Genomic DNA, 43,278 nt, shown 5'->3' on the forward strand with positions numbered 1-43,278 from the left:
AAAAACAGGCTGGGTCTCTACGAATAGTTTATAGCTGAATTTGGTAAAGCATAAGTTCTGCAGGATCCTTCGGAATTTTAATGTTTTCTATGTGCTCAAAACCCAGTTTCTCTAATAACTTTTGTGAACCCGTATTATCAAGTCTGGTGATTGCCTGCAAAGCTTTCAAGCTGAAGATATTTTTAGCTGCTTTAACCAGCGTGGTAGTAGCTTCAGAAGCATAGCCTTTTCCCTCATATTCTGGAAGAAAAGCGAAACCCAGATCAATCTCCTGAAGGCCTTCCCGATCATATAAACCACAGGCGCCAATCTTTACATTATCTACTTTTCGAATCACACAATAATTAGAAAATCCCAGTTTATATAATTGCGGCAGCATCCTGTCCTTAATATAAGTTTTGGAATCTTCAATATTACGCAGATTGCGATCTCCAATATACTGAAGCCATTTGGGAGAATTGTAAAGCTGGAAAATAAAAGCAGCATCATCCAGAGACATAGGTCTCAATAATAATCGCTCAGTTTCAAAGCTTCGAAATTCTCCCAATTAGCCAGGTTTTTATTTTACTTCAAAAGTAGATTCTGTAGTTGAACCATTCAGCTCCAAAATCATTTTATAAGTGCCTTTCGGTATATAGAATTTCTCGTCTTCAGCTTTAGAAATACTGATTTTTTCGTTCTGCTTCTCCAGTTTTTTAGCTGAATCTTCTGTAATACTAAGATCATAAGATCCAGTATTAAAGCCTTTGTCTGCTTCGATATTCATCGTTTGCAGGGTAGTTCCATCTTCTGTCTGTATCTTCAATTTCCCACTTCCTTTCTTCGAAGTATAATAAGTGAATCCAAGTTCAGGAGTATAAGGATCCATCCATTTGCTATAGGAATTTCCCCATCTATTACTGAACCTTATCTCCTTTTCCGAAGAAATCGTTAGTGCACTTTTGATATCGTCCATATTCATCGCTGCAATTGCAGAAATATCTGCGATATAAAGCGAGCGACCATGAGTTCCCACAACCAGATCCTTTTCTTCTTCCTGAACTCGAAGATCGTGAACGGCTACATTAGGAAAATTGGTGCTAAAAGCCTGCCAGCTATTTCCGCGATCCAGGCTTACATACAGTCCGTTATCTGATCCTAAATAAAGCACATTCTCATTGGACGGGTCTTCCCGAATCACATTTACAGGAGAGATTGGTAAGTTTGCGCTGATGTCTTTCCAGTTCTTTCCTGAATCTTCAGAAACATATACATAAGGCTCAAAATCATCAGATCTGTATCCATTTAAACTGGCATAAACACGATCTTTAGAATGTTCAGAAGCGATCACACGCGAAACCCAGAGGTTCTGTGGAAGATTTGCACTTAGTAATTTCCAGTCTGCACCAGCATTGTCACTTCCGTAGATATAACCATCATCACTTCCAGTATAAAGTTTTCCGAATTGAAATGGAGATTCAGAAATTGTAGCCAGCGTACCAAAAGGCACATTTCCATCTTTGCCACCACCGGTAAGATCTTTTGAAATACTGGTCCAGTTTTCCCCTTGATCCATACTACGCATCAGTTTATTTCCACCCATATATAAAATGTCCTGGTTATGAGAAGATAGAAGAATGGGCGTTTGCCAGTTGTAACGATAAGGACTTTCGCCCAGCTCGTGTTTAGGATGTATATAAAGACGCTCACCGGTTTCCCGGTTTATTCTGAAATAATTTCCAAACTGAAACCCGGTATATACAATATCAGAATTTCTGGAATCGATCTCCACCTGCATTCCATCACCGCCCATGATACTTTTGTAGTTGTAGTCTCCGGAAGCGGCCCAGCCATTGCCTTCAGTATTCGTGTGTGGTCCAACCCATACGCCGTTATCCTGAAGTCCGCCATATACGTTATACGGTTTTTCATTGTCTACATTAACCGTGTAAAATTGCCCAACTGAAGGTGAATTGTTCTTCACCCAGTTTTCCCCATCATCATAGGAAATATTAATTCCACCGTCATTCCCGTCAATTAGATGTCCGCTTTTTTCCGGATTGATCCATAAAGCATGATGATCTGCATGTACATTTTGAGCATCGATGGAAGTAAAGGTTTTCCCGCCATCTTTGGATTTTAAAATTGGCACTCCATATATATAGATCGCATTTTCATCCTGTGGATCCACATGCACCATCCCAAAATAATAACCATAACTATAGTAAAGGTCATCCAGATAATCTTCGTGGGTGATTTTCCATGTTTTCCCGGCATCTGAACTTTTATAGACCTGGGCTCCAATTACCGGCGTATCAAAAAGCTGAGTATTGGCATCTTCCAGGTACGTGGCGAGATCCTGAGGTTTGGCCTCGTCTTTCCGGATCATTTCCTTTACTTTCTCTGCGGAATATTTCTTCTGAAAATCATTCGATCTTAGGTAAGCTTCCAGTTCTTTATCATCAAGTTTCAGAAAAGCAGATTTTTTCATATTTCTGAAATCATCTTTTTCAAGTCCGCTTTTATCTGCAGATTTTTTGTTTTTTGATTCTCTTCGATCCTGATTATCTACTATGGCGTAGATCGTATTGGAATCGTAGACAGAAAGACCAATTCTTCCTACTCCGTCGCCCGTTGGAAAACCAGATGCTTCCGTAGAGATCTTTGTCCAGCTATCTCCGGCATCGGTACTTTTATAAATTCCACTATTTTTACCACTTTCTCTAAAATCCCATGCTTTACGATCCTTGTCCCAGGCAGCCGCATACATTTCGTTGTAGTTTTCAGGATTCACCGCAACATCGATGATCCCGGTTTGCTCATTAATAAAGAGATTTTTGTTCCAGGATTTTCCACCATCGGTAGTTTTGTAGATCCCGCGTTCATTGTTGGAGGAGTAGAGGTGACCAGTTACGCCCACTACCACTTCATCAGGATTTTCAGGATTGATCAGGATTCGGCTGATATGATGCGAATCGGGAAGTCCCATGAATTCCCAGGTTTCTCCCTGGTCTGCCGACTTCAATAAGCCTATACCGGCATAGGAAGAACGGGAAGCATTCACCTCACCGGTTCCAACCCAGATCGTGCCAGAATTCCAGTCTACAGCGATATCTCCAATATTCTGCGACGGACTGTTGTCCATTACCGGCGTAAACGAGATCCCGTTATTATTAGTATACCAAAGACCGCCGGTTGCATAAGCTGCATAGAACTCGGTTGGATTTTCAGGATTTACCGCAAAATCTGTGATACGGCCACTCATTACGCTAGGTCCAATATTCTGGAGCGGAATGTTCTTTACGATAGATCGCTGGTTTAGTTCCTGTTTTTGTTCGAAGCCTTCCTGTAAAGCTACTCCGCTAGTAGTAGTTTGTTGTGCAATAATAGGAGAGATCCCTATCAAAAAAGCACCAAGAAAATGGTAAGTTCTTTTCATAATTTATATTGTAGTGCTTAAAAATAGCAAAACCCGCGCATACCTAAAATTTTAAACGCCTTTAATGGCTTTTGGAGTCAAATCCCTTAATTTTGAAGAAATTGAAAAATACTGTTTATGAAATATGATCGAATAGATTCAAAACTCTTTATAAAGAACCGTAAGAACTTTATGGACAAGATGAAGTCTAAAAGTCTGACTGTTTTTAATTCAAATGATATTTATCCAATTGGGGCAGATAGCACGATGCCTTTCCAGCAGAACAGAGATATATTTTACCTGAGTGGAGTAGACCAGGACGAAAGTATTCTGGTGTTGTTTCCAGATGCTCCGGAAGAGAAGCACAGAGAAATCCTTTTTCTAACTGAAACCAATGAACATATTGCGGTTTGGGAAGGAGCTAAACTTACTAAAGAAGATGCGTTTGATGTAAGCGGTATTCGTACAGTTTACTGGATGAAAGACTTTGAAAAAGTATTTTTTGAAGTAATGACCCAGTGCGATACGGTATACTTAAATACAAATGAGCACTATCGTGCCAATCATGATACCCAAACCAGGGATGATCGTTTTATCAAATGGTGCAAGGATAAATATCCTGCTCACCAGGTGGCAAAAGCCAACCCGATCCTGCAAAGACTAAGGTCTGTAAAGGATCCTATAGAGCTTGATCTAATGCAGAAGGCATGTAATATTACTGAAAAGGCTTTCCGTAGAACTTTAGGTTTTGTAAAGCCGGGAGTTTGGGAATACGAAATCGAAGCCGAATATTATCATGAAATGATTCGGAACAGATCGAAAGGATTTGCATACACGCCAATCATCGCCAGCGGTAACAATGCCAACGTGTTGCATTATGTAGAGAATAACCAGCAATGTAAAGCAGGTGACCTGATCCTTCTTGATACGGGTGCAGAATATGCAAATTATTCCAGTGATTTAAGTAGAACCATTCCGGTTTCAGGTCGATATTCAGATCGTCAGAAAGAGGTTTACAATGCTGTAAATAAGGTGAAAAAGGAAGCGACAAAAATGTTGGTTCCTGGAACCATGTGGAAAGAATATCATGTTGAGGTTGGTAAGATGATGACTTCTGAATTACTTGCGTTGGGACTTCTTGATAAAGCAGATGTTCAGAATGAAGATCCAGACTGGCCGGCATACAAGAAATACTTTATGCACGGTACTTCGCATCATATAGGTCTGGATACTCATGACTACGGAATTCTGACAGAACCTATGAAAGCAAACCAGGTATTCACCGTAGAACCGGGAATCTACCTTCCAGATGAAGGCTTCGGAATTCGTCTGGAAGATGATGTGGTCATTCAGGAAAAAGGAGAACCTTTCAATCTAATGGGGAATATCCCGATCGAGTTTGAAGAGATCGAAGACCTTATGAATTCTTAAAAGGATTTAGAAATTAAAGTCAAGAAATACCGTGAATACCAGACTGCAAATCCTGGGATTCACGGTATTTTAATTTTACACTATGATGAAATTACAATACAAAAACAATGAGATCTTTTATAGAATCTCGGGAAGTGGCCGCACGAAAATTCCTTTGGTCTTGCTGCATGGTTTCTTAGAAGATATGACGATCTGGGATGACTTTAAAGAAGGCCTGGGAAAAGAACGGCAAATAATTTGCATAGACTTACCCGGTCATGGAAGATCGAAGAATTTTTCAGGTTCGCATAGCATGCAGGAAATGGCAAATATTGTAGCTGCTGTTCTTAATGATGTTGGAATACAGCAAATTAGCCTGGCAGGTCATAGTATGGGTGGATATGTTGGTTTGGAATTCCTCGATAATTTTCCTATGATGTTGAAGGATATCATGTTGATTAATTCTACACCTGCTGAAGATACTGTAGAACGAAAAAAGATTCGGGACAGATCTATAGATATTGTGGAGACTAACAAGGATGCTTTTATAAGTATGGCAATTTCCAATTTATTTTCCGCGGAAAGTCGGGAAGTTTTTAAGGCTGAAATTGATCGCTTAAAACAAGCTGCTTTCAGTCTGAATATTGAAAATATACAGCAAACACTGAAAGCTATGCGAGATCGAAAAGATCATACAGCGACTTTGAAAAAATTTAAAGGAGGTAAAACGATCGTTGCGGGTAAAGATGATACGCTAATCGAAATATCTGATATTCAGAAGCTGGCAAGGACAACGAATTCAGATTTGATCATTCTTGAAAAAGGTCATAATTCCTGGATGGAAATGTCAAAAAAATTATACAAAAACATGCTTTTGATCGGTTAATTTAACCTTTTCACCGAAACATTAACTTTTTTTTATACTTTAGAGTCTTAGAAATCAGAAATTTATACACCTATGAATAATAAACACTTTAGCTCGTTCTCTGTGACGAAGGTTCAATGCAACTTGTTTGGTCATAAATTAAAAGTTTCTAAAAACATCACGAATCATGTTCATGAATACCAGTGCTGCAGATGCGGCATGGAAATGACCGATACTGCTGACGGATTACTCGCAAGACTTACTCCAAAATTTAAAGAAACCAATGCCTACCTCGCAAAAATCCATCAGAAAAGACAGCAGGCATTTTACGCTGAAGCTTCTTAACGCATTCAATTCTAAACCTTGATCCTTCTAATTTGAATTTGTTATCTTACTGAATACATATTCCAGGCTGGATCAAGGAGAAAATATTCTGTTGAATTGTCCAGTTTATAGCCAATCCCCAATCGAATTAGATGCTAAATGTCTGGCCAAATTGGTTTTTAGAAAATTAATCCTCTTCCTTATCCATGGAATTCCATCCTCTGGCAATCAAAGGTAATTTTTGATTCGCCCTGGTGATCAAATGCATTCCTTCATTTTCCTCGGTCATATGACCAATAACGGTTAAGTGCGGATTTCCTTTGATTTTATCATAATCGGAATGGGCGATCGTAAACAACAATTCATAATCTTCGCCACCACTTAATGCGATCGTAGTGCTATCGATATTGAATTCCTCACAAACTGAAATCACAGCAGGATCCAGCGGAATTTTCTCTTCATAAAGATTGGCTCCTACTTTTGAGCTTTTGCAAATATGAATGATCTCAGAAGATAAACCATCGCTGATATCGATCATGGAGCTTGGTTTAACACCAAGATCGCTTAAAAGTTTAGCGATATCCCTTCGGGCTTCAGGTTTTAATTGTCTTTCAATAAGATAGGTATACTGCTCAAGATCTGGCTGGGAGTTTGGATTCGCTTTAAAAACTTCTTTCTCACGCTCCAGTACCTGAAGACCCATATAGGCTGCTCCAAGATCACCGGTAACCACGAGAAGATCATTAGGTTTAGCTCCATCCCTGTAAGTAATATTCTCCTTTTTAGCATGACCAATTGCCGTTACGCTAATCATAAAACCAGAAGTAGAAGAAGTGGTGTCCCCACCAATAACATCAACATTGTAGACTTTAGAGGCTAATTGTACCCCAGCGTAGAACTCTTCTAGCGCTTCTACCGGAAACCTGTTCGATACAGCGATAGAAACTGTAACCTGGCTCGCGGTGGCGTTCATTGCGTAGATGTCTGAAAGATTGACCATAAGTGCTTTGTAGCCTAAGTGCTTCAAAGGCATGTAAGCAAGATCGAAATGAACACCTTCGATCAAAAGATCTGTACTTATTACGGTTTCTTCATCATCAAATTTCAGAACAGCAGCATCATCTCCAATAGCTTTGATCGTAGAATCAAGTTTTGGGCTAAAATGCTTTGTTAGGTGTTCGATCAAACCGAATTCACCTAATTCTGAAAGGTTCGTCTTACTTTCCTGACTATTATCAAACATGCGATGAAAATTTAGACTGCAAAAATACAAGAATAAAATGCAATTCAGAAGAAAGCATGAAAAGCTTCTGAAGCCGCAGAAATATTGCCCTGGTGACTACTGGAATTTCGATCGAAGACTTCTATGATTCAATTCTTAAAACATATTCCTAGTCTATGGTAAACCGCTTGTTTTATAGTATATTTGCACTCAATTTAGAATTAATCTTTATAGCTTATGATTAAAGTTAGCGAAGAGGCTAAAAAGAAAATTTCCGTCCTCATGACCGAAGAGGGTTTTAATGCTACGGCAGACTATGTTCGGGTAGGAGTGAAGAGCGGAGGATGCTCTGGTTTATCTTATGAACTTACGTTCGATAATAACCAGGCTGAAGGCGATAAGGTCTTCGAAGACAACGATGTAAAGATCGTTGTTGACAAACGCAGTGTGCTTTATCTGGCTGGAACTATTTTAGAATATTCCGGAGGATTAAATGGAAAGGGATTTGTTTTTAATAACCCGAACGCACAAAGAACCTGTGGATGCGGTGAAAGTTTTTCACTGTAAAAATTATGTATCGGTCACTACCGATCTTTAATTTAATTAGAATTACGAATAATGGCATATACTGAAGACGATTTAAAGAAAGAGCTCGAAACCAAGGAATACGAATATGGATTTTATACAGATATAGAATCTGATACTTTTCCTGTGGGCTTGAACGAAGATATCGTAAGAGCAATATCCAAGAAAAAGGAAGAGCCGGAGTGGATGACGCAATGGCGTTTGGAAGCTTACCGGGAATGGGAGAAAATGGAAGAGCCGGATTGGGCTAATGTAAATTATCCAAAACCAGATTTCCAGGCGATCTCTTATTACTCTGCTCCAAATAAGAAACCGAAGTACGATAGTATCGATGATGTGGATCCGGAATTACTGGATACTTTTAAAAGACTGGGTATTTCACTTGACGAGCAAAAGAAATTAGCCGGTGTTGCAGTAGATGTGGTAATGGATTCAGTTTCTGTAACCACCACTTTTAAAAAGACGCTTGCTGAAAAAGGCATTATTTTCTGTTCTATTTCTGAAGCGATCAAGGAACACCCGGAACTGGTTAAAAAGTATCTTGGAACCGTGGTTCCGCAGAAGGATAATTTTTACGCTGCCCTTAACTCGGCAGTTTTTAGTGATGGTTCTTTCTGTTATATTCCAAAAGGCGTTCGATGCCCAATGGAACTTTCTACATACTTTAGAATTAACCAGGCAGGAACCGGGCAGTTTGAGAGAACACTGGTTGTTGCAGATGAGAGCAGTTATGTAAGTTATCTGGAAGGTTGTACCGCACCATCCCGTGATGAGAACCAGCTGCATGCAGCAGTCGTGGAGCTTATTGCTTTGGATGATGCGGAGATCAAATACAGCACGGTACAAAACTGGTTCCCTGGAAATAAAGAAGGAAAAGGTGGAGTTTTCAATTTTGTAACTAAACGTGGACTTTGTGAAAAAGGAGCGAAAATTTCCTGGACTCAGGTAGAGACAGGATCTGCAGTTACCTGGAAATATCCAAGCTGTATTCTGAAAGGTGATAACTCGGTAGGGGAATTTTACTCAATCGCAGTGACGAACAACTTTCAGCAGGCGGATACCGGAACTAAGATGATTCACTTAGGTAAGAATACTAAGAGTACGATCATCTCAAAAGGTATTTCCGCAGGAAAATCTCAGAACTCTTATCGTGGTCTGGTACAAATCAATGGTAGAGCTGAAAATGCCCGTAACTTCTCACAATGTGATTCCCTTTTGATGGGGAATGAGTGTGGAGCTCATACGTTTCCTTATATCGAAGTTAAAAATAAATCTGCACAGGTAGAGCATGAGGCTACAACCAGTAAGATCGGTGAAGACCAAATATTTTACTGTAACCAGCGTGGTATCGATACTGAAAAAGCGATCGCATTGATCGTAAATGGTTTCAGTAAAGAAGTATTGAACAAACTTCCTATGGAATTTGCAGTAGAAGCTCAGAAATTATTAGAGATCTCGCTGGAAGGTTCAGTAGGATAATTGATTCTGAAGACAACTTGATCGATGAGAAGGTTTTTTGAAATAATGATCGTGGCTATTTTGTTCGTATCCTGTCAGGATGATGAGCAAAAGGAACTGAATACCGAACCTGTTACTGCTAAAGTTCAGGATAGTCTGGAAGTGCTTCAGGGAGACTATGTTTATGTAGCTGATGCTGCTGTACTACGAGGAGAGAATTTCGTGTACGGTGTTAAACAGGATTCCGTTGCAATGCTACTTTCAGACAAAGTAAGCGATCTGAAATCTGATGATTTTGAAATGATCCCGGTTCGTGTTAAAGCCAAAATTCTGGCAAATCCAAGACTGGAAGGCTGGGATGAGATCATCGAAATTAAGGAGATCCTGGAAATTTCAGGAGCCAGTATTTCAGATTCAATAGAATAAATAAAAATAGAATATCAAACAATCTGCATAAGCAGATTCAGAAATAACAGACATGCTTAAAGTAAAGAATTTACACGCCAGTATTGAAGATAAAGAGATCCTGAAAGGAATTAACCTGGAAATCAAACCAGGAGAGGTTCATGCGATCATGGGGCCAAATGGTTCCGGGAAAAGTACCCTTTCTTCAGTAATCGCAGGAAGAGAAGAGTATGAAATGACTGAAGGTGAAATGATGTTCGAAGGGGAAGACCTGAACGAACTTGATCCTGAGGAAAGAGCTCACAAAGGAGTGTTCTTATCATTCCAATACCCTGTGGAAATTCCTGGTGTTTCTGTAACCAATTTTATTAAAACAGCAATCAACTCTCATAGAAAGGCAAAAGGACAACCGGATATGCCTGCGAATGATATGCTGAAAATGATTCGTGAGAAATCTGAAATGCTGGAAATCGATAGAAAATTCCTTTCCAGATCATTGAACCAAGGTTTCTCAGGAGGAGAGAAGAAACGTAACGAGATCTTCCAAATGGCGATGCTTGAACCAAAATTATCTATTCTTGATGAAACAGATAGTGGACTTGATATCGATGCATTAAAGATCGTTGCAAATGGAGTGAACAAACTTCGCTCGAAGGATAATGCGGTATTGCTAATTACGCACTACCAGAGATTGCTTGATTATATCGTGCCAGATTACGTACATGTATTGGTAGACGGAAAGATCGTTAAGTCTGGTGGAAAAGAACTTGCTTACGAACTGGAAGAAAGAGGATACGATTGGGTAAAGCAGGAAACAGTTTAATACTCGAATTGAGAAATTGAATTGTTGAACTAGAAATTTGAATGTAATGGAATTGAAAGATAAATTGGTCTCGTCATTTTTAGCCTTTGAGGAAAATCTGGACCCGAACGACAATCTTGATACTTTGAGAAACGAAGCCATCAGAAATTTTGAAACGCTTGGTTTTCCTGGTAGAAAAGACGAAGACTGGAAGTATACCTCACTAAATTCGGTTTTAAAACATGATTATAGTGTTTTTCCGAAGAAAGAAGACGCGATCGAGTATCGTGATATCAAGAAGTACCTTATACATGATATAGATACTTATGACCTGGTTTTTATCGATGGGATCTATTCCTCTCATTTATCGCAAACCACTCATGATAAGATCGATGTATGTTTAATGTCTGCTGCCCTGAATAAGGATAAGTACAGTGCGGTCATTGAAAATTATTACAATAAAGTTGCTCCAAAAACGAGTCTGAATTCGTTGAATACGGCATTTGCGAGGGAAGGAGCTTTTATACATATACACAAGAATACGCAGGCAGATAAGCCTATACAGATCATTAATTTTGCTACTGGAAATGAGTCTGCGCTAATGTTACAGCCTAGAAATCTGGTTGTCGTGGATGAGAATTCGCATGTGCAAATCATTGAAAGACACCAAAGTCTTACAGATCACCCGGTGCTTACCAACTCTGTTACTGAAATCTTTGCTGATAAAAGGGCGATCGTAGATTATTATAAGATCCAGAATGATAAAGCTTCAGCTTCTTTAATTGATAATACATTTATCAATCAAAAATCTGAAAGCCACGTTTCTGTGCATACATTTTCTTTTGGAGGGAAGCTGACCAGGAATAATTTAAACTTCTACCAGAATGGAGAACGTATAGATTCAACCATGAAAGGAGTTACCATCATTGAAGACAAGCAGCACGTAGATCACAACACGCTGGTTCATCATATCGAGCCTAATTGTGAAAGTCATCAGGATTACAAAGGAATTTTTGATGACAACTCTGTTGGAGTTTTCAATGGAAAAGTTGTTGTAGAGAAAGAAGCACAGAAAACGAATGCTTACCAGTCTAACAACAATATCCTTGCAAGTGATAAGGCGACGATCAACTCAAAGCCACAGTTAGAGATCTTTGCAGATGATGTACGTTGCAGCCACGGCTGTACGATCGGGCAGCTTGATCAAGAGGCATTGTTCTATTTGCAGTCCAGAGGTATACCACGTAAGGAAGCCAGAGGATTACTTATGTACGCCTTCGCTAATAACGTACTGGAAAGCGTAAAAATTCCAGAAGTTAAGAAGCGTATCAATAAGCTAATTGCTAGCAAACTTGAAGTCGATCTAGGCTTCAATCTATAAATCATTAAAATAATAAGAGGATGAGTCAGTCAACTCAGGTCAGAAAAATAGATGTTGAAACGATCCGTCAGGATTTTCCAATTCTTGGACGTGAGGTGAATGGATATCCGTTGGTTTATTTCGATAATGCCGCGACTGCGCAAACACCTAAGCAGGTGATGGATGCAATCGTAGATTATTACTCGAATTATAATGCCAATATTCATCGTGGAGTTCATGCGCTTTCTCAGGAAGCAACAGATAAGTATGAGCAGGCCAGGATAAAAATTCAGCAGCATTTTAATGCTGAACATGCTCACGAGATCATTATGACCTCGGGTACAACACATGGGATCAACCTTGTGGCGAATGGTTTTACTTCTTTACTGAAGTCTGGAGATGAGATCCTGGTTTCAGCAATGGAACATCATTCGAATATCGTGCCCTGGCAAATGCTGGCTGAAAAGACCGGTGCTAAGCTGAAGGTCATCCCAATGAACGAAAAAGGGGAACTGATTCTTGATGAATATAGAAAGCTGATCAGTGATCGTACAAAGCTTGTCTTTGTAAATCATGTTTCCAACGCCCTTGGAACCGTGAACCCAATTAAAGAGATTATCGATATCGCGCACAAAGCTGGTGCGGCAGTCTTAATAGACGGAGCTCAGGCTTCGCCACACATTAAGGCTGATGTTCAGGAGCTTGATGTTGATTTTTATGTAGTTTCAGCGCATAAGATGTGTGGACCTACAGGTGTTGGAATATTATACGGTAAACAGGAGTGGTTGGAAAAATTACCTCCTTACCAGGGTGGTGGTGAAATGATCGCTACAGTAAGTTTTGAAAAAACAACCTATGCCGGTTTGCCCCACAAATTTGAAGCGGGAACACCGAACATTTGTGGCGGAATAGCTTTTGGAGCAGCTCTCGACTATATGAACTCAATTGGCTTGGAAGAGATCGCTTCTTACGAAGATGAATTGCTTCAATATGCAACAAGCAGGCTGAAGGAGATTGACGGAATGAAGATCTATGGGGAAGCTGCACAAAAGACGGCCGTGATTAGTTTTAACGTAGAGGGATTGCATCCATACGATATTGGAACACTATTAGATAAAATGGGAATTGCGGTTAGAACAGGGCATCATTGTGCACAACCGGTAATGGATTTCTTTAAGATTCCCGGAACAGTAAGAGCATCCTTCGCATTTTACAATACCAAAGAAGAGATCGATACATTTATGGAAGCGTTGAAAAAGGCTTTGATGATGTTACAGTAATTTAATTATCTTAGTGAACAAATAATTACTATGGATCCTTCAATTCTCTTATTAATCTGGCAAACTCACATCTTTATAGCTTTATTGCTGGTTTTGTATATTATTTTTAGAGTAAACTCTCCCTTTTGGTTCAAATTGGCCTGGGTTTTAGCAATCCTAATTGTACCGTTCATAGGATTTATTGCTTATTTAATTATCGGGAAAAAATCTTTATCAGCAGCCTAATGTCTTCCGTTGAAATACATCAAATAAGCGCCCTCGTGGCGCTTTTTTTCGTAATATGCTTTATCTAAAATTCCAGTTATGAAACTTTCAATATTATCGTTTATTCTAATATTTTTCGCTATTAATGACTGTTCTAATGAAGGTCAGGAAGAAATCAAATCTGTAAGCTATAAAACTTATACCCGGGGATCTTCCTCAACTTATACTATTACTTCGGAAGAGATCAAAGTAATAAGCACTGGAGTCGAAGCAAAGGAAAATTCAGAAGTAATCACAAAGGAACAGTGGGATATGATCACTTCAGAAATCAAAAAAATTGATACCTCTAAACTGGAAGATCTGGAGGCGCCAACAGAGTCCAGGGCCAGTGATGCAGCTGCCCATGCTGAACTAAGTCTGATCATTGGAAATTCTGAATTTAATTCTTCCACTTTTGATCATGGGAATCCCCCTGAGGCTTTAAAACCATTGGTGCAGGCTATTTTAAGATTGGCAGAAAATGTTGAATAGCAGGTTAGCATGTCGTACTTTTGTGCAAAATTGAATTATGACGATTCAGGAAAAACAGAATGAAGTAATTGATGAGTTTGCAATGTTCGACGACTGGATGCAGCGTTATGAATATATGATTGAACTTGGGAAGTCACTTCCGCTAATAGACGAAAAATATAAGATCGAAGAAAATCTTATCAAAGGATGTCAAAGTAAAGTCTGGGTTCATGCCGAACTGGATGGTGAGCGTTTGTTGTTCACGGCAGATAGTGATGCAATCATTACCAAGGGAATTGTTGCAATCCTGATAAGAGTGTTTTCAGATCAACATCCTTCGCAGATCATTGAAGCAAATACTCAGTTTATTGATGAAATTGGTCTAAAAGAACATTTGTCTCCAACCAGAGCAAACGGACTTGTAAGTATGATCAAACAATTAAAAATGTATGCTTTGGCATATCAAACACAATTGAATTAAGATGGAGCAGGAAATAAATACACAGGAATTGGGAGAGAAGATCGTAACAGTCTTAAAGACGATCTATGATCCGGAAATTCCGGTGGATATCTACGAACTAGGTTTGATCTATGACGTGATGGTATCTACAGATTATGACGTAAAGATATTAATGACGCTAACTACCCCTAACTGTCCGGTGGCAGAAACCCTTCCGTTGGAAGTGGAAGAGAAAGTGAAGTCTCTGGATATGGTAAAAGATGCTGAAGTGGAGATCACTTTTGATCCGCCATGGAGTCAGGATCTTATGAGCGAAGGAGCAAAACTTGAGCTTGGATTGCTCTAAAAATACTTTATGGCTGAAGAAATCGTAAATAGAATTGCCGAAAGTAAGCTGGTTACCTTTAATCTTGAAGACTTTTATCCCAAAGGGGAGCGTGTCGTTTTTGATATTAGTGACTGGTTACTCGAAGGCTTTGTGCTGAGAGAGAAAGATTTTAGAGAACAGGCGAAAAATCATGACTGGCAACAGTATAAGGGTGCTTATGTTGCCCTTGTATGTTCTACAGATGCGATCGTACCGTCATGGGCCTTTATGCTCGTTAGCTCATACTTACAGGGTATTGCTAGAAAGACCATTATTGGAGACCTGGAAAACCTGGAAAGTCATCTTTACCAGGAAGTGATCGATCGTCTGGATGTTAGTGATCTGGAGGATAAGCCTGTAATTATCAAGGGGTGTTCCAACAAACCAGTCCCAAAAAATGCTTATATAATGATCATGCAGAAACTACAACCTGTAGTTAAAAGCTTAATGTATGGAGAGGCTTGTTCTTCAGTTCCGCTCTATAAAAAACCTAGAAAATAGTAATGAAGAAAGTTTTATTTACAGCCGTTGCGCTGTTTTTATTTGGATCTTCCTTTGCACAGGAAGAAAACGATTCTATCCCACCCAATGGATGGCAAAAAGAAGGAAATGTTCAGTTATTATTTAACCAGTCTGCTTTCAACAAAGAATGGACAGGTGGTGGAACTTCCAGTATCGCTGGAAATCTAACTGTAGATTACCAGTTCAATTATAGAAAAGATGATTTCACCTGGGATAACCGGATTCTTGGGAATTACGGACTTACAAAAGTAAAAGATGATGAATTTGAACGTAAAACGAGTGACCGACTTGAATTGAACAGTATCGCCGGGAAGCAAATTGAAGACACGAATTTTTATTATTCATGGTTTTTAAACTTCAGAACTCAGTTTGCTAAAGGTTATGAATTTTCCGAAGATGCTGAAACCGGAGAAACCATTCGAACCGAAACTACTCATTTTCTTTCACCAGGTTATTTACAAACCGGTCCGGGGATGATGTATAAGAAGGGTGATAATTTCATGGTGAACCTCGCACCGGCCACGGCAAGATTGATCTTTGTGGACAGTGATTTTACAAGCCGTGCAGGTTATGTAGATGGTGATTACTTTGGAGTGGATGAAGGAAAAAGTACCAGGTTCGAACTAGGCGCTGCACTTACCGCTTTCCTAAGCTATGAGATCCTTGAAAATGTAGAAATGGAGCATTCACTAGCTTTATATTCAAACTACCTCGAGAACCCGGAGAATGTAGATATTGATTATTTGCTGAATCTGAACATGGGAATCAATGATTACCTTTCTGCAAACCTGATATTCCAGGCGATCTACGATGATAACGCTGTTGGAGCATTCCAGATTCGTGAAGTATTTGGAGTCGGGATCAACTTCGGATTCTAGAGAAAACCTATAGATTTATGAAAAGCCCGTGAACTTCACGGGCTTTTTCAGTTAAATTTTTGTTGAAGTATGGCGGCTTCGAATGCAGAAGCCATCTAATGATTATCTTTGTATTTATGATTGAAAAAACCGACCTGTCCTTTGAAAAAGCTGTTCTTGTAGGTATTGTTACCAAAGATCAGAACGAGGATAAACTTGAAGAATACCTGGACGAGCTGGAGTTTCTAACTTTCACCGCTGGTGGTGAAGTGCAGAAACGTTTTACGCAGAAGATGGACATGCCGAATCCTAAGACTTTTATTGGAACCGGTAAGATGGAAGAGGTGCGTGAATTCGTGGCAGAACATGAAATTGGTGCCGTGATCTTTGATGACGAACTTACACCTGCTCAGCAGAAGAACATTGAAAAAATACTAAAGGCTAAAATTCTGGACAGGACTAACCTGATTCTGGATATTTTCGCCCAGAGAGCAAAGACCAGTTACGCCCGGACACAGGTAGAACTGGCGCAATATGAGTACTTATTACCAAGACTTGCCGGTATGTGGACTCACCTTGAAAGACAACGCGGTGGTATTGGAATGCGTGGTCCAGGGGAAACAGAGATCGAAACCGACCGTCGTATCGTTAGAGATAAAATATCTTTACTGAAGAAAAAACTGGAAACCATCGATAAGCAAATGGAAGTACAGAGAGGGAACAGAGGACAACTGGTTCGTGTAGCACTTGTAGGATATACCAACGTAGGGAAGTCTACCTTGATGAATGCGATTAGTAAAAGCGAGGTTTTTGCTGAAAATAAATTATTTGCCACGCTGGACACCACAGTAAGAAAAGTAGTGATTCGTAACCTTCCATTTCTGCTAAGTGATACCGTAGGTTTTATTAGAAAACTGCCAACTCAGCTGGTAGAATCTTTTAAATCTACATTGGATGAGGTTCGGGAAGCAGATCTTCTCTTGCACGTGGTAGATATCTCTCATGCCAATTTTGAAGACCATATAGCTTCCGTTAACCAAATTCTAACAGAGATCGAAGCTTTAGGTAAACCAACCATTATGGTCTTTAATAAGATCGATGCTTACGAGCCTGAAGAGATCGAGGAGGATGATCTTGTAACCGAGAGAACTTCAGCGCATTATACGCTCAAAGAATGGAAGAAAACGTGGATGAATAAAATGGGTAATAATGTGGTCTTTATTTCTGCCACTGAAAAAGAGAATTTTGAACATTTCAGAAAAAGAGTATACGAAGCCGTTCGTGAAATTCATATTACTCGATTTCCTTATAACAACTTCCTGTATCCGGAATATGATAAATACGGCGAGACTAAAGAATAGTTAGCTTAAAAATTTTATCCCGGTAAGATCTTCAGAAACAGCCCATAATTTTGCGGCTGTTTCTTTATTTTCAGCCTGCCTGGCAATTTCAGCTTCTGCAGGCTTGCCTTTCATTTCTCTAAAACCATCAGGTCCAATATAGCAGCCACCTGCCAGTTCTTTATCCAAAGCAGCCTTGAGCGTAGGTTTTGCGCCTTTTTCCGCAGAATGAGAGATGAATGGTTCCACGGGTTTGGCCATAAGCATAAGCCATCCTGGCAAATGTCGCATCAGTTCAGTAGAAGAAACTCCTGGATGGGCGGCTAGTGAACTCACATGGCTTAAATAATTAGCTTTCAATCTACGTTCCAGTTCCAGACTAAAGATAAGACAGGCAAGCTTGCTCTGCCCATAAGCTTTAAATTTTGAATAAGAGTTTTCACTTTGCAGATCATTAAAATCAATTTCGGCATTTTTGTGAGCGATGGAACTTAAGCCCACGATCCTGGAACTTTTCGAAGTAGTCAATTCTTCTTTTAATAGACCGGTTAGCAGAAAATGACCTAGATAATTCACTCCTAATTGAAGCTCAAAGCCATCTTCGGTTCTATGATAAGGTGGCATCATCACACCAGCGTTATTTATAAGCAGGTCAAGTTTTTCATTTTCAGATTTAAATTCTGAAGCAAAAGATCTTACCGATTTCAGACTCGAAAGGTCTAGTTCCCGTATCTCCAGTTTGGCGTCTCCATGGCAGTTCAGAATTTGTTTCCGGGCTTTTTTTGCTTTCTCCAGGTCTCTGCAGGCCATGATCACCTTGAAGTCGTTTGCCGCAAGCGCCTTTGTAGTTTCGAAACCCAGGCCGGCATTCGCTCCAGTTACAATTGCAACAGGTTGTTCGTTTCTTGTGGCTTCTGAATGCTGAAATTCGTTCATGGATAGTTTTTTTGATACTTCAGAAAGATCTTTTAGATCGATTATTTCTTATTTTTAAAAGATACAATCTATATCATGAAAAGCATTCTACTCCTCTTTGTTTTAGTAATTAATTTGAATATACAGGCTCAATCGCTTCAGGGTTCCTGGAAACTTACTGCGGAAAATGGAAAGGCCGTAACAGGTAAAGAGGTAATTCGCATTTATGCTGATTCGTACTTTACTGAAGGTGCTAAAGGTCCTGATTCCAATGAATTTCTCTGGGCACGTGGCGGGGAATATCATAAGAAAGAAGATCAGGTTCGAATTGATTTTGACACAAGGCAGGAAAAACCTTCAGCAGAATTAATTGCACATAAGATCGAATTCGAAGAGGAGAACAGTTTCAGTATTGAACAGGACGAAACTATTCAGAAATGGACAAGAGTTTCAGGAAATAAAAATGAATTATCGGGAAATTGGGTGATCACGGGTAGAGAGAGAAATGGTGAAATGAACCAGATGAAACCGGGGGATCGAAGAACTATTAAAATGCTTGGTGGCGATCGTTTCCAATGGGTAGCATTTAACTCGGCAACCGGAGAATTTTTTGGTACCGGCGGTGGAACTTACATCGCGAAGGATGGGAAATATATTGAGAACATAGAATTTTTCTCCCGGGATGCCAGTAGAGTGGGAGCGAGTCTCGATTTTACTTATAAAGTCGAAAACGGGAATTGGATCCACTCAGGAAAAAGTTCCAAGGGTGATCCTATTAAAGAGATCTGGTCACCTTATGCTAAAGCTTATTCCAGAAACTAATAAATAGAATGCTCGAATTTGAAATTGAGCTCTTTTTGAAATCTATCTGAACTTACCACTTTACCTTCTGAAGACTTTTCATGACTGAATTGAGGGGCTTCAAGTTCTCTGTCCTGCGCTATTTTAGTATAATAATTTTCACGTGAAGGATGCTCTGGATGTACCAGATTAAATATATTATTGGTGGCAGGTTTCTCTATCAAGGTAATAATTGCTTTGATGCAATCACGACGATGTACGAGATTTACCGGCGCTTTTGGAGAGCTTAGATCCTTTTTTCCAGAAAGCTGATTCACTGGATGGCGATCATCTCCTATCAAACCACCAAATCTTAGTATTTCAGTTTTAAAGTTTTCGTTATTAAGCAACAATAACTCGGCATTGCGTAGCTGGACTGCTATATTGGAAGAGTTATCGGTTTCAGTATTTTCATTGACCTCTGGAAAACCAGGTTCATTTTTATAGACCGAAGTTGAACTTACGAAAATGATCCTTGGACAATAACTTTTCTCCAGGTAAGGAACAATGGTTCTAACTTTTGAAACGAAGTCGGCTTCAGGATTTTTTCTAAGTCCGGGAGGGATGTTCACCACAATACAGTCAGACTTGGAAAGAAAAGACCTGATGTCTCCCTGTATTCCTTTTTCATATAATTTGATCGTGTAGGGAACGAGTCCGGCTGCGTGAAGATCAACAAATTTCTCATTTCTGGTAACTGAAGCTTTTACCTCATGGTTCAAGGCTCTTAATTCTTTTCCCAGCTCAAAACCAAGCCATCCACATCCTAAAATCGCAATCTTCATTTATTCCTTTATTCTTATGGTTTTCTTTAAAATAGTAGCATCATTCAAAACGAATGGCCGCGGGATCATATCCTTTGGTCTTTTTTCCAGCTTTAATTCTTCGTTTTCGAAGAGATCGTAAGCCGATTCGTAAAGTACAAATTCTGGCTCATCTTCTGGTGCTATTGCGAATTCAATTCGCAAAGTATCCCGGTTTGATGCGTAATATGTAAGAATTCGTTCTTTCCAGCGCTGGGTATGCATATTAAAATATTGTTCTCCTAATTGTTCATCTTCAGCTGTAAGATCATTTACTCTGAACTCTTTGAAATCTACATCCCGGATTTCATATAATTCCAGGCGATTAATATCCCGATTTGGAGCGATCTTCAAAGAATAAGACTTCAAGTTCGTTAATGTGTCGGTCTCGAATTCTTCAAGTAGAATTGCAGGTTCTGGAATATCAACTTCCGGAGCGCTGGATTTTCTTCGGAAATTACTGCCGTATTTACTGCTGAAATTGGACTCTGTTCCTGAATTTTCTGTGCCTTCAGGAAAATAAGAGCTCGTCCAGGAATCTGCCATTTCATCATAACTATACCAGAAATTAGTTTGCTGGTCGAGATCCTTCAGATAAACCAAACTGTTAGGTTTAGGCCTTTCCGAAGAAAAATCTGAGTAATAATGCGCTGTAAAAAGCAAAATATTAAAAACCAGGAAACATAAAACTGCAAAGGATTTAAGCTTTCTGAAGTATCCAAAAAGCGGTAACAGGAACATAAACACCAGACTTACCAGAATTGCGGTGATAAAAAGGGTTTTCAGACCCAATGCGACCGGTAAACTCCAGATGAAAGGTAGAAGTAAAATAATAGCGGGAAAGCTCAGTAAGACCATTAAAATGCGGTTTGGTCTCTTTTGTCTTACCATTACAAAGAGTTGCAATAGTCCGAAGAATACAGGAATTATGAAATATGCAGCTCCTTTTAGATATATAGCAACTAGTGTACAGATCACCAGCCATAAAGCAAGTGGCGCTATAAATATGGAAGCTTTATGTGAACGTTTGCGAAACCAATGGTAGGTTATAAAACTAATGGACAGGGAAAGAAAGATGATCAACGCGATGTACCAGTAGCCATTGTAGGTAAACCCATGTTCCATTTCTGAGTATTCCGGGTAAATAAATAGACAGAACTGCCAGAACGCCCAGCTTAGCAAACCTGATAAACCAATGCTGATTAACATGGGTAAGAAACCTTTAAAAATTTCAGTAATATCCAGGCGGTCTCTTCGAATTCCGTAGAGAATCAGGATCAGGAAAATTCCCATGGCGACGATCAACATAGGTAAGATCCAGTCAAAAGGATATTTTACGAACTCTCCAAAAGGCAGATTAAAATATATAAGATCCCTGTCACTGGATAAATTTTTGAGATCTGCTTCACTAAAGTGGGCGAGCAGCGGCATAAGATAGCTACCTTGATGAGCAAGGGTTTCTGCATCCAGATTTTCAGGAGTATCATTCGCCGTATGATAGTCAAAATGATCATCTATAAAAGCAAAATTATAACCGTTGATATTACCCTTTTCACGCAGGATGGTAAGATCTGTGTCGTTTGGAAGCATTTTATAGATACTGTAGGCAAGAGAATTGCTTACTGGGTATTCGACGTTCGCATCTGCAAAAGCTTCGATCAACTTCGCATTCTTACCATTTGTTTCCAGTAGCATAAATGGATTTCCACCGCTTCCCCTTGCTTCAAAATTAAGTGCTAGCAGTACATCTTTCGCCCATGGATGATCCTTAACAAAGATCTCTGCGCCTATTAAACCAATTTCCTCTGCATCTGTAAAGAGCAAAATAATATCATTCTTAGGTTGATTTTCCTTTCCGCGGAAAGCCCTGATACCTTCCAGTATGGTAGCCACGCCACTTCCTGCATCACTCGCACCCGGCGAAGAATGTGTGGCGCTGTCGTAATGAGTCATAAGTATCAACGCATCACCATCACCTGAACCTTTAATTTTGGCAAGGATATTTTGTGGTTTGCTTAAAATAGCACTGGAATTGAGAAAATAATCTTCCTGAGTTTGTACTTCCAGATCCATTTTCTGCAATTCCTGTACGATATAGTTGCGAACTTTTGGATGCTCACTGCTCCCAACATAATGTGGTTGCTCTGCAATGGCTTCAACATGCTGGAAAGCCCTTGAAGTTGAAAATTTATCTAAAGAAATTTCTTCGGAAAGCCTGGCCTGGGGAGCATCGAAATTAAAACTTAGCCAAACTGCTACAAAAATCAGCAAGAAAGCTATTAAGCCGGAAAATTTAGAGTTCATGCAATGAGGATCAAAGTTTTAAAGTTAATTAAGTTTTTGAAATATGAATAACAGAATAACTGTCATGCGTAACAAATCGAAAAACCTTATATTTAAGTAATTGGTAATCAAATAAATAAATTATGGGTATTAAAAGTTTTATGGGTAAACGAGCAGAGCCGGAGAAGCCTGCGGAAGTCCCGATGCTGGTAAGAGATTATATGACAGAGAAGCTTATCACCTTCAGGGAAAATGAAAATATCATGGATGTCGTAGAGAAATTAATTAAACATGGTATCTCTGGTGGCTGTGTGGTGAATGACAGGAATGAATTGCTGGGAATTATATCTGAAGGAGATTGTATGAAACAAATCTCAGACAGTAGGTATTATAATATGCCAATGACAGATCTCACGGTTGGAAAACGTATGATCTCTAATGTAGAAACTATAGATGGAAATATGAATGTTCTGGATGCCGCGAAGATCTTCATTGAAAAGAGATTCCGAAGATTTCCTATAGTGGAAAATAACCAGTTGGTAGGTCAGATTTCACAGAGAGATGTTCTCAAAGCTGCTCTAAGATTAAAATCACACACCTGGAGTTATTGATCTTTTCTTCTTATTTCTGCCTTTCTCATGGGCATCCCATCTATCAGGCTGAATAATTTTTCGGTTTGAAGAATTTCCTGTTGCCTTAGTTTAATGCCTCCATCCAGTCCAAGTAGGAACACTTCAAATTCAGTTTTCTTGATAATATTTAGTTCGCCTTTTAAGGATGAACTTACCCATTCTGAATTTTCAGGAAAAATAATTTTGTACCGATCTTTATGAGCCTGTATCACCAAAAGTTTTCTTTCTGAAAGCTCGTTAGGTTCTTCGGTAAGTAATTCCAATTGCATTGTTAAAAGATCTAATTCAGTTTCATTAGCATACAAAACAATAATTCGGTTTTGCCATTGGTATTGTTGCAGATCCTGAGCTTTTGAAGTCATTCCGTAGAAAATTATTATGATGAGTAATGTGAGATTCCGCATAGATCAAAAGTTAGGCATTTCGATTTGAAGTCCGTTATAACAAAATCTCAATTTCTTCTTACCAATGCGTAAAAGTCATTTTCAAGCCGCAGATACCCCATGTCATACACAAAGAAGTATTGCTTTCCTGTTTTCGTAGTATAAATGCTGGTAAAGAATTCAAAGTTAAAACCTCTGGAGAGTAATTTAGATTTAGCGACTGAAGTTTTATCACTGGGATTTAATTCCTGAAGTATCCGGTAATTTTTACGCAGCGAGTTATTCGTATTCCTGATGAGGTTACTTGCATCTTTATTCATCCTGTTGTGATATGCATTTCGGCAATAATCACTACAGAATTTTTTATCTGTTCTTCCAACGATTTTTTCGTTGCACTCCTCGCAAGTCTTTTGCATAGGGAAATATACTAAAAAGCTTTTATATAGGGTTTAACACCTTTGTTTTCTAGTAGAAAAGATGCGTATAATAGATAGGCATCCATACATCCTCATAGGTACTTTTCGTAAAGATGGTTTCAGTTTGATCAACATTAATATTTATATCGGTCTCGGTTACTGCAGAGGTATTGAGACTTATTTTCCATTCATTGTCATTCAGTTTTTCACCAACAATCTCTCCCTGTTCTACATACGTAATATTAGAAATGCTCCCTGAAATACCTGTTACGACATTATATTCTGAAAAGTTATCTGAATTAATCAAAAAATTGTTAGCATTTGGATCTACTTCAAAATATACGATGCGAGTAATTTCGTCGTCTACGGCTTCGGGAATAGGATCTTCATACTGAAGTAATTTGAAAACCAGTTTATTACCAGGCTTTACGTCCATCTTGAGATCGTTAGAATCTGATATAACATCAATCTGAAGTCTTGAATTTTCGAAGAATGCATGGTAATTTTCAAGACTTTCATCATTTGTGAAATGTGAACGGACAGATCGTTCAATAACATAAATATCATTCATTTCATCATACCTAAATTCTGCGCCTTCAATACTTAAATCTGTTATCGCTATAGTAGGACAGCAACCTTCAGTAATAGCTTCTCCTTCCACCGAAACTGTAAATATTTCTTCATCTGCGTACATCACCGAAAATTCAGCATCATTAAAAGTATAAATTACAAGAGTTTTCTGTTCATTCTTTTCAATAACCTGGAAATCGGCTTCAAGACTATTAGAAGTTTCAACTACCGTAATCCCTTCAGAAGAGGCTATGTTATCAAAGATGTTTTCACCGGTATTGCTATCTATGATTTGAAAGTTTAAATCGGCATAGCCGGCGTCACAGATTGTTGCTGAACAGTCCTCATCATCATCTGTACCGCAGGATTGTAAAAAAGCTAAACTAAATAGTAGAAGATATGTTGCTAGAGATCTCATAAGGGAGTTTTATTCTTAGTTGGTTAGTTAGTAAAATTTATTTCAGCTGAAATATTCCTGAATCCTCAAATTCTATAGTTTCAGAAAATTCTTCTTCCCCTTCATTAATATTGAAATCTGCGGCTACATCGAAGCTTATATTCCATTTCAGATTACCGAGCTTTTGTGCAGTGATCTCACCAGATGTCGCTCTTCTGAAATCTGTAACAGGACAAAAGCAGGAATGTCTTAAATAGGTGTTGCTGACGTCAAAATCATTTGTAGTAAGCTGAAAATCTCCAGTATTTGCAGCAAGTTCAAAATATAAATACTTATCCAGACCACTATCTGCAAGTTCTGGACCTGAGGCTCTACTAAAAGTATATTCAAAAACCAGCTTATCCCCATCAACAACTTCAACAAAGGTACCGAAGTCATTTTCACTGATTTCCAAGGCTGAATTTTCATGTGCGATATATTCGACCGATTCTTTTCTACCTGTAGCGTCATCAGATTTATCACAGGACATTAGAATAATGGAAAGTAGAAGGCTATTTCTTTTCATAATTGCAGTTTCTAATTATTAGATGACCATTTCCTGAAATGGTTGCGTTAACTCTATAAAACAATCAAGACTTCAAACTCCGGGGCAGGAGAATGCATAAATTATGGATTCGTAGCTTTTTAGGTTTTCGGATTGCTCAGCAATATGGATATAAAAAAGGAAAATGGCTGCGAAATGCGCGCTCCAATCGTCGGCTTATAATTAGTTTAAACTATTCATATTTATAGATTCAAACCAGTTTCTTCCATCGATGTTCATTTCTACAGTATTGAGCAAATATCTTTCCCGGCGGATATTAATACTATAAGCATTGCTCAACTTCTGATCCAGATCTATCAATTTGGCCATGGGCAGATTCTTATCTGCGAAAATTCTATATACGATCTGCTGATCAATTCTGAATGGTTTGTTTCTCACAATTTCTGAAACTTTTTGCTCAATATTTTCAATTTCAGTTCTTTCAGTTTCGACATAATAAGTTTCTTCAGCATTAATAAGGATATTGACATAAAACGGCTGGGTTTTCTGAGCTGAAGTTTGAGAAAGCATCTGACTTCCGAAGAAAGTGAACAGGCAAATAAGAATTGACTTGTGTATCATATGGTTGTAGGATAGTTGGTTAGAGCTAATTATGAGATTATTATTATCGTAGGAATATTTTAATATAGGCATTATACGTTTTCAAATGCTTACAAACGAAAGTAAACAACTACAAGTGCTTTACGACCGATTAGTATTTGCCTTTGACTACATCTTTGTCCTGTTGAAATGAACGAATGATTTTCAACTGCAATAAAATCTTTAGTTATGAGCACTTTAAGAAACACAGTACAATTGATCGGGCATGTAGGGAATGAGCCTGAAATCGTAAACCTTGAATCTGGAAAGAAATTAGCCAAATTTTCGATAGCCACCAATGAAAGTTATAAGAATTCAAAAGGCGAGAAAATAACTGATACACAATGGCACAATATTGTTGCCTGGGGCAAAACCGCTGAACTGGTAGAAAATTACGTGCCTAAAGGGAAAGAGATTGGAATCGAAGGAAAACTAACCAGCAGAAGTTATGAGGACAAAGATGGAATTAAAAGATATGTAACTGAAGTCGTTTGCCAGGAGCTCTTACTACTCGGTAAGTAATCAGTAGTTTTTAAAAATAGATCTGCTGGGCAGCTCTATAAGTGTTGGCGTGAGCTTCGATGATATATTTGATCTCTTTTGAATAACCACCTCCCATGCTGCACTCTACAGGAATCTGAAGATCGTGGCAGGTTTGTAATACGAACCTGTCGCGTTCTTTACATCCTTTTATAGTACAGGAGAGTCGGCCAAGCTTGTCGGTTGCCAAAATATCAACGCCACAGAGGTAGAAAATAAAATCGGGTTGTGTTCTTTCTATAAGTTCTGGAAGAACTTCTTTTAGCTGCTTGAGGTAAGCTTCATCACCTGTGGCATCCGGGATTTCAATATCCAGGTCAGAAGTTTCTTTTCTAAATGGATAGTTTCCCTTTCCATGCATCGAAAATGTAAATACAGAATCATCATTTTGAAAGATTTCAGCCGTACCATTTCCCTGATGTACGTCCAGGTCTACGATCAGAATTTTTTGAGCCAGGTTTTGATCTTGTAGATATCGGGCGGCGATAGCCTGATCGTTCAATAAACAGAATGCTTCAGCTCTATCTGAAAAAGCATGGTGAGTTCCACCGGCTATATTCATGGAAACGCCATATTCAAGTGCATATTTGCAGGCATCGATTGTTCCCTGGGCAATAATCTGTTCTCTATCCACAAGTTCCTGTGAAAGTGGAAATCCTGAAACTCTGATCTCTTTTTTACTAAGATCCAGGTTCTTCAATCTATCAACATAGGCTGTAGTATGGGCTCTTAAGATCAAACTCTCATCTATGAGGTCAGGCTTAAAAAAATTCTCATCCTCGCAGGTGCCTTCATGCAATAATTGCTTTGGAAGCAGATCATATTTTTCCATAGGAAACCTGTGACCTTCCGGCAGTGGATGTTTATAAATGGGATGAAAGGCAATTTTGAGCATAAAAAAAGCCTGAAAAGTTAATTCCAGGCGATTTGAGTTTTTAATTTATCGTGATTCCGTTAGAAACATTATCCTCATCGGGATTTACAAAAACAAGTTTTCCTTCTTTGTTTTCGGTCATCAGGATCATTCCTTCGCTTTCTACTCCGCGTAATTTTCTGGGAGCAAGATTTATCAGCACAGTTACTTTTTTACCGATAATATCTTCTGCTTTAAAATGTTCAGCAATACCGGAAACCACCGTTCTCTGGTCAATTCCAGTATCAACTTTAAGAATCATCAGCTTCTTGGTTTTGGCCATCTTTTCAGCTTCTATAATAGTTCCAACACGCAGATCCATTTTAGTGAAATCCTCAAAAGTAGCAATCTCTTTTTGCGGTTCAGCTTTCTGATTTTCCATTTCGTTCGCTGCTTTGGTAGCTTTTAATTTTTCCAATTGTTGCTCCATTTGTTCATCTTCGATTTTACTGAAAAGTAGTTCCGCTTTTCCTATTTGATGACCTGCAGGAATTAATGCTTCCCGGGTATTAATAATGTCCCAGTCTGGGGTAGTAGAAGTATTCTCTCCAGTTTGATTCAGCATTCCCTTTAGTTTTGCGGAAGTGAAAGGGAGGAAAGGTTCACTGATAATACTGAGTGCGCTGGCAATTTGAAGTGCCACGTACATGATCGTTTTTACTCGATCTTCATCAGTTTTAATTTGTTTCCATGGTTCTTCATCAGCCAGATATTTATTTCCAAGCCTGGCCAGATTTATCAATTCGCCCTGAGCTTCACGAAAACGGTATTTTTCAATCGAACTTGCGATTACCGATGGATATGCTTTCAATTCAGCAATGGTCTGTTCATCCACTTCAGTATAATCTCCCGGCTGCGGAATTATTCCGTCGTAGTATTTGTTGGTTAAAACCACCACGCGGTTAATAAAGTTTCCGAAGATAGCGACCAGCTCATTATTGTTTCTTGCCTGAAAATCTTTCCAGGTAAAATCGTTGTCTTTTGTTTCCGGGGCATTTGCAGTCAACACATAACGCAGAACATCCTGTTGATCTGGAAAATCCTGCAGGTATTCATGTAACCATACCGCCCAGTTCTTTGAAGTTGAAAGTTTTTTACCCTCAAGATTCAGAAATTCATTTGCCGGCACATTCTCAGGCAAAATATAATCACCATGAGCCTTCAGCATCGTAGGGAAAATGATACAGTGAAAAACGATATTATCCTTCCCGATGAAATGAACCAGCTTGGTGTTTTCGTCTTTCCAGTATGGTTCCCAGTCTTTGCCTTCTCGCTCTGCCCATTCTTTGGTGGAGGAAATATATCCAATTGGAGCATCGAACCATACATACAGAACTTTGCCTTCGCCACCTTCCACAGGAACCGGGATTCCCCAGTCAAGATCTCTGGTTACCGCACGGGCTCTAAGACCATCGTCGATCCAGGATTTCACCTGACCGTAAACGTTGCTTTTCCAATCGGCTTTGTGTCCTTTCAGGATCCATTCCTTTAGAAAATCTTCATATTGGTCTAAAGGTAAAAACCAGTGTTTAGTTTCTTTTAAAGTTGGAACGGCACCGGTAATAGCAGATTTCGGATTAATAAGATCTGTAGCATTTAATGAAGTTCCGCAGTTTTCACACTGGTCTCCATACGCATCTTCATTGCCACATTTAGGACAGGTTCCAGTTACAAATCTATCGGCTAGAAACTGGTTAGCCTCGACATCATATAATTGCTCGGTAGATTCTTCAATAAATTTACCATCCTCATACATCTTCTTAAAAAAGTCTGAAGCTGTTTTATGATGAACATCACCTGACGTCCTGGAATAGTTATCGAAAGTAATTCCGAAGTCTTCAAAAGAGGTTTTGATGATCGCATTGTACTTGTCTACTACATCCTGCGGACTCACACCTTCTTTCTTGGCCTTGATCGTAATTGGCACACCGTGCTCATCACTTCCACAAACAAATGCTACATCATGTCCTTGCATTCGTAAAAACCTGGAATAAATATCTGCAGGTACATAAACGCCTGCAAGGTGTCCAATATGAATAGGCCCGTTCGTATAAGGTAAAGCCGCTGTGATCGTAAATCTCTGAGGATTTTTGCTCATTAGAATAAGTAAATTTTTAAGAGCGGTAAAGTTAAGCAAAGACGTTCGAATACGCGTTAAATTCTTGTAAAAGCGGAACCTTGTGGAGCTTATCTGTATACTTTTACTACAAAAAACATCAAATGCGTAAAATTTTAGCCGTTGTTGGTCTGCTGGCCATAGTTTCCTGTAATAGTAATAAAGCTGTAACTGGCTCTAAAGATATTTATAGTCTTGAAAATTTAAGCCGAATGTCTTCGGAAGATATTTCGCGAAATTACCCACAATCCAATATGGAAGAAGGAGTGGATGAATTTGAGGAAGGAACCGAGACTAAACCTTATAGTATTCTATTTCCTGAAACTGAAGACGAGGTGTTGATCACCTGGCAAACTGAAGAGAAGAAAAAGGTGAGTTCTATCAATTATTCTGGAGAAGGTAGATGGACCACGGCTGATGGAATTAAGGTTGGAATGAGCCTGGATGAACTGAATAAGTTAAATGGCAAACCAGTGTCTTTTTACGGTTTTGGATGGGATTATAGTGGAGCTGTAGACTGGAATGGTGGAAAACTCGCGAAGTCCGGAATTGGTGTATTCCTGAAAACCGATAAGGATATTCCCAATAAATTCTATGGTGATAAGATCGTAAAAGCAAGTGAAGAAGAGATTGATGCTCTTGAACTTCATGTAGGATCTGTGATGTTGATGAATGAGGTAAACTAGGTTTACGAATGGCCACTCATAATGATCTGGGCAAGAAAGGGGAGGAGTTGGCAGTACAGTTTCTTCTGAAAAATAATTACGAGATCCTGGAACGTAATTTCAGATACCGTAAAGCCGAAGTAGATATCATTGCCAGAGAAGCTGATACTTTAATAGCAGTGGAAGTAAAATCACGAAGCTCTGTCTATTTTGGAAATCCTGAAGACTTTGTGAAACCTGCACAGATCAAATTACTTGTGGAAGCAATGAATCACTATTCCGAAAAGCAGAATACAGATCTGGAGATTAGGTTCGATATCATTGCGATTACAAAATCTGGATCCAACTACGAAATTGAACATATTACTGATGCCTTTCTACATTTTTAAAGATTCATAATTAGATACGTGAACAAAAAAAAACCGGTCGAAAGACCGGCTTTTTTAATGCAATAAATTTTAGAAGCTGTTACCAGATTCTTACTCTATCTTCAGGTTTTACGTACATCTTATCACCTTCTTCAATAGTAAATGCATCATACCATGCATCGATATTCTGTAGTGGTACATAGGCTCTATACATGCCAGGAGAATGAGAGTCGGTTTTGATCCTGTTTCTCATCGCTTCATCTCTCATTTTAGTTCTCCAAACGGTAGCCCAGGAAAGGAAGAATCTTTGTTCTGGAGTAAATCCATCTATTTTACCAGGGTTTTCATTGTTTTCCAGGTGGATTTGTAATCCATCATAAGCAGCATTCACTCCTCCAAGATCACCAATATTTTCACCTAAGGTGAATTCTCCATTAATGTAGACACTGTCCAGTACTTCAATAGCGCTGTATTGTTCAGCCAGGTCATTTCCTAAGGTTTCGAATTCTTCAAGATCTTTCTCTGTCCACCAGTTATTAAGGTTCCCTTCAGCATCAAATCTGGCGCCGCTATCATCAAAACCGTGTGAGATCTCATGACCTATTACAGCGCCAATTCCGCCATAGTTAACCGCAGCATCTGCCTTGTAATCGTAGAATGGAGGCTGAAGAATTGCCGCCGGGAATACGATCTCGTTATAACGCGGATTGTAGTAAGCATTCACCGTTTGCGGAGACATGAACCATTCACCCTTATCAACAGGCTGTCCAAGATCTGCCATGTTCTCTGCAACTCTCCATTTTTGAGCGTTCAGCATGTTCTGGAAGTAAGATCCTCCTTCTTCAGGTGAGGTGATTTCTAGAGCGGCGTAATCTTTCCACTCATCAGGATAACCAATCTTCACGTTGAAAGTACTAAGTTTTTCAAGCGCTTTCTTCTTGGTATCCTCGCTCATCCAGCTAAGATTATTGATTCTATTCTCATAAGCTTTCAGGATGTTGTCCACCATTTCCTGAGCTTTTTTCTTCGCTTCTGCCGGGAAATGTTCTTCAACATAAAGTTTTCCAAGAGCTTCACCTAAAGTCCCATTGATAGAACTAAGAGCTCTTTCATTTCTAGGACGTTGTTCTTTTGCTCCCTGAAGTGTTTTACTATAAAATTCCCACTTTTCGGTTTCAAGATCTGTAGTAAGGGCACTTGCAGCTCCGTTGAAAAGATCCCATTTCAAATAGGTTTTCCAGTCTTCTACAGAATTTTCAGCAATGATCTGCTGTAGTGCTTTCATGTATTTTGGCTGGGAAACGATGATCGTATCAAGTTCTTTTGCGCCAATACCATCAAAATAAGCCTTCCAGTTCATGGCCGGAGTCATCTTTTGCAACTCAGCGACGGTCATTGGGTTATAGGTATTTCTGGCATCACGACGTTCAACTTTATCCAGTTTTGGCTCCGCAAGTCTGGTTTCGAACTTCAGGATCGTTTCAGCAGCATTTTTCGCTTCTTCTTCTGAATAGTCCAGATATTGTAGCATATCTGCCACGTAAGCTTTGTATTTTGTTCGGGTTTCCTTAGAATCTGAATCATCCTGAAGATAATAATCTCTTTCAGGTAATCCCAGACCAGATGGATTCAAGTAAGCAGCGTTCATATCAGAATTTTTGCTGTCTGCACCAACACCAAAGCTGAAGAATCCGGCACTACCGTATTCGCTCATTTCAACTAAGAAATCCTGAAGATCTTCTTTGTTCTGGATAGAATCAATCTTTGCCAGGTAAGGTTTTACCGGCTCAATTCCCTGCTCATTTCTGGCAACAGTATCCATGATACTTTTGTAAAGATATACAGCTTTTGCCTGGTCTGTTGAAGCATCAAGACTATCGCTTGCAGCCATTTTTTCCAGAAGACCAAGAGCATCCTCATCGGTTCTTTGTCTTAATTCGTCGAAACTTCCCCAGCGGGTTCTGTCTCCAGGAATCTCTGTGCTATCCAGCCAGCGACCATTTACATAGCGAAAGAAATCTTCTTTAGCAGTTGTAGTTGTATCCATGTAAGCAAGGTTGATACCATGGATCTCATCATCTTTTTCCTCAGTTCTTTTTTCGTCATCATTACAGGCGGTAAACATTCCTGCGCTGAGAACAGATAAAAACAAAATTCTGTTTATTCTTTTCATTGTTCTAGTTAAGAATTATAAAATAATACGGCTAATGTAGCAAAACGGTCAAAATAATCCATAATTGAGCCTCGCCGAATTGAGAACAATCGACTGAATATTAATAATTAAGGATGATGTGGATTTATATTTAAACTGAATGGGAATTATTTGTTTTTCAATTCTGAAATCAGATTCTTATCGAATTGGGATTTTAAACTGGTAAGTTCATCTACATTTTCGTTAGGCACTGCGATGGAAAGTACGTAATGATGAATCTTCCATTTGCCATCTTCTTTAGCAAGCACTCCAGAACCCCTGCAAATTCCCATTTGGGTATCCAGAAGTTCATCAAACCAGGCGATTTTTGAGTTCTGGTGTATATAAATATTTCTTTCGATCGAAGTGAAATTCCATGCTTTCCCTGAATCAAAATATGGTTTAGCGAACTTTTTGAATTCTTTCGCCGTCCAGTTTTCTGTAGCATCGGTTCCAATGAATATCGCATCATTAGTCATTAGACCAAAGTAAGTCTCAAATTCAGTATTGGCGGCCGCAAGATGCCAGCTGTCCAGCGTTTCACTTACTCTTTCACTGATCGCTGTCTTATTTTTTTCTGAATCCTTTACCTGTGCATGCAATGGCAACACGGTGAGAAATGCGAAAACGAATAGAAATTTTAAAGCTGAATTTTTCATTGGTCGAATATTTGTTTTAAGATACTACATTTTCAACGGTATCTTCAATTGCTGTTGAATCCATTTCTCTTTCCATTCTTTCAAATTCATCCAGCTCCTTCTCAAAATCCTCGAGAGTTTTCAGAAATAATTCATTCATCTGAAGTTTAAGATTATTGAATTCCAAATAGATCTCTTTAGCTGTACGATCGATATCCTTTACATCTGGCTGCTGTTTCTTTGAGTATTGCTCCAATAGGTGTGCTTTGGTCTTTAAAACATTCAGTCTAGCTTCCACAGGCACTGCTCTAAGACTATCAGGCAGGGAAATACTAAGTGAATTCATGATCTGGGAAATCGCCGTAGCATTATTCATGACCTTACGAGTCGTAGTATTTTCCAGTTTCTTCACTTCATTTTGAGCAGTGATAAATTCCAGCCAGTTGGAAGCATATTTCTTTGCTTCCGGTTCAAGATCAAAACCTCGAGTATCTATATCGATCTTTTTATCATAGGATATGGTGTCATTTGTTTCGTTGCTATTCTGGCTATCTTCTGCTTCAGATTTGCAGGATATTAAACAAAGAAATATGATAACGAATAGAGGGAATTTCATAAGTGATAATTGAATGAACAAAGTTATCCATAATTCTATGAATGAAGTAACCGATTTTCAATTACAGAATCCATAGCGAATAGCGTCAAGAAAAAGCTAAGATTGCGAAATCCTCTGTATAATTAAATATATTTGCACAAAATTTAATTTATGGCCGAAAAGATATTAATTATCGGTGCTTGCGGACAGATTGGAACCGAACTTACGCTGAAATTGAGAGAGATTCACGGGAACGACCAGGTGGTTGCCAGTGATATTCGTGAAGGAGTAGATGAGTTGATGCAGTCAGGTCCATTTGAGATCCTGAATGCGACAGATGAGGTTCATATAAGACAGATCATAGAGACCTATGATATTAAGGAAGTTTACCTGATGGCTGCGATGCTCAGCGCCACTGCAGAAAAAGCTCCTAAGAAGGCCTGGGATCTTAATATGAATTCACTTTTCCATATTCTTGATATGGCCAAGGAAGGTTTGATCGATAAGATCTTCTGGCCGTCCAGTATTGCTGTTTTTGGACCAACTACCCCAAAGGACAATACTCCGCAAATTACTGCGATGGAGCCAACCACGGTTTATGGAATTAGTAAGCAAACTGGCGAACGCTGGTGTGAGTACTATCATCAAAAATTTGGTGTGGACGTTAGAAGTATCAGGTATCCTGGTATCATTAGTTATAAAACCCTTCCAGGTGGTGGAACTACAGATTATGCGATTGAGATCTTCTATGAAGCCTTAAAGCAAAATGCATATACCAGTTTTCTGGATAAAGATGCAGCATTACCAATGATGTATATGGATGATGCGATCAAAGCTACAGTGGAAATTATGCAGGCTCCTTCGGAAGCTATTAAAGTAAGATCATCTTATAATCTTGCTGCGATAAGTTTTACGCCTGAAATATTAGCAGCAAACATTAGTAAACATCTACCGGATTTTAAAATTTCTTACGATCCAGATTTCAGACAGGCTATTGCCGCGTCATGGCCTTCAAGCATTGATGATTCATCGGCGAGACAGGATTGGGGATGGGATCACGAATTCGATCTTGATAAGATGACTGAAACCATGCTAAAAGGGGTAGGACAAACTACAGAGCAAACTCATTAAATAACAAAAGCCGCTTTACAGCGGCTTTTTACTTTTTTGATTGGAAAATTACTCAACGATGCGAACATCTGTTGCGTTAACTCCTTTTTTCCCTTCAGTTTCTTCGTATTCTACTCGATCACCTTCCTGAATAGTTTCACCATTCAACCCGGTAATGTGTACGAAAATGTCTCTTTTGGTGTCGTCGTTTGTAATGAACCCATAACCTTTAGATTCATTGAAAAATTTTACTGTGCCTTGCATAATAATGATAATTAATAAAGAACAAACATAACAGTAAAATTTTTAGAATCTACTGGAAATCAGAATTTTTTGGGATTTTTGTAACTTTTATAGTCGGTCAATTCCCTTATCCCGCATTTTTTTCATGTTCTTTTCAGAAAGTGTGTAGTCCTCTAATTTCTTTCCTCTCCATCTCACCACAAGGAAAATTGGCATTAGAATGAAGGCACTGGCCAGCACAGCAATTCCTATGATCCTGTCGCCGATAAGTGTATCATCATTTAACCTGAAATAGAATCCTACACCTACGGCTATTAGAATAGCTATCACCAGTAATCTCATAAATATCTTCATACTATACAGTAACTTCAATTAATTTCTGCCTGTAGGCAGTTAGCAATTTTGATTTGGATATAAATCCGATATATTTTCCTTCGCGAACAACAGGTAAGTTCCAGGCATTACTTTCCTGAAACTTTCGCATGATCTCCTTCATTCGGTCATGTTCAATGTCTATAATTTCCGGAGCCTGTTGCATGATCTCCTGCACCTTGACTTCATCATATAATTTTTCATTGAACATGATAGATCTAATATCGTCTAATAATATAATACCCATAAAATTCTGATTTTCATCAATAACAGGAAAAATATTGCGTGAGGATTTCATCACTCCGTCATGGATCACATCTCCCAGGTTCATATCAATTTCCAGGGCAATAAAATTCTTTTCTACTACACGACTAATGTTCATAAGGGTCAAAACCGTCTGATCTTTGTCATGCGTTAACAGGTCACCGCGTCTTGCCAGCTCCATGGTATACACAGAGTGAGGTTCAAACTTAGTAGTGATTAGATAGGAAATAGCCGCAGTGATCATAAGCGGAATAAAAAGTTCGTACCCATGGGTAAGTTCAGCAATAAGAAAAATAGCGGTAAGTGGTGCGTGCAGGACTCCGGCCATAAGTCCCGCCATTCCTACCAATGTAAAATTACTTACTGAGATCTCATTCCTGAAGATGCCGAGATTGTTCACGACTAATGCGAAACAGTGTCCCATTGCACTTCCCATGAACATTACTGGTGCAAAGATCCCTCCAACACCGCCGGCACTAAAGGTCAATGCTGAAGCGATGATCTTAAAGATCACCAGACCTGCAAGCAAAATGATGACCACCCAGATATTCTCAAGGTAAGCGTTGAATAGATTTGTTCCCAGGGCTTCCAGATAATTTTCCTGCAAAAGGTTATTGATCACATTATAGCCTTCACCATATAATGGAGGTATAAAATAAATAAGAACTCCCAGTCCCAATCCGGCAAATATAAGCCGTACAAACGGCGAGGTTATCTTTGCCAGAAGTTTGGTAGTGCCAAAATAAATACGGGAAAAATATACTGAAAATGCTGCCGCTACGACTCCCAGAACTAAATAGTAAGGCACTTCAGAAATTGTAAATTGATCTTCTAGAGTAAATGGTAAAATAATCTGACTTCCGAAGAAAAAATAGGAGGTAAGTATGGCAGATACCGAAGCAATAAGCAACGGCAGGAGGGAGGCCAGCGTTAAATCGAGGCTGAAAACTTCCACAGCGAAAATGATCGCAGCAATTGGAGCCTTAAAGATACTGGACATTGCACCTGCAGCGGCGCATCCAATAAGTAAGGTCCGGGATGCCTGATTCATCAAAAATATACGCGAAATGTTAGAGCCCAGAGAAGCACCGGTCGCCACGGTAGGTCCTTCCAGTCCAACCGATCCTCCAAAACCAACCGTAATAGGTGCGGTAATTAGTGACGCGTACATCTGGAATCTTTTCATAATTCCCTTCTTACGCGAAATGGCATATAAAGTAGTTGGAATTCCATGTCCAACCTTCTGGCGCAGTACAAATTTAATGATGAGGTACACGATCAAAAGACCAAGCACCGGAAAAATAAAGTAGAATGCATCGTGGTAATTAGCCACAAATTCCCCTTCCAGCAAACTCTGGATAAGGTGCGTGAGGTTTTTGATCATCACCGCAAAGAGCCCGGCGACAAATCCAATGACCGCGCTTAGGAACATGAGGAATTGTCGATGAGAAAGATTCTTCGATTTCCAGGTTAAGAATCTGTGCAATAAGGTTTTGCTGATATTTGCCACCGCTAGTTAATTACCGGATGAAGATAAAAAATCCCGCAATACGCGGGATTAATTATTTATGATTTCAACTGTAGATGTAGATCTGTAAGTTGTTGCTCATCGAGTTTCGCCGGAGCATCGATCATCACGTCTCTTCCTGAGTTATTTTTTGGAAAGGCAATGTAATCCCGAATACTTTCCTGTCCGCCAAGAATGGCTACAAGTCTGTCGAATCCAAAAGCGATCCCACCATGTGGAGGTGCTCCATACTGGAAGGCATCCATAAGAAAGCCAAATTGCTCTTCGGCTTCTTCCGGAGTGAATCCAAGATACTTGAACATCTGCGATTGTGTTTCCTTATCGTGGATCCTGATGGAACCACCACCAATCTCATTTCCATTGAGTACAAGATCATACGCGTTGGCACGAACCTTCCCAGGATCTGTTTCAAGTAATGCAAAATCTTCTTTCTTCGGACTTGTAAATGGATGGTGCATTGCGTGGAATCTTTCCGTATCCTCATCCCACTCAAGAAGAGGGAAATCTACTACCCATAAGGGTGCAAATTCATCAGATTTTCTAAGTCCCATTTCATTACCAAGATGCATTCTTAATGCGCTTAACTGACTTCTTGTTTTATCAGCATCTCCAGCCATTATCAGAATTAGATCCCCAGGTTTAGCTGAAGAAGCTTCGGCCCAGGCTTTTAAGTCTTCCTGAGAGTAAAATTTATCTACTGAAGATTTTAAACTTCCATCTTCATTATATTTTGCCCAAACCAATCCAGTGGCACCAATTTGAGGTCTTTTCACCCATGATATGAGCTTATCGATCTCTTTACGGGTAAAAGAAGCCGCGCCCGGAACGGCGATACCAACAACTAACTCCTGTTGATCAAAAACATTGAAACCTTTATTCTTAGCGACATCATCAAGCTCGGCAAATTCCATCCCAAAACGAATGTCTGGTTTGTCATTCCCATATTTGCGCATAGCGTCTGCATAAGTCATTCTTGGGAATTCGTTCACTTCTACGTTGCGAATTTCCTTCAGCAAATGCCTGGTTAAACCTTCAAAAATATTCAGGATATCTTCCTGTTCCACAAATGCCATTTCGCAATCAATCTGTGTGAATTCGGGTTGACGATCTGCTCTTAGATCTTCATCACGAAAACATTTTACGATCTGGAAATACTTATCCATCCCGCCTACCATAAGCAACTGCTTAAAAGTTTGAGGTGATTGTGGAAGTGCGTAAAACTGACCTTCATTCATTCGGCTAGGTACCACAAAATCACGGGCACCTTCAGGAGTGGATTTAATAAGGTATGGAGTTTCCACTTCAATAAAGCCAGCATTAGAAAGATAGTTTCTTACCTTCATTCCCACCCGGTGGCGAAACATTAATTTATTCTGAACTGGTTTTCTACGAATATCCAGATAGCGATATTTCATTCTAAGATCTTCACCACCATCGGTTTCATCTTCAATAGTAAAAGGTGGTGTTTTAGAAGTATTCAAAATTTTGAAATCCTGTACCAGTAATTCAATTTCACCAGTAGGTATGTTAGGGTTTTTCGCTTCTCGCTCGATCACTTCCCCGGTTACCTGGATCACAAATTCACGAGCCAGGTTTCCTGCTTGTTTCATCAATTCTTCGGAAGAGCGCTCTTCATCAAAAATCAATTGCGTAAGACCATAGCGATCACGAAGATCCACCCAAATCATAAAACCTTTGTTTCTTACTTTTTGTACCCATCCAGAAAGGGTTGCTGTATTTCCTATATGTTCGGCATTAAGTTCGCCGCAGGTATGACTTCTGTACATGAATTCTTTAAATTTTGAATGGGCACAAAAGTAAGAAGTTAAACAGTTTTACTGAATCTTTTCTGCATCTAAATTCATTTAAAGTTGCCTATTATTAACTTTGGTGATTTATATAAAACATTGTATAACAGATAAATAAAACTCCAATGTTAACTTAATGTTACGTAAATGCAACTATAAGGTAAATTTTCGCTATATTTGTGATGTAAACGTTAATACCGAAAGAGAAATGAAGACTTTGAAAAATATTTTAGTAGCAGCAGTTCTGGCAACAGGAACCGTTGCAATGGCGCAGGATAATGATCCAAAACCCGCTTTTGAGAAGCAGGGTGAATTAATTAAAGGAACATTTTATTATGAAGATGGAAATATTAAACAGGAAGGTACGTACAAGGACGGCAGACTCCACGGAGAATGGATTTCTTACAACAAAGACGGTGAGAAGACAGCCATCGCCAATTACGAAAATGGCCAGAAAGATGGAAAATGGTTCTTCTGGACTGAAGATAAACTTACTGAAGTGGACTATAAAGATAGCGTAATTGCTAGTGTTAATAGCTGGAAAAGCGAAAGCTCCCTTGTTAGTAATGACTAATAATATTCAGTACGAATAAAAAAACCCGAAGCGAAAGCTTCGGGTTTTTTTGCATTGGTATGAACTTACCTAGTTCGTAGTTTCGATCCTGTTTGAAGTTTCAACTTCTTCCGAAGAGCTTCTTTTCGCATGAACCCACATTTTGATCCTTATCGCGATGTAGAATAACAATGGAACAATAATAAGAGTAAGGAAGGTCGCTACGATCAAACCGTAGATCACTGTCCAGGCCAGAGGTCCCCAGAATATCACGTTATCTCCACCAAAGTAGATATTCGCATCAAACTCACTGAATAAACTGAAAAAGTCAAGGTTAAGCCCGATTGCCAGCGGAATCAATCCAAGAATGGTGGTGATAGCCGTTAACAATACAGGTCTTAAACGTGCTTTCCCAGATCGAATGATCGTTTTCAAGAGTTCATCCTGTGGTAAATATTCAGATTCTGGTATTCCCAACCGCAGTTTTTTCCTGTCTATAAGGAGTTGTGCATAATCGAGCAGTACCACACCATTATTCACCACAATACCTGCAAGGGAGATAATTCCCATCATGGTCATCATAATCACAAAGGCTGAACCGCTAATTACAATTCCTCCAAATACTCCAATAAAACTCAGGAAAATTGCAATCATAATGATCAATGGTTTCGAGATAGAGTTAAACTGAAAGATCAGGATAAGGAATATGAGTCCTAGTCCGCTGAAGAATGCTCCAACCAGGAACGCCTGTTGCTTGTTTTGCTCTTCGATCTGCCCGGTATAATCCACTTTGATCTCATCTGGAACACCATCAAAATTCCTCATTTCATTCTGGATTTGCGCCACGGCTGCACCAGCATCTGTATATCCTGGAGATAAAACAGAATAGATCGTAACAACTCTTCTGGTATCCCTGTGCTTGATCGCACTAAACCCAGATTTATTACTTTTCGTTGTTACTGCAGAAACGGGTATTTCTCTTAACTGACCCTTATTATTTCTGAAAGTGATCGTTTGGTTGAACAATGCGCTGTTATCATATCTGGAATCCTCGTCGAATCTTACATAAATATCGTAATCTTCACCACCTTCTTTGTATACGCCAGCTTTTGTTCCAAAAATGGAATTTCTAAGTTGTTGTCCAACCTGTCCGGCACTAACCCCTAGTTCACCAGCTTTTTCCCGGTCAACTTCAACGACCATCGATGGTTTATCTTTGTTTACATCAATCTTCAACTCGTCTATTGCAGGAATGTTCTTTGTGTTAATGTATTCACGCATTTGCTCTGCAGTAGCGATCAATTGATCATAATCTTCACCTTCCAGTTCAATATTAATAGGAGGACCGGCCGGAGGACCATTCTGATCTTTTTCTACGGAAATCAAAACTCCCGGGTAAACTCCGTCCAGAGATTCCTGAACCTTTTGCCTTAAAACCTCACTGTCCTTTCCACGACGGTATTTGTATTCCATCATGGAGGCTGTGATCTTACCTTTATGTGGCATTTCTGCCGCTGACCCTCCATCGGTTTGTGGATTCCCGGCACCTTCACCCACCTGGGATACGGCACTTTCTACCATATAATTATAGCCGTCGTCCATATACTCATCACTGTTGAGTACTTTGTAAACCCTTTCCTCGATCTCTTTCGTGATCGCGTTGGTTTTTTTAATATCGGTACCTTCAGGATATTCGATATATACGATGATCTGGTTAGGCTTGTTATCAGGAAAGAATTCAACCTTGGTTCTTTGTGATCCCAGTGAAGCACCAAAACCTACAAAAGCGATGATCAACATCAAAAAGGTAGCTCCAACGATCCAGTAAGGACGTTTGTTTTTAAACGAAGCTGTAAGGCGTCTTTCGTACCAGTTCTCCAGTTTCACCAAAGAACTTTTTTGAAATTTATTAGCCATCTTCCGAAGAAACAACCTGTAGATCCATACCATGATCGCGGTAAAGATCATCAATGAACCAAGCGCAGCATATTCTCCACCAAATAAAAATATGGGCAGACCAATTCCCGCAATGATTAGAGAAACCCTGATGATGGTTTTCAAAGGCATATTTTTATCCTCTGTTTTCATGAATTGGGAAACCAGAACCGAATTGAAAAATATTGCTACTACCAGTGAAGATCCTAGTACGACCGATAGTGTTATGGGGAAATAGATCATGAACTGCCCCATTAGTCCCGGCCATAATCCAAGCGGAATAAAGGCGGCAACCGTAGTTGCTGTAGAGATAATAATAGGAAATGCAATTTCACCAATACCTTCTTTCGCTGCATCCACCCGGCTCATTCCTTCCTCGTCCATGAGTCGGTAGACATTCTCGACCACAACGATCCCGTTATCCACGAGCATTCCAAGTCCCATGATCAATCCAAAAAGGATCATGGTATTCATGGTGTATCCCAACTGGTTCAGAATCATTAAAGACATGAACATAGACATAGGAATCGCAAAACCAACGAAGAGTGCATTCTTAAATCCTAAGAAGAACATTAGCACCGTCACCACAAGGATGATCCCGAAAATGATATTGTTTACAAGGTCATCAACCTGACCAATAGTCTTTGAAGATTGATCATTAGTAATACTTACATTCAGGTTCGTTGGAAATACTTCAGCTTTGGCTTTTTCAACAATAAGCTCGATCTGCTCTGCAGCAGCAACCATATTCTTTCCTGAACGCTTTTTTACATCCAGCATTACCACCTGCTCACCAAACTCACGGGCATAGGTGGTCTTTTCTTTTTCCTGAAAAGTAATATCAGCAATATCCTTCAGGTAGACATCATCACCATCTTCAGACTTAACAACGAAATTGTTCAATTCTGAAGGTTCTTCGATTTCACCAAGGATTCTGATGGTTCTTCGCTGTCCGCTGGTTACGTAATTACCCGCACTCATGGTCATATTTCCGTTCGAAATAGCACTGGTAATATCGTTGAAACTAACGGAAGAAGCCATCATTTTATAGATATCTACAGCTACTTCAATTTCTTTATCCTGAGCTCCACGAATATCTACTTTCTTAATTTCAGGTAGATTTTCGATCTCATCCTGTAAGTATTCTCCAAACTCCTTCAGCTTCATTACCGGGTAATCTCCGGAAATATTGATATTCAGAATTGGAATTTCTTCTGAGAGACTCAATTCAAAGACATTGGGTTCTACCTTGGCGCCATTAAAGGTTGGCCAGTCTTCGCCTGAAGTTTCAGAATCTATTTCATCTTTTACCTTTTGCTTTGCAAGCTCCACAGCAATTCCCTCGTCGAATTCTATAACGATCATAGAATAATCTTCCTGTGATGTTGAGGTGATTTCCACGACATTACTTACCGTCTTTAACTTATCTTCCAGAGGATTTGTAAGCAACTTCTCTATATCTTCCGCAGTATTCCCGGGATATATCGAGCTAACGTAGATCTTCGTTTCTTTTACTTCAGGAAAACTTTCCCGCGGCATACTAAAATAAGCCGATATCCCGAAGAACAGAATAAGAGCCATCGCCACGTAGATGGTGGTTTTGTTCTTTATTGCCCAGGACGAGAGCGCAAACTCCTTGTCCAGATTGT

The 43,278-nt window shown here is 39.3% G+C and carries 43 protein-coding genes and 1 pseudogene; 23 read left to right on the top strand and 21 right to left on the bottom strand.

Annotated features, from left to right (window positions below; translation table 11 throughout):
- Nucleotides 1-28: 28 nt before the first annotated feature.
- Together QZ620_RS02890 and QZ620_RS02895 are read right to left on the bottom strand one after the other, a co-directional pair.
- Entirely contained in the window at nucleotides 29-547 is a 519-nt protein-coding gene (locus tag QZ620_RS02890) for a GNAT family N-acetyltransferase (protein WP_295178919.1), read from the bottom strand.
- A gap of 12 nt (nucleotides 548-559) precedes the next feature.
- Nucleotides 560-3,418 carry an exo-alpha-sialidase gene (locus tag QZ620_RS02895; protein WP_295178921.1) on the bottom strand — a complete coding sequence of 953 codons (2,859 nt, stop codon included), beginning with the start codon at nucleotides 3,416-3,418 and terminating at the stop codon, nucleotides 560-562.
- A gap of 117 nt (nucleotides 3,419-3,535) precedes the next feature.
- Here QZ620_RS02895 and QZ620_RS02900 point away from each other — a divergent pair, with 117 nt between their 5' ends.
- From QZ620_RS02900 to QZ620_RS02910, 3 genes and pseudogenes are all read left to right on the top strand, one after another.
- Nucleotides 3,536-4,828: an aminopeptidase P family protein gene (locus tag QZ620_RS02900; protein WP_295178923.1), complete on the top strand. Its 1,293-nt coding sequence runs from the start codon at nucleotides 3,536-3,538 to the stop codon at nucleotides 4,826-4,828.
- 82 nt (nucleotides 4,829-4,910) lie between these two features.
- Nucleotides 4,911-5,693, top strand: coding sequence for an alpha/beta hydrolase (locus tag QZ620_RS02905; protein WP_295178925.1), 783 nt, complete (start codon nucleotides 4,911-4,913; stop codon nucleotides 5,691-5,693).
- A gap of 72 nt (nucleotides 5,694-5,765) precedes the next feature.
- Nucleotides 5,766-5,897: pseudogene (locus tag QZ620_RS02910) on the top strand (DUF1660 family phage protein); the annotation flags it as partial.
- Nucleotides 5,898-6,183: 286 nt separating this feature from the next.
- Here the strand turns inward: QZ620_RS02910 and thiL are convergent.
- A complete protein-coding gene (thiL, locus tag QZ620_RS02915; protein ID WP_295178927.1) occupies nucleotides 6,184-7,239 on the bottom strand; it encodes a thiamine-phosphate kinase in 1,056 nt (351 codons plus the stop codon).
- Between the two features lie 216 nt (nucleotides 7,240-7,455).
- On the opposite strand from thiL, the gene QZ620_RS02920 reads away from it, so the two are divergent.
- The 13 genes from QZ620_RS02920 to hflX all read left to right on the top strand — a co-directional run bounded on the left by QZ620_RS02920 (nucleotide 7,456) and on the right by hflX (nucleotide 17,389).
- Nucleotides 7,456-7,785 carry an iron-sulfur cluster assembly accessory protein gene (locus tag QZ620_RS02920; protein WP_295178928.1) on the top strand — a complete coding sequence of 110 codons (330 nt, stop codon included), beginning with the start codon at nucleotides 7,456-7,458 and terminating at the stop codon, nucleotides 7,783-7,785.
- A gap of 51 nt (nucleotides 7,786-7,836) precedes the next feature.
- Nucleotides 7,837-9,282, top strand: a complete 1,446-nt coding sequence (gene sufB, locus QZ620_RS02925; RefSeq protein WP_141876570.1) for a Fe-S cluster assembly protein SufB — start codon at nucleotides 7,837-7,839, stop codon at nucleotides 9,280-9,282.
- 24 nt (nucleotides 9,283-9,306) lie between these two features.
- Complete coding sequence (locus QZ620_RS02930) at nucleotides 9,307-9,687, top strand: hypothetical protein (RefSeq protein ID WP_295178932.1); 381 nt, start codon at nucleotides 9,307-9,309, stop codon at nucleotides 9,685-9,687.
- A gap of 52 nt (nucleotides 9,688-9,739) precedes the next feature.
- Nucleotides 9,740-10,489 carry a Fe-S cluster assembly ATPase SufC gene (sufC, locus tag QZ620_RS02935; RefSeq protein WP_295178934.1) on the top strand — a complete coding sequence of 250 codons (750 nt, stop codon included), beginning with the start codon at nucleotides 9,740-9,742 and terminating at the stop codon, nucleotides 10,487-10,489.
- A 46-nt stretch (nucleotides 10,490-10,535) separates the two neighbouring features.
- Nucleotides 10,536-11,849 (top strand): Fe-S cluster assembly protein SufD, encoded by a 1,314-nt coding sequence (gene sufD / locus QZ620_RS02940; RefSeq protein ID WP_295178935.1) that lies wholly within the window; start codon nucleotides 10,536-10,538, stop codon nucleotides 11,847-11,849.
- 20 nt (nucleotides 11,850-11,869) lie between these two features.
- Nucleotides 11,870-13,108 carry a cysteine desulfurase gene (locus QZ620_RS02945; RefSeq protein WP_295178937.1) on the top strand — a complete coding sequence of 413 codons (1,239 nt, stop codon included), beginning with the start codon at nucleotides 11,870-11,872 and terminating at the stop codon, nucleotides 13,106-13,108.
- A 30-nt stretch (nucleotides 13,109-13,138) separates the two neighbouring features.
- A complete protein-coding gene (locus QZ620_RS13840) occupies nucleotides 13,139-13,333 on the top strand; it encodes a PLDc N-terminal domain-containing protein (RefSeq protein ID WP_366935424.1) in 195 nt (64 codons plus the stop codon).
- Nucleotides 13,334-13,411: 78 nt separating this feature from the next.
- A complete protein-coding gene (locus tag QZ620_RS02950) occupies nucleotides 13,412-13,843 on the top strand; it encodes a hypothetical protein (RefSeq protein WP_295178938.1) in 432 nt (143 codons plus the stop codon).
- A gap of 37 nt (nucleotides 13,844-13,880) precedes the next feature.
- Nucleotides 13,881-14,303 (top strand): SufE family protein, encoded by a 423-nt coding sequence (locus QZ620_RS02955; RefSeq protein ID WP_141876576.1) that lies wholly within the window; start codon nucleotides 13,881-13,883, stop codon nucleotides 14,301-14,303.
- Nucleotide 14,304: 1 nt separating this feature from the next.
- Nucleotides 14,305-14,628 carry an iron-sulfur cluster assembly protein gene (locus tag QZ620_RS02960; protein WP_026914726.1) on the top strand — a complete coding sequence of 108 codons (324 nt, stop codon included), beginning with the start codon at nucleotides 14,305-14,307 and terminating at the stop codon, nucleotides 14,626-14,628.
- Nucleotides 14,629-14,637: 9 nt separating this feature from the next.
- On the top strand, nucleotides 14,638-15,150 hold the full coding sequence (locus QZ620_RS02965) for a DUF2480 family protein (RefSeq protein ID WP_295178942.1): 513 nt from the start codon (nucleotides 14,638-14,640) through the stop codon (nucleotides 15,148-15,150).
- Between the two features lie 2 nt (nucleotides 15,151-15,152).
- Entirely contained in the window at nucleotides 15,153-16,049 is an 897-nt protein-coding gene (locus tag QZ620_RS02970; protein ID WP_295178944.1) for a DUF3078 domain-containing protein, read from the top strand.
- A 116-nt stretch (nucleotides 16,050-16,165) separates the two neighbouring features.
- On the top strand, nucleotides 16,166-17,389 hold the full coding sequence (gene hflX / locus QZ620_RS02975; protein WP_141879154.1) for a GTPase HflX: 1,224 nt from the start codon (nucleotides 16,166-16,168) through the stop codon (nucleotides 17,387-17,389).
- Here hflX and QZ620_RS02980 read toward each other — a convergent pair whose 3' ends face one another.
- Nucleotides 17,390-18,304, bottom strand: coding sequence for an oxidoreductase (locus QZ620_RS02980; protein ID WP_295178946.1), 915 nt, complete (start codon nucleotides 18,302-18,304; stop codon nucleotides 17,390-17,392).
- 75 nt (nucleotides 18,305-18,379) lie between these two features.
- On the opposite strand from QZ620_RS02980, the gene QZ620_RS02985 reads away from it, so the two are divergent.
- Nucleotides 18,380-19,105: a hypothetical protein gene (locus QZ620_RS02985; RefSeq protein ID WP_295178947.1), complete on the top strand. Its 726-nt coding sequence runs from the start codon at nucleotides 18,380-18,382 to the stop codon at nucleotides 19,103-19,105.
- Here the strand turns inward: QZ620_RS02985 and QZ620_RS02990 are convergent.
- A complete protein-coding gene (locus tag QZ620_RS02990) occupies nucleotides 19,102-19,908 on the bottom strand; it encodes an NAD(P)H-binding protein (RefSeq protein WP_295178949.1) in 807 nt (268 codons plus the stop codon). The two genes, QZ620_RS02985 and QZ620_RS02990, sit on opposite strands and share 4 nt — an antisense overlap.
- Nucleotides 19,909-22,197: a M20/M25/M40 family metallo-hydrolase gene (locus QZ620_RS02995; RefSeq protein ID WP_295178951.1), complete on the bottom strand. Its 2,289-nt coding sequence runs from the start codon at nucleotides 22,195-22,197 to the stop codon at nucleotides 19,909-19,911. It abuts the gene before it with no gap.
- A gap of 155 nt (nucleotides 22,198-22,352) precedes the next feature.
- Here QZ620_RS02995 and QZ620_RS03000 point away from each other — a divergent pair, with 155 nt between their 5' ends.
- Nucleotides 22,353-22,820 carry a CBS domain-containing protein gene (locus tag QZ620_RS03000; RefSeq protein WP_295178953.1) on the top strand — a complete coding sequence of 156 codons (468 nt, stop codon included), beginning with the start codon at nucleotides 22,353-22,355 and terminating at the stop codon, nucleotides 22,818-22,820.
- Here the strand turns inward: QZ620_RS03000 and QZ620_RS03005 are convergent.
- From QZ620_RS03005 to QZ620_RS03025, 5 genes are all read right to left on the bottom strand, one after another.
- Complete coding sequence (locus QZ620_RS03005) at nucleotides 22,814-23,245, bottom strand: DUF4174 domain-containing protein (protein ID WP_295178955.1); 432 nt, start codon at nucleotides 23,243-23,245, stop codon at nucleotides 22,814-22,816. The genes QZ620_RS03000 and QZ620_RS03005 overlap by 7 nt on opposite strands.
- 47 nt (nucleotides 23,246-23,292) lie before the next feature.
- Complete coding sequence (locus tag QZ620_RS03010) at nucleotides 23,293-23,640, bottom strand: hypothetical protein (RefSeq protein WP_295178957.1); 348 nt, start codon at nucleotides 23,638-23,640, stop codon at nucleotides 23,293-23,295.
- 49 nt (nucleotides 23,641-23,689) lie between these two features.
- A complete protein-coding gene (locus QZ620_RS03015; protein ID WP_295178959.1) occupies nucleotides 23,690-24,628 on the bottom strand; it encodes a hypothetical protein in 939 nt (312 codons plus the stop codon).
- A gap of 37 nt (nucleotides 24,629-24,665) precedes the next feature.
- Entirely contained in the window at nucleotides 24,666-25,172 is a 507-nt protein-coding gene (locus QZ620_RS03020; RefSeq protein WP_295178961.1) for a hypothetical protein, read from the bottom strand.
- Between the two features lie 201 nt (nucleotides 25,173-25,373).
- Nucleotides 25,374-25,844 carry a biopolymer transporter ExbD gene (locus QZ620_RS03025; RefSeq protein ID WP_295178963.1) on the bottom strand — a complete coding sequence of 157 codons (471 nt, stop codon included), beginning with the start codon at nucleotides 25,842-25,844 and terminating at the stop codon, nucleotides 25,374-25,376.
- 135 nt (nucleotides 25,845-25,979) lie between these two features.
- Between QZ620_RS03025 and ssb the strand changes: the two genes are divergently transcribed.
- Complete coding sequence (gene ssb / locus QZ620_RS03030) at nucleotides 25,980-26,312, top strand: single-stranded DNA-binding protein (protein ID WP_295178965.1); 333 nt, start codon at nucleotides 25,980-25,982, stop codon at nucleotides 26,310-26,312.
- A 10-nt stretch (nucleotides 26,313-26,322) separates the two neighbouring features.
- On the opposite strand, the gene QZ620_RS03035 is transcribed toward ssb, so the two are convergent.
- Both QZ620_RS03035 and metG read right to left on the bottom strand, forming a co-directional pair.
- On the bottom strand, nucleotides 26,323-27,225 hold the full coding sequence (locus tag QZ620_RS03035; RefSeq protein WP_295178967.1) for a histone deacetylase: 903 nt from the start codon (nucleotides 27,223-27,225) through the stop codon (nucleotides 26,323-26,325).
- Between the two features lie 40 nt (nucleotides 27,226-27,265).
- Entirely contained in the window at nucleotides 27,266-29,341 is a 2,076-nt protein-coding gene (metG, locus tag QZ620_RS03040) for a methionine--tRNA ligase (protein ID WP_295178969.1), read from the bottom strand.
- A gap of 122 nt (nucleotides 29,342-29,463) precedes the next feature.
- Here metG and QZ620_RS03045 point away from each other — a divergent pair, with 122 nt between their 5' ends.
- Together QZ620_RS03045 and QZ620_RS03050 are read left to right on the top strand one after the other, a co-directional pair.
- Complete coding sequence (locus QZ620_RS03045; RefSeq protein WP_295178971.1) at nucleotides 29,464-30,045, top strand: hypothetical protein; 582 nt, start codon at nucleotides 29,464-29,466, stop codon at nucleotides 30,043-30,045.
- Between the two features lie 8 nt (nucleotides 30,046-30,053).
- On the top strand, nucleotides 30,054-30,413 hold the full coding sequence (locus QZ620_RS03050) for a YraN family protein (RefSeq protein WP_295178973.1): 360 nt from the start codon (nucleotides 30,054-30,056) through the stop codon (nucleotides 30,411-30,413).
- A gap of 79 nt (nucleotides 30,414-30,492) precedes the next feature.
- On the opposite strand, the gene QZ620_RS03055 is transcribed toward QZ620_RS03050, so the two are convergent.
- From QZ620_RS03055 to QZ620_RS03065, 3 genes are all read right to left on the bottom strand, one after another.
- A complete protein-coding gene (locus QZ620_RS03055; protein WP_295178975.1) occupies nucleotides 30,493-32,565 on the bottom strand; it encodes a M13 family metallopeptidase in 2,073 nt (690 codons plus the stop codon).
- A gap of 146 nt (nucleotides 32,566-32,711) precedes the next feature.
- Entirely contained in the window at nucleotides 32,712-33,242 is a 531-nt protein-coding gene (locus QZ620_RS03060; protein ID WP_295178977.1) for a nuclear transport factor 2 family protein, read from the bottom strand.
- Between the two features lie 16 nt (nucleotides 33,243-33,258).
- A complete protein-coding gene (locus QZ620_RS03065) occupies nucleotides 33,259-33,837 on the bottom strand; it encodes a hypothetical protein (RefSeq protein WP_295178978.1) in 579 nt (192 codons plus the stop codon).
- 150 nt (nucleotides 33,838-33,987) lie between these two features.
- Here QZ620_RS03065 and QZ620_RS03070 point away from each other — a divergent pair, with 150 nt between their 5' ends.
- Entirely contained in the window at nucleotides 33,988-34,947 is a 960-nt protein-coding gene (locus QZ620_RS03070) for an NAD-dependent epimerase/dehydratase family protein (RefSeq protein WP_295178980.1), read from the top strand.
- A gap of 48 nt (nucleotides 34,948-34,995) precedes the next feature.
- Here the strand turns inward: QZ620_RS03070 and QZ620_RS03075 are convergent, their stop codons facing one another.
- The 4 genes from QZ620_RS03075 to aspS all read right to left on the bottom strand — a co-directional run bounded on the left by QZ620_RS03075 (nucleotide 34,996) and on the right by aspS (nucleotide 39,120).
- Nucleotides 34,996-35,190 (bottom strand): cold-shock protein, encoded by a 195-nt coding sequence (locus QZ620_RS03075; protein WP_141876598.1) that lies wholly within the window; start codon nucleotides 35,188-35,190, stop codon nucleotides 34,996-34,998.
- 87 nt (nucleotides 35,191-35,277) lie between these two features.
- Nucleotides 35,278-35,523 carry a hypothetical protein gene (locus tag QZ620_RS03080; RefSeq protein ID WP_295178983.1) on the bottom strand — a complete coding sequence of 82 codons (246 nt, stop codon included), beginning with the start codon at nucleotides 35,521-35,523 and terminating at the stop codon, nucleotides 35,278-35,280.
- A gap of 1 nt (nucleotide 35,524) precedes the next feature.
- Nucleotides 35,525-37,315, bottom strand: a complete 1,791-nt coding sequence (locus QZ620_RS03085) for a chloride channel protein (protein ID WP_295178984.1) — start codon at nucleotides 37,313-37,315, stop codon at nucleotides 35,525-35,527.
- A gap of 56 nt (nucleotides 37,316-37,371) precedes the next feature.
- Complete coding sequence (gene aspS / locus QZ620_RS03090; RefSeq protein ID WP_295178985.1) at nucleotides 37,372-39,120, bottom strand: aspartate--tRNA ligase; 1,749 nt, start codon at nucleotides 39,118-39,120, stop codon at nucleotides 37,372-37,374.
- Between the two features lie 229 nt (nucleotides 39,121-39,349).
- On the opposite strand from aspS, the gene QZ620_RS03095 reads away from it, so the two are divergent.
- A complete protein-coding gene (locus QZ620_RS03095; RefSeq protein WP_295178986.1) occupies nucleotides 39,350-39,715 on the top strand; it encodes a nicotinic acid mononucleotide adenyltransferase in 366 nt (121 codons plus the stop codon).
- A gap of 69 nt (nucleotides 39,716-39,784) precedes the next feature.
- Here the strand turns inward: QZ620_RS03095 and QZ620_RS03100 are convergent, their stop codons facing one another.
- Complete coding sequence (locus QZ620_RS03100) at nucleotides 39,785-43,273, bottom strand: efflux RND transporter permease subunit (RefSeq protein ID WP_295178989.1); 3,489 nt, start codon at nucleotides 43,271-43,273, stop codon at nucleotides 39,785-39,787.
- Nucleotides 43,274-43,278 lie beyond the last annotated feature (5 nt).

Origin of the sequence: uncultured Christiangramia sp. (assembly GCF_913046405.1) — a bacterium.
In the GTDB taxonomy this organism is placed as follows: domain Bacteria; phylum Bacteroidota; class Bacteroidia; order Flavobacteriales; family Flavobacteriaceae; genus Christiangramia; species Christiangramia marina.

Bases quoted from the DNA above. Each gene is read 5' to 3' on its own strand.
- QZ620_RS03050 (WP_295178973.1), top strand. From the start codon at position 30,054: ATGGCCACTCATAATGATCTGGGCAAGAAAGGGGAGGAGTTGGCAGTA.
- QZ620_RS03035 (WP_295178967.1), bottom strand. From the start codon at position 27,225: ATGCTCAAAATTGCCTTTCATCCCATTTATAAACATCCACTGCCGGAA.
- QZ620_RS03065 (WP_295178978.1), bottom strand. From the start codon at position 33,837: ATGAAATTCCCTCTATTCGTTATCATATTTCTTTGTTTAATATCCTGC.
- QZ620_RS03095 (WP_295178986.1), top strand. From the start codon at position 39,350: ATGAAGACTTTGAAAAATATTTTAGTAGCAGCAGTTCTGGCAACAGGA.
- sufB (WP_141876570.1), top strand. From the start codon at position 7,837: ATGGCATATACTGAAGACGATTTAAAGAAAGAGCTCGAAACCAAGGAA.
- QZ620_RS03010 (WP_295178957.1), bottom strand. From the start codon at position 23,640: ATGCAAAAGACTTGCGAGGAGTGCAACGAAAAAATCGTTGGAAGAACA.
- thiL (WP_295178927.1), bottom strand. From the start codon at position 7,239: ATGTTTGATAATAGTCAGGAAAGTAAGACGAACCTTTCAGAATTAGGT.
- QZ620_RS02920 (WP_295178928.1), top strand. From the start codon at position 7,456: ATGATTAAAGTTAGCGAAGAGGCTAAAAAGAAAATTTCCGTCCTCATG.
- QZ620_RS03080 (WP_295178983.1), bottom strand. From the start codon at position 35,523: ATGAAGATATTTATGAGATTACTGGTGATAGCTATTCTAATAGCCGTA.
- QZ620_RS02930 (WP_295178932.1), top strand. From the start codon at position 9,307: ATGAGAAGGTTTTTTGAAATAATGATCGTGGCTATTTTGTTCGTATCC.
- QZ620_RS03060 (WP_295178977.1), bottom strand. From the start codon at position 33,242: ATGAAAAATTCAGCTTTAAAATTTCTATTCGTTTTCGCATTTCTCACC.
- QZ620_RS02980 (WP_295178946.1), bottom strand. From the start codon at position 18,304: ATGAACGAATTTCAGCATTCAGAAGCCACAAGAAACGAACAACCTGTT.
- QZ620_RS03005 (WP_295178955.1), bottom strand. From the start codon at position 23,245: ATGCGGAATCTCACATTACTCATCATAATAATTTTCTACGGAATGACT.
- aspS (WP_295178985.1), bottom strand. From the start codon at position 39,120: ATGTACAGAAGTCATACCTGCGGCGAACTTAATGCCGAACATATAGGA.
- QZ620_RS02900 (WP_295178923.1), top strand. From the start codon at position 3,536: ATGAAATATGATCGAATAGATTCAAAACTCTTTATAAAGAACCGTAAG.
- QZ620_RS02990 (WP_295178949.1), bottom strand. From the start codon at position 19,908: ATGAAGATTGCGATTTTAGGATGTGGATGGCTTGGTTTTGAGCTGGGA.
- QZ620_RS02905 (WP_295178925.1), top strand. From the start codon at position 4,911: ATGATGAAATTACAATACAAAAACAATGAGATCTTTTATAGAATCTCG.
- sufC (WP_295178934.1), top strand. From the start codon at position 9,740: ATGCTTAAAGTAAAGAATTTACACGCCAGTATTGAAGATAAAGAGATC.
- QZ620_RS02945 (WP_295178937.1), top strand. From the start codon at position 11,870: ATGAGTCAGTCAACTCAGGTCAGAAAAATAGATGTTGAAACGATCCGT.
- sufD (WP_295178935.1), top strand. From the start codon at position 10,536: ATGGAATTGAAAGATAAATTGGTCTCGTCATTTTTAGCCTTTGAGGAA.
- QZ620_RS03025 (WP_295178963.1), bottom strand. From the start codon at position 25,844: ATGCCTATATTAAAATATTCCTACGATAATAATAATCTCATAATTAGC.
- QZ620_RS03075 (WP_141876598.1), bottom strand. From the start codon at position 35,190: ATGCAAGGCACAGTAAAATTTTTCAATGAATCTAAAGGTTATGGGTTC.
- QZ620_RS02960 (WP_026914726.1), top strand. From the start codon at position 14,305: ATGGAGCAGGAAATAAATACACAGGAATTGGGAGAGAAGATCGTAACA.
- hflX (WP_141879154.1), top strand. From the start codon at position 16,166: ATGATTGAAAAAACCGACCTGTCCTTTGAAAAAGCTGTTCTTGTAGGT.
- metG (WP_295178969.1), bottom strand. From the start codon at position 29,341: ATGAGCAAAAATCCTCAGAGATTTACGATCACAGCGGCTTTACCTTAT.
- QZ620_RS03020 (WP_295178961.1), bottom strand. From the start codon at position 25,172: ATGAAAAGAAATAGCCTTCTACTTTCCATTATTCTAATGTCCTGTGAT.
- QZ620_RS02970 (WP_295178944.1), top strand. From the start codon at position 15,153: ATGAAGAAAGTTTTATTTACAGCCGTTGCGCTGTTTTTATTTGGATCT.
- ssb (WP_295178965.1), top strand. From the start codon at position 25,980: ATGAGCACTTTAAGAAACACAGTACAATTGATCGGGCATGTAGGGAAT.
- QZ620_RS02965 (WP_295178942.1), top strand. From the start codon at position 14,638: ATGGCTGAAGAAATCGTAAATAGAATTGCCGAAAGTAAGCTGGTTACC.
- QZ620_RS03045 (WP_295178971.1), top strand. From the start codon at position 29,464: ATGCGTAAAATTTTAGCCGTTGTTGGTCTGCTGGCCATAGTTTCCTGT.
- QZ620_RS02955 (WP_141876576.1), top strand. From the start codon at position 13,881: ATGACGATTCAGGAAAAACAGAATGAAGTAATTGATGAGTTTGCAATG.
- QZ620_RS13840 (WP_366935424.1), top strand. From the start codon at position 13,139: ATGGATCCTTCAATTCTCTTATTAATCTGGCAAACTCACATCTTTATA.
- QZ620_RS03070 (WP_295178980.1), top strand. From the start codon at position 33,988: ATGGCCGAAAAGATATTAATTATCGGTGCTTGCGGACAGATTGGAACC.
- QZ620_RS03055 (WP_295178975.1), bottom strand. From the start codon at position 32,565: ATGAAAAGAATAAACAGAATTTTGTTTTTATCTGTTCTCAGCGCAGGA.
- QZ620_RS03015 (WP_295178959.1), bottom strand. From the start codon at position 24,628: ATGAGATCTCTAGCAACATATCTTCTACTATTTAGTTTAGCTTTTTTA.
- QZ620_RS02950 (WP_295178938.1), top strand. From the start codon at position 13,412: ATGAAACTTTCAATATTATCGTTTATTCTAATATTTTTCGCTATTAAT.
- QZ620_RS03000 (WP_295178953.1), top strand. From the start codon at position 22,353: ATGGGTATTAAAAGTTTTATGGGTAAACGAGCAGAGCCGGAGAAGCCT.
- QZ620_RS02895 (WP_295178921.1), bottom strand. From the start codon at position 3,418: ATGAAAAGAACTTACCATTTTCTTGGTGCTTTTTTGATAGGGATCTCT.
- QZ620_RS02985 (WP_295178947.1), top strand. From the start codon at position 18,380: ATGAAAAGCATTCTACTCCTCTTTGTTTTAGTAATTAATTTGAATATA.